The following is a 57,671-nucleotide window of genomic DNA, read 5'->3' as shown; positions in this document are numbered from 1 at the left end:
GTAGTGCCAGTAACGCCAACTGGAGAAGATAAGACATCAGTAGGACCAAAAGGTCAACCACAAACAGGAACACCAGTATTTGAAGGTGGATCAGTGAAAATCAATGGAAAAGAAGAAATTGTTGAAATTAATACTGACGAACCAGCGAAATTAATCGATCCTAAGTCAGGTGATCCAGTTGATTCTGTAACAGTTGAAGGAGAAGGAACATACAAAATTAATCCTAAGACTGGAGAAGTAACATTCACACCAGAACCAGAATTCCTAGGAACAGCTACAGGAGTAACTGTACAACGTGTAGATAAGAACGGAACAGAAGTAACGGCTAAATACACTCCAACAGTAACACCAGTAACAGCAACTAAAGACAAAGCTACAGAAGGACCTAAGAATGCTCCTCAATCAGATACGCCAGAATTTACAGGAGACGTAGATTTAAATGTACCACCAACATTTGCTGATGGATCAACTAAGATGGTTGTTGAAGGAGAAGGAACTTATACTATCGATAAAGATGGTAAAGTAACATTCACTCCAGAAAAAGATTACGTAGGAACAGGAGAAGGTGTAACTGTTGTAAGAAAAGATAAAGCAGGAAAAACAATCTCTGCGACTTACACTCCAACAGTTCGTCCAGGTACAGACTATGTAGATGAAAATGGTAAAGAAATTCCAGGATTCCCAAGTAAAGATGGAGAACAACCTAAGGTAGATATTCCAGGATACAGATATAAAGAAACAATCACTGATGAGCATGGAAATACTCGTCACATCTATGAACAAGTAAGAACATTCTATAAAGACAAAGATGGAAATGAAATCAAGGGAGTTCCAGTTGAAAAAGGTGAAAAACCTAAGAAAGATATCCCAGGCTACCGCTTCGTAGAAACTAAGAAACTTCCAAATGGAGATACTGAACATGTCTACGAAAAAGTACCAACACCAACACCTACGCCTACTCCAACTCCAGCAGTTGAGAAGAAAATCACTTCTTATGTAGATGGTAATGGTAACCCAATCCGTCCAACTAAAGATGGGGAACATCCAAGTGAGAAAATCCCAGGATATGAATTGGTGAAAACTGAAAAAGATGCAAACGGCAATGTACGTCATACTTACCGTAAAGTTGAAACACCAGCTCCACAAGAAAAAGTGGTAACATCATTTGTAAACGAAAATGGAGAAAAAATTACTCCAGATGAAAATGGTGAACAACCAAGTAAAGATATCCCAGGATATGAAATTGTAGGAACTGAAAAAGATGCAAACGGCAATGTACGTCACATTTATCGTAAAGTTGCAACTCCAGCACCAGCTCCACAAGAAAAAGTAGTTCGTCAAGAATTACCACAAACAGGAACAGGTCAAGAAGTAGCAATCTTTGGCGCAGCAGCAAGTGCAATCCTTTCAGGATTAGGTCTTGTATTTTCAGGAAAATCTAAAAAAGAAGAAGAGTAATCTCTTATTCTAAAAGATAATGCAAAAAGCACTCTCGGTTTCGAGAGTGCTTTTTACTATGAAGTGGGGCAGGTAGTTTTTCAGTCGAAAATTAGATTCTAAGGCTGTTATGAAGAAAGAAGGAAATAATATCTAAATAATGTAAAGATGTTTTTAAAACGAAAAAAAACAAGTTTTCCAGTAACTAGAAAACTTGTTTAATACATTATCTTGCAAAGCCGACAGCTTTTTCCATTTTACGAAGAGTTTTAGAAGCAACAGCGTTTGCTTTTTTAGCTCCTTCATCTAAAATCTCATCTAATTGTTTAGAGTTTAGTAATTCATAGTAACGTTCTTGGATTGGTTCCATTACTGCTACGATTGCTTCTGCTAAATCAGTTTTAAATGCGCCGTAACCTGAGTCTTTATAAGTCTCTACTAAATCTTCAATGCTACGGTTTGAAAATGCGCTAAAGATTGTTAAAAGATTCGAAATTCCAGGTTTTTCAGTTGGGTTGTATTCAATGATACCACTTGAATCCGTTACAGCACTCTTAATTTTTTTACGAATGGTTGCTGGTTCATCTAACATGCTAATGTATTCTTTTACGTTTGCATCTGATTTACTCATTTTTTTCGTAGGTGTTTGTAAACTCATCACACGTGCACCAGCTTTTGGAATAAATGGTTCTGGCATTTTTAATAATTCATTCCCATTTCCATAGCGGCTGTTAAAACGAGCGACGAAGTCACGTGTTAATTCCATATGTTGTTTTTGGTCTTCTCCAACAGGAACAACTTCAGCATTGTATAAAACAATGTCTGCTACCATTAATGGTGGGTAAGTTAATAAACCTGCTGATACTGATTGCTGTTTTTGTGATTTATCTTTGTATTGTGTCATACGTTCTAATTCGCCAACACCGACATTACATTGTACAATCCATGCAGCTTGAGCATGTGCTGGAACTTCAGATTGAACGAAGATCGTAGATTTTTCAGGATCTAATCCTATTGCTAAGTATAATGCAGCAAGGGAACGAGTTTGTTCTTTTAATTTTTTAGGGTCTTGTGGAACTGTAATCGCATGTTGGTTTACGATACAGTATGTGCAGTCATATTCGTCTTGTAAGGCAACGAAGTTTTTCATCGCACCAATGTAGTTTCCAATGGTTGGAATTGCTGAAGGTTGTACTCCAGAGAAAATTTTCTTTTTAGTCATTTGTATTCTCCTTTAAAATTCAATGAATTAGTCTTATTATACCGTATTTTTGAAAAATTAACACAAAAAATTATGTTTTTGTTAGGCTCATCATAAGAGAAGCAAATGTAGTGCTTCTCGCAGAAAAAATCTGTTATCATATGCTTAGTTTTCAAATTTTTGATAGAAATAAAAGGAGGCACATAAATATGCCAGAAAATCTTTTTAAAGAATTAGAACAATTAGAGCAAGTAGAAGCGATTGTTTTAGGAGGCTCACGAGCAAGAGAGAATTATGATAAAGATTCTGATTACGATGTATATGTCTATTTAACAGCACCAATAAGTGAAGGGGTTAGAAAAGAAATTCTTAGTAAGTACTGTTCCTATATAGAAATTGGCAATCAATTTTGGGAATTAGAGGATGATTGTGTTTTAAAGAATGGGATAGAGATTGAATTGATCTATCGTTTACTAGATAGTTTTGATAAAGAGTTAGAAAACGTAATTTTGAATCATCAAGCTCAAAATTCTTATACAACCTGTATGTGGTATAATGTCATGCACAGTAAAATTCTCTACGACAAAGACGGGCGCTATGCTCAGTTAAAGAGTAAATATCAGGTACCTTATCCAGCCGAGTTGAAGAGAAATATCATTAGTAAACAACTCTTATTACTAGAACAAGGGATGCCAGCTTTTTCTAAACAAATTCAAAAAGCGATGAAGCGTCAAGATTTATTAAGTATGAATCATCGAAGTAGCGAATTTTTTGCGTCTTATTTTGATTTATTGTTTGCGATTAATGAACAACTTCATCCAGGTGAAAAACGTATGTTACAGTTTGCTAAAGAACGATGTACTCATTTACCAAAAGATTTTGAGATGAATATTCAAGTTTATTTTCAATCTCTTTACCAACCTGGTAAGCAAGAGGAGTCGGTAAAAGCATTGAATACTCTATTAATTCATCTTAGAACATTAGTGGAAGAGTGTGATTAATCATAAGTGGGTTTCCTTCATAAAATAGGTTATTTTGATAAATTTTTAGAATAAGTGGTGAAAAATCTTCTGAAAAATGGTTGTAAATAAGTTGAGAAAAGGGCTTCTTATCGGAATAAAACGGAAATGTGAAAAAGGATATTGCTTGACAAATCTTAAGAAAAGATTAAGCCTTGAAATAATCGTATTTTAATGAAATAGGTTTAGAGAATCTTAAAAAAATAATTTGTGAAAATTTTAAAAAATTACGAAAATTGTATAGATTTTATTCTAAAAATAATATATAATATAAAGCGTGATGAGCCCATCTAAACTAGCTCATCGAGAAGGAGCGATTTTATGGTTACATTATATACATCACCAAGTTGTACTTCATGCCGTAAAGCACGTGCATGGTTAGAAGAACACACTATCGCATATACAGAAAGAAATATTTTCTCTGAACCATTAACAATTGATGAAATTAAAAACATTTTACGTATGACGGAAGATGGAACAGAAGAGATTATTTCAACACGTTCAAAGGCATTCCAAGAATTAAACTTAGATTTAGATGAAGTTCCTTTGAATCAATTATTTGTTTTAATTCAAGAAAACCCAGGTTTGTTACGTCGTCCAATTATGTTGGATGAAAAGAGATTCCAAGTAGGATATAACGAAGATGAAATTCGTCGTTTCTTACCTCGTGAAGTAAGAGCTTTTGAATTAGATCAAGCACAAAGATTAGTGAATTTTTAAGAATGAGGCACTGTAGAAATTTCTACAGTGTTTTTATTTTAGTTTTTATTAAAATACTCTCTTTTCACTTGAAAGAAATAGCATAAGAGGAGTATGATGTAGAATACAAAAGGAAAAGGAGATGAGTATATGTTTTTAACAAAAGACATGACTGATGAGTTCCGTCAAAAATTTCAAGCTGACGGACAAAAGAAAGTTGCACAACATGCAACTGTGAAAAATGGGATTCACGCTTCTAGCCAAAATGTAGAAGCCATCGTGAAAAACCCACCTGTTTATTCCATTGATTTGGAACATGGAAAGGTGGCAAACCAAAAACAATCTGGGAGATGTTGGATGTTTGCTGCACTAAACACGTTCCGTCATAAAATCTTTAATGAGTTTAAGCTAGAGGAATTTGAACTTTCTCAAAGCTATACTTTTTTCTGGGATAAATATGAGAAGGCGAATTTCTTCCATGAGAATATTTTAAAAACGGCTCATGAAGACATTACAAGTCGTAATGTTGCCTTCTTACTTCAAACACCGCAACAAGATGGTGGACAATGGGATATGATTGTTTCCATCTTTAATAAATACGGTGTTGTACCAAAGGCAGTAATGCCAGAAAGTTTTAGTAGTTCAGCTTCAGGAGAGTTGAATAAATACTTAAACAAAAAACTTCGCGAAGATGCGAAGATTTTAAGAGATTTAGTAGCAGGGGGAGCTACTGAAGAAAAAATCTTGGAAGTTCGTAAACAATTGATGAAGGAAGTCTATGATTTACTAGCAATCAGTTTAGGAACTCCACCAGAAGTGTTTGATTTTTCATATCGTGATAAAGATAAAGAATATCATCATTATGAAAATTTAACACCACAAACATTTTATAAACAGTTTGTTGGATTAGATTTAGATCAATATGTATCAATTATTAATGCACCAACAGCAGACAAGCCTTATAATCGCTCTTATACTGTTGAAATGTTAGGAAACGTTGTTGGAGGAACTCCTGTCAAATACTTAAATGTAGAAATGGATACTTTCAAGAAACTTGCGATTCAACAATTAGAACAAGGCGAATCAATTTGGTTTGGTTGTGATGTAGGTCAATTCTCAGGACGTGATACTGGATTGATGGCAATGGATCATTATGATTTGAAAGGTTTATTGGGGTTAGATTTCAAACTTTCTAAAGCGGAACGCTTAGAATATGGAGAAAGTTTAATGACACATGCCATGGTATTAACTGGGGTAGATTTAGTAAATGGAAAACCAACTCGTTGGAAAGTAGAAAATAGTTGGGGAGAAAAATCTGGGGTCGATGGATTCTGGATGATGTCAGATGAATGGATGGATGAATTTACGTATCAAATCGTAGTTCGTAAAGAATTCTTAACAGCTGAGCAATTAGCGGCATTTAATGCTGAACCAATTGTATTAGCACCATGGGATCCCATGGGCTCGTTAGCCTAATATATATTTTGAATAAGACTTGTCTGAAGTAGCAAATGGACACCAGCAGTTTCGCAAAAGCAAATCTCATGGCTAAAATTTGAGCCATAAGTCTCAAATTTTCCAAATGGTAGAAGCTAGTAAAGTAGCTTCTACCATTTTTGCTACTGTGAAAGTCTTTTCTCTTGGGGCGTTAACCTATTAGAGAACGTTTAAGAGTTGGTGGAAAAGTCTTTTTGAATTGTAGCGAAAGACGCAAGCAGCCTCGCTTGCGCTACTATAAAAAGTCATTTCCTTTTTTGCGTGTTATAATTAGAGTACGTATAAAAAGTAGTAAATAGATATAAACGGGTAGAAGTTTTTTTAGTTTCTGCCTTTTTTCTTTAACATTTCAAAAATCCTAATAAAAATTTAACCATTATGAAGCAAGAGTTTTTAGGGAGAATATGGTATGATAAGTGCGTTATGGAAGGGAGAGAGAATAGTGGAAGTGGCAAGCATTTTTCAAGAAGCACTAGAAAGTCAATGGCAACAATTGCCAACGTATCGTCTGTTAGTGTTAAGCGAGGCTGGTGTTGGAAAAACAACGTTGATACAATCTTTATTTGATTTAAAGAAAAACGAAAATATTCCACAATTTCAAGTGGATGAGGTTTCGTTATTACAGGAACTTCCAACGTCATTCAATTATGATGCATGTATTTATTGCCTGAATGGTTCTAGTGATGAATTTTCGCTGGAAACAAAAGAATCGTTATTCAGAATTGCTAATCATCTCCCAACAATTATTGCCTTAACGCAATCCATTGGTACAAAAGCTGAACAATTTCAAAGCCAATTAGTGGATTTATCACTTCCTGTAAAAGGCATTATTAATGTTATGGCAAAACCTTATCCTATCTATGAGTCAGTACACCTTCCAGCGTTTGGATTAGAAGAATTGCTGGATTTATTATTAGAATGTGTAGATGGGAATAAAGTAGCGACTCTTATTAGTTTGCAAAAAATTGATTGCAAGAAAAAACTATCTTTAGCGAAACAGACTGTGGAAGAAGAAATGAATCGTATTTTTCAAGCTTCTACAGATGCGCGTCAAGTACTCAGGCAGATAGTGGAAGTTTTAGGAAAAGCTTTTACTTATTTTGGAAATCAAACTGAAGCTACTCGAATGATGGAAGTGCTGGAAAATCTCCATCAGAGAAAATTCCAATCGTACCAAGAATTATGCTTTGTCCATCAACAACCTTATTATTTAGCAATGATGCTAAGCGCTTGTTGTTATAGCGGAATAGAAATGATGGCATTATTATCAAAAAAAGAACATTCCTTTACGATTCAGGAAAGTAGTATTTTACTGGAAACGAAAATTGCAAGTCGTATGAAGCAAGGAAAGCATAATGCAGAAGTTCAAGCGTTTATCGTAAAACATGGGTTAGAACTTGAAGAACCAAGCATTCAAAAACCTGTGATCCATGTGCCAATGAAAAAGAAAACGTTATTTGAGAAAATTCAAAAGCAATCTCGTCAGTTTATGCACCAGTCATTAGATGCTTTTAGCAAGTGGGCGAGAAAATAAAAGAAAAATCGAATAAAGCATTAGTTTTTTTAGGAAAAGTAGGATACAATAGAGAAGATAGATTTCTTCAAGAAGAGAATTAGTATAGGAGGAAGAAATATGTTCAAAGATGTAAATGAACAAATTTTAAAATTAATCGAAAAAAATAGTCGCTTAACAATAGAAGAAATTGCGACCTTATTAGCGATTGAACCAGATGAAGTTCAACGTAGAATTAAAGAATTAGAAGAACAAAAGGTCATTTGTGGCTATCATACATTAATTAACTGGGAAAAAACAGATGATGTGAATGTGTCTGCTGTTATCGAGTTAAAAGTAAACCCTCAACGAGGAATGGGATTTGACCGTATTGCAGAAAAAATTTATCATTTCCCAGAAGTGGAAGATTTATATTTAATGTCTGGTGGATATGATTTTATGGTGAAATTGAAAAAAGCACCAATGAGAGATATTGCCGCGTTTGTATCTAGTCGTTTATCTGTTATTGATGAAGTACAATCAACTACGACACATGTTGTATTAAAACAATATAAAGACCATGGCACAATGTTTATTGGAAAGACTGGAGATAAACGGATGGTGGTTACTCCATGATTGAATCATTATTAAGTCATAAAGTAACAGGAATTAAACCATCTGGAATTCGTCGTTTTTTTGATATTGCGAATGAATTAGAAGATGTCATCAGTTTAGGGGTAGGGGAACCTGATTTTGATACTCCGTGGCATGTAAGAGAAGAAGGGATTTATTCTCTTCAAAAAGGAAGAACTTTTTACACAGCCAATGCGGGTTTGAAAGAATTACGTCAAGAAATTTGTCGTTATATCGAACGTAAACAAGGAGTTACTTATAATCCATTGACGGAGGCTCTTGTAACGATTGGAGGAAGCGAAGCCATTGATTTAGCAATGCGAGCTTTATTAAATCCAGGAGATGAAGTGATTTTCTGTGAACCTTGTTATGTATCATATTTACCATGTATTGTGTTGTCGAATGGAGTACCTGTAAGAATTCCTCTAAAAGAGGAAAATCAATTCCGTTTAACACCGGAAGAATTAGAAGCAGCGATTACTCCAAAAACAAAAGCAATCATCCTTTCTTTTCCAAATAATCCGACAGGAGCAGTGATGAGTCGTGAAGACTTAGAAGCAATTGCGAAAGTAATTTTAAAACATAATATCGTTGTGATTTCAGATGAAATTTATTCTGAATTAACGTATACAGGAAATCGTCATGTAAGTATTGTGGAAATTGAAGGGATGAAAGAAAGAACCGTTTTAATCAATGGGTTCTCAAAAGCCTTTGCGATGACTGGATGGAGAATGGGGTATGCTCTAGCTCCTGAAGTGTTGATGAAACAAATGATTAAAATTCATCAATTTACGATTATGGCAGCTCCAACGACAAGCCAATATGCGGGAATTGATGCTTTGAAAAATTGTGATGATGATGTGATTGAAATGCGAGAAAGTTATAATCAACGCAGACGTTATTTATTGAAAAAAATGGAAGAATTAGGGATTCCATGTTTTGAACCATTTGGAGCGTTCTACATTTTCCCAAATATTTCTCAATTTGGCATGACTTCTGAGGAATTTGCGACGAAATTAGTGCAAGAAGAACGTGTAGCGGTTGTTCCGGGATCTGCCTTTGGTGAAAGTGGAGAAGGATTCGTTCGAATTTCTTATGCCTACTCATTAGATAGTTTGAAAAAAGCAATCGAACGTCTAGAAAGTTTTATTCATAAATTAAGAAATGGTGAAATTTCCTAAAATAAAACTCCTGTCACTTCAAGATGACAGGAGTTTTTTGATGTAACATTTATTCTTTATTGAAAATACCTGTTGATAAATAACGTTCACCTGTGTCAGGTAGAAGTGCAACAACAGTTTTACCTTTTCCAAGTTTTTTCGCAACACGTAATGCCGCAGCAACTGCAGCACCTGATGATATTCCTGTTAGAATTCCTTCAGTAGCAGCTAATTTTTTAGCTGTTTCAATCGCTAATTCACTTGTAATTAGTTCGAAATCATCGATAACTTCTTTATCGATAATACTTGGTAAGAATCCAGCGGAAATTCCTTGGATACGGTGTTTTCCTTTTTGTCCTTTTGAGATAAATGGAGCTTCTTCAGGTTCTACTCCAATAATTTGAACAGCAGCATTTTTTTCTTTTAAGGCACGACCAACACCTGTAATAGTTCCACCTGTTCCAATACCGGCAACAAATGCGTCAGGTGTTTCACCATCGAAGGCTTGAATAATTTCTTGACCAGTTGTTTGATAGTGAATGCTTGGGTTAGCTGGGTTGTCAAATTGTTTTGCCCAGAAATAACCAGGTTGTTGAGATAATTCTTCTGCTTTTTGAACGGCAGCTCCGAAACCTTCGGCAGCAGGAGTTAATAATACTTCTGTACCATAAGCAGTCATTAGTTGACGGCGTTCGATAGACATTGAGTCAGGCATAATTGTAATAACTTTATAACCTTTAGCTGCTCCAACTAGGGATAAGCCGACACCAGTGTTTCCAGAAGTTGCTTCGATAATCGTATCTCCTGGTTTTAGCTGACCTTCTCTTTCAGCAGTTTCAATAATATTTAGTGCGATACGGTCTTTAACAGAACCACCAGCGTTAAACGCTTCTACTTTCACGTAAATATCTGCACTATCTGCATCTGTTAAACGATTTAGTTTAACAAGGGGTGTATTACCGATTAATTCAGTAATATGGTTTACTCTTTTTGACATAAGGATACCTCCAAAATATTTTATTGGGCAACTTTGAAGGGCTGCTTAAGGGGTATTTTAGACCTGTATTTTGATAAAAACAAGAGTTTTGCTTGAAAAATTTAAAAGAAAGGGGTGTTTTTATGAAAAAATATCCGAAAACAATGGGAAAGATTCAAGAATTAATGGATAATGGTGTTTATCCAGGATTTAGTGTTGCTTTTATTGAAGGAGAAGAAGTAGAAAAGATAGTTGAAGGTACACTTACAAAAGAGGCGGATGGTAAACTTGTCGAAGATGGATTATTCTATGATCTTGCTTCTGTTACAAAAGCATTTGTAACAAGCACTTTATTAGTACAAATGGTCGAAAAGAAGGAAATTGATTTAGACACACCTATCACTAAATGGTTTCCAAATGCTGATGAAAGAGTTACGCTTCGTCATTTAATCACGCATACTTCAGGATTATGGGGATATATTGAAAATCGAAATGAACTAGCTCCAGATGCATTAATTGAAGCTTTATCGATTTTACCTGTGACAGAAACATTCCACCATACGGTAAAATATACCGATACAGGATTTGTTTTAGCGGGAATTATTTTAGAAAAAGAATTTGGCAAACCAATAGCAGATTTATTTGATGAAAGAATTGCTCGTCCGTTGAACCTTACAGCAACATATGGACCACTGCCTAGTGAAGCTTGTGTGCCAACTGCTTTTGAAGAAAGACGTGGAAGATTATTGCAAGGAGAAGTGCATGATCCTAAAGCGAGTATTTTACAAAGAAGATGTGGAAGTGCAGGCCTATTTGCGACATTGGATGATTGTATCACTTTAGTGCAATTATATTTACATGACGGGATATTGAGAGACTTTGAATATTGCAGTGCAGAGATGATACAAAGTTTATTGAAGGACTGGACACCGACGAGACAAGCAGGGCGTTCACTTGGATGGGATATGGACCGAGTGGATGAACAAATTTGGTTAAGACATACCGGGTTTACAGGGACAACGGTATTAATGAACTTAAGAACAAAACAAGCGATGATTCTGTTAACCAATCGCATCCATCAGTTTGAAGATACGCCGTCTTATAATCGATTACGAGAAGAATTGATTCAGATTTATGAGCGGGAGGCGTAGTACAATTAGACTTCTTGAAATGGTAGCGAAGGACGCCAGCAGCCCTGCGGTCTCATGGCTAAATTTTGAGCCTAAGGTCTCAAAATTTCCAGTGATAAAATCTGCATAACGCAGTTTTTATCACTCGTGCTACTATAAGAAGTCTTTTGTGCTTTAACGGGAGTTTATGAGAGTACGATAGTAAACTGACTTCTTGATATGCTAGCATAGGAAGGTTGTTATGCCTCAAAAATATGCTTTTTTATAAATTAAGGAAGAAGTTACTTTGAAACTTAACGGCTACATGATTGTATTTTTTAAACAACTAATTTATTTAAATAATTCATTTTAGGTGGTACAATATGAGAAAAAAAGGAGGTGCACTATGACTGCACATGATATTTTAAATAATCCATTCCTTAATAAGGGGACTGCCTTTACTATAGAGGAGCGAAAGGAACTAGGGCTTATTGGTTTACTGCCACCTTATGTTCAAACGATTGAAGAACAAGCGGCGCAAACTTATGCACAAATGAAAACAAAAACCAATGATTTGGAAAAACGTCTTTTCCTAATGGAAATTTTTAATACCAACAGGACTCTTTTCTATTACCTCTTTTCTCAGCATTTGGAAGAATTCAATCCTATTGTATATGACCCAACCATTGCAGATACGATTGAAGGTTACAGTGATCTCTTTGTAGATCCCCAATATGCGGGATATCTTGATATTAATCATCCTGAAAATATTGAAGCTACTTTGAAAAACGCTGCCGGGGGTCGCGAGATTCGTCTCATTGTTGTAACAGATGCAGAAGGAATCCTTGGAATTGGCGACTGGGGAACAAATGGTGTCGATATTTCTGTTGGGAAATTGATGGTCTATACGGGTGCTGCTGGAATCGATCCTTCGATGGTCCTTCCTTTAGTCATTGATGCAGGGACTAACCGTGAAGAACTTCGTAACAATCCTAATTACTTAGGAAATCGTCACGAACGGGTCCGCGGAGATCGTTACTACGACTTCATTGACCAATTTGTTCAAACAGCAGAACGTCTCTTTCCTAAACTCTACCTTCACTGGGAAGACTTCGGCCGCTTGAATGCTGCCAATATTCTTGAAAAATACCGGAAACAAATTCCGACCTTTAATGATGATATTCAAGGTACAGGAATCGTTACCTTGGGTGGTATCTTTGGTTCGCTGGATATTAGTGGTGAAAAATTAACAGATCAAGTTTATCTCTGCTATGGTGGTGGTACTGCGGGTGCAGGAATTGCCTCTCGTGTTCTTCGTGAAATGGTAAGTGAAGGTCTTTCTGAAGAAGAAGCCTATAAACGTTTCTTTATGGTTGATAAACAAGGTCTTCTCTTTGATGACATGGATGACTTGACACCAGAGCAAAAACCATTTGCTAAGAAACGTGCTGACTTTAGTAACGCAGATAAGTTGACTGACCTGCTTGAAGTAGTGAAGACTGTGAAGCCAACCATTCTTGTAGGAACTTCAACTCAGCCTAATACCTTCACTAAAGAAATAGTAGAAGCTATGTGTGAAAACACAGAACGTCCGATGATTTTCCCTTTGTCAAATCCAACCAAACTAGCAGAAGCTAGTGCCAAAGATTTGATTGAATGGTCAGATGGCAAAGCTTTTGTCGCAACAGGAATTCCTGCTGATACGGTTTCTTATAAAGGTGTAGACTATGTGATTGGTCAAGCAAATAATGCCCTGATTTACCCAGGTCTTGGTCTAGGTATGCTGGCTTCTGAAGCAAGTCTTTTGACTGATGAAATGATTGGAGCAGCGGCGCATTCATTGAGTGGTATTGTCAATCCAGGCCAACCAGGAGCTCCTGTCTTGCCACCATTCAAGTATGTAGCAGATGTTTCTATTAAAGTAGCAGAAGCAGTCGCTAAAAAAGCACAAGAGCAAGGTCTTGCACGCGCTAAGGAAACAGATATGGCCAAAGCAGTTCGTGATTTGAAGTGGTATCCAGAGTATAAATAATTCATTTTTGCTGCCTTTCTTTCTATAGCGATAAATTTGTATGAGCTGTGGACTTAAGTAATTTAGAAAGAAAACCTAACGTTAATATTTTATATATCAATATTTCGACACTCTGTGGTTATACCACAGGGTGTTTTTTCTTATTCATTAGAAGTATGTTTAAACTTAAGAAACTCATTCAACAAGACTCAAAAGTATGCTAAGTATATGTAATATGTTAAAATCAAAGAAAACAGATGATTAAAAGGGGTTAGGAAGATGAAAAATATTTCAGCAGCAGAATTTCAAACAGTTAAACAATCAGAGGAAGTTGTTTTAATTGATGTTCGTGAAAAGGATGAATATCAAGCTGGACATATTCCAGGAGCAGATAATTTTCCGTTAAGTGAATTAGGCACAAGCTATACGAATTTAGATAAAAATCAACCGTATTATGTTGTTTGTCAAGCAGGGGGGCGTTCTGCCAGAGCGTGCGAATTTTTGGAAGCGCAAGGTTTTGATGTGGTCAATGTAACTGGTGGCATGAATGAGTGGCAAGGTGAAGTTGCTAAATAAAGAAATTTTTTTATGCAGTAGATTACTCTCAGCTTCTCAAATTTCAATCGAATATTCAGTTTTGAATTTAAGTTCATTGGAAAATATGATAAAATGAAATAGAATTTGCGAAACTAGGAGGAGTATTGTGCCGGGATTATTTATTACAATGGAAGGCCCAGATGGAGCAGGAAAAACAACTGTGATTGAAAAGCTAATTCCATTATTAGAAGAACGAACAAATGTGACAATTACTTCTACTCGAGAACCTGGAGGAAGTCGAATTGCAGAAGATATTCGACAAATTATTTTAGATGTTCAAAATGTAGAAATGGATGTTCGAACAGAAGCAATTTTATATGCAGCTGCAAGAAGACAACATTTAACGGATCGAATTTTACCGAATTTAGAAAAAGGTGGCATTGTATTTTGCGACCGCTTTGTAGACAGTTCATTAGTTTACCAAGGAGTAGCTCGTGGAATTGGTGTCGAAGCAGTATATCAATTAAATCAATTTGCAACAGCGGGGAAAACACCAGATGTGACTTTATATTTAGATGTTCCAGCTGAAATTGGATTAGAAAGAATTCATTTAGCAAAAGGGAATCGTCAATTTGACCGATTAGATCAAGAAGGATTACAATTCCACAAAATGGTTCGTCAAGGATATTTGGATATTATTCCAACAGATCCTGAACGTTTTATCCAAATTGATGCAACAAAAACAGTGGATGAAGTTGTGCAAGAATGTTTAACAGCTTTAGTAGAACGTTATCCAGAATATTTTACGAATGGAGAGAGATAATATGAAATTAATTATTGCGATTGTACAAGACAAAGATAGTCATTTATTAAGCGATGAGTTTGCAAATGCAAATGTTCGTGCAACTCGTTTATCAACAACAGGTGGATTTTTACGAGCAGGAAACACAACATTCTTAGTAGGGATTGAAGAAGAACGTGTGGAAGAAGTTCTAACAATTATTCGTGAAAACTGCGAATCAAGAGAACAATTAACAACTCCTCCGGTACACTTGGATACAACCTTAGAAGCTGGAATGTCTATGCCTGTTCCAATTCGTGTAGGTGGTGCAACAGTATTCGTTGTTCCAGTAGAAGCTTTCTACCGTTTCTAATATGAACATGTTGAAGCAATCTTTTATTCACGCAGTTCAAAAAAATCGTTTAGGTCATGCGTATTTATTTGAAGGAATGCAAGGAGTTGGGAAAAGAGAACTAGCTCTATTTCTTGCCAAATTAGTTTTTTGCCAAGAACGAGCTGACCATGAAGAACCTTGTCTAAAGTGTGATTATTGCCGAAGAATTGATGAGGGAAATTTCCCTGATGTCATGGAGATTACTCCGGATGGACAAACGTTAAAAGTAGACCAAATGAGAAAATTGAAACAACAATTATCCAAAACAGCAATGGAAGGGCATATGAAAGTATGTATTATCCATGATGTGGATACATTAACGACTGGAGCAGCCAATAGTTTGTTAAAATTTTTAGAAGAACCAGAGTCTTCGATATTATTTTTATTATTAACAAGCCGACTTAGCAAAGTATTACCAACGATTCAATCTCGTTGCCAAATTGTTCATTTTGCAACGCCCGTTATGGAGACTTTAACGAACCAATTAGAAGAAGCAGGAGTAATTCCTTCTGTCTCTCGTTTATTAGCAACACTGACAAGTGATTTGGATGAGGCATTAGAATTAGCCAACAGTGAATCATTCCAACAATTGCGTCAAGATAGCTGGCAATGGTATACACGAGTGTTCCAAAATCGTTCGATGTCATTTGTAACAATTCAGTCTCAAATGATGCCGTTACTAACTTCAAAGGCTGAAGGTCAACGTTTTTTAGAATTATTATCCATTTATGTGAGAGATTCTCTTTATATGGCAATTGGTGCTAAAGAGCAAATGATTCAAAAAGATAAAGCAGCTACTTTACAAACAATTGCGAATCAGTTATCTGTACAAAAATGGATTGAATTGCATGAAAAGACAAGTAGAGTTTTAGAAAAAGTGCAATCAAATGTAGGAATACAAGCAGCCCTGGAACAATGGGTATTAATGATTCCTAAGTAAGAAAGGAGAGATGGTATGACGAATCGTCAATTATATGACCGAGTAGAACAATTAAAAAGACAAGTTCATCAACAATTAGAATTGTTAGAAGAAATTAGTCAAGAATTACAAGTGGTCATTGAAGAAAATCATAATTTAACGATGGAAAATCTTCACTTAAAAGAACGATTAGATACCATCGACGAATCTGTTCCAGCGGGTCAATCCAATGAGCAGGTGGAACAAAAGAAAAAACGCAGTCAGTCATTAATTAATTTGGAAAATATTTACGACCAAGGATTCCATATTTGTAATTTTTATTATGGAAAACGTCGTGAAAACGATGAAAACTGCATGTTTTGTACAGAAATTTTATTTAGTGAAAAACAATAATAGAATAACAGAATAAAAAAACACTTTTCTATTAGTAGCAAGGACGTCAGCAGCCTCGCAAATGCGAGTCTCATGTTTCTACTGCTATGGGAAAGGTGTTTTTTAGTTTGTCATTTTGATTTCGTTCATGATATTTAATAGATACATAAATGACATAGAATACTAGAATCCCAGAAAATTTCTCCGTAGCAAAAGTAATATAAGCCATGATGGCTTATATTACAGGGGAAATTCGAGACCAAGGCTCGAATTTTAGCCATGAGACTCGCTTTGCGAGGCTGCTGGCGACCTTGCTACTTTTAGGAAATTTCTGGGATTCTAGTATTCGTTTTTTGTCAAAGAAAACAATATATTTATAAAAACAAGCAATATTTATCGTTCTTTTTATCTTTCTATCAAAAATACAATCGTATATAATAAATATACGTAAGAAATAGGAGTGAAAGATATGAAACAAAAACCAAATGTTATTTTATTAATGGTGGATCAAATGAGAGCCGATGCGCTATCTTTTAATGATCCAAACCATTTTGCGATAACACCAACTTTAGATATGATGGCTTCTTTGGGATATAATTTCGAACAAGCCTATTCTCCTGTTCCGAGTTGTGTACCAGCACGTGCAGCCTTATTAACCGGAATGGATCAGTCTTCTACGGGTCGTGTAGGGTATGAAGACGAAGTTCCTTGGAATTATACGAATACATTACCTCAAACATTTAGAGATTGGGGATACCAAACAGAGTGTATTGGGAAAATGCACGTTTACCCTTCAAGAAAAAGAATGGGATTTGACCATGTTGTATTACATGATGGGTATTTACATGTCGATCGAAAATATGAGAAAGCTTATGGACAAAACTTTGAAGCTTCTAGTGATTATTTAGAATTTTTGAAAAAAGAATTGGGCCACGATATTGATATGATTGATGATGGTGTCAATTGTAATTCGTGGGATGTTCGTCCTTGGGAATTACCAGAAAAATATCATCCAACAAACTGGGTAGTTAGCGAATCTATTCAATTTTTAAAACGTCGAGATCCTTCTGTGCCATTTTTCTTAAAAATGTCATTTGAAAAACCTCATGCACCTTTAAATCCTCCAAAATATTTTTATGATTTATATATAGATGCATTGCCAGATGAAACAGATTTGCATATTGGAAACTGGGAACGACTAGAAGAAAAAATACCAGACTTATATGCTCATCGTGGAAAATTAAAACCAGACGCTCAAAAAAGAATGTTAGCGGCTTATTATGGATTAGTTTCTCATATCGATAATCAAATTAGCCGTTTCTTAACAGCGTTGGAAGAATTTGATTTAGATAAAAATACGATTATTTGGTTCGTATCCGATCACGGGGATCAATTAGGAGAACATTATTTATTTAGAAAAGCGTACCCTTATCAAGGAAGTATTAAAGTTCCATCGTTTATTTATGATCCAGGAAATATTATTGCAGCCAGTCACAAAACGATTAAACAATTAGTAAAATTACAAGATATTTTCCCTTCATTAGTGGATTTAGCACTTGGAGAACATGTAGAAGTGGATGGAAAGAGTGTGAAGCAATTATTATTTGGACATTATGAAGGTTGGAGACAAGATTTCCATGGGGAACATAGTAAGGGAGAAGATTCTTGTCAATTTGTCTTAACTCAAGATTGGAAATTCATTTGGTATCCTGTAAAGAATGAATTTCAATTATTCCATATGCCAACGGATCCAAATGAAATGAAGAATTTAATAACAGAAGAAAGTTATGCTCCAGTTATCGAAGAGTTAACAGCGAAATTAGTACAGTATTTACAAAATCGTCCGGAAGGATTTGTAAAAGATGGACAATTACACCAAGTGCCAGTAGAAGCGATTCGTGCGACTCTTTATAAGGAGGAAGCATAATGGAATTTGTTCAAATACCAGCAGGGAAATTCTTAATGGGAGATTCTACTCATCAAGGATTTGTAGAAGATTATGAAGGCCCAGCTGTTGAAAAAGAAGTTCATGCATTTGAAATGGCAAAAACTCCAGTAACAAATGCAGAATTTTTAGAATTTGTACAAGCAACTGGTTATCAAACTTTGGCGGAGAGATTAGGAGATTCCTATGTATTTCATTTATTATTGCCTGAGGAAAAAAGGGAGAATTATCCTCATGTAACAGGCTCTCCTTGGTGGAAAGTCGTGCCAAACGCTCATTGGGCACAGCCATTTGGAGAAGGTTCTAGTATAGAGGGAATTGAAGATCATCCAGTTGTTCATATTGCATTAGAAGATGCTATTGCATATTGTCGATGGGCAAAGGTGCAATTACCAACTGAAGTGCAATGGGAATATGCAGCACGAGCAATGAGTACGAGTACTTATCCTTGGGGAGAGGATTTAGTACCTGAATCAGGCTACCGTGCAAACACATGGCAAGGAGATTTTCCAAATGTCAATGATGCATTAGATGGATTTGTAGGAACAGCTCCTGTGTATTCATTTGAACCGAATGATTTTGGATTGTATCAAATGATTGGAAATGTTTGGGAATGGTGTAGTCATCCAAGAGGAATTGTTTTACCTTTAGTAGAAGAGAGAATCTCTCTGGATTCAATCAAACCTAGTGGAGAATTTGCCATTCGTGGGGGATCCTTTTTATGTCATTGTTCCTATTGTAATCGATATCGAGTAGCTGCTAGAAATGGCGCCTTTGTAACGTCTACAACAAGTCATATGGGATTTCGTTGTGTCCGTTTTGAGGAGGAATCATATGTACGTAGCAATTTATAGCATCATCGTCTGGATTGCGACCTTTATTGGCGCAATAACGGGATTAGGTGGAGGAATTATTATTAAACCTGCTTTTGATTTTGTTGGGTTAGATCAAGCAGTGATGATTAGTGTGTATTCGACGATTGCAGTATTTTCCATGTGTATTGTTTCGCTCTATAAAAGATGGGATGATGTAAAAAATAGTCAGCGAAAAATCTCATTGGGGCTTTCGATAGGTTCAATTATAGGAGGACTATCTGGTGAACAAATTTTCCAGATGGCTTTACAATATTGGGGAAATCGATTCGTTAGTCTATCTCAATCGATTTTATTAGTGATTATTCTTTTGGGAATTATTGTGTATGCTTTTTTCCAAGAAAAAATTTCGACACATTCTTTAAACCATTTATTTGGGATTATGGTTTTAGGGTGGAGTGTAGGTTTAGTATCTGTCTTTCTTGGAATTGGCGGAGGGCCTTTGAATATTGTGCTGTTATTATATTTCTTTTCGATGAAATCAAAAGAAGCAGCATTTTATTCGATTCAAATGATTTTCTTTGCGCAAATTATGAAAATGGGTTCGATTGTAACGCATTTGCATCAGATTGAATGGAATGGGTTATTGGTGATTTTGATTATTGTTTTTGCATTTTTAGGGGGATATTTTGGAACAAAAATTCAAAAGAAATTAACCCACCAACAAGTACTAACTTGTTACCATTTATTGATGATCGTCTTACTATTTATTAATTTATATAATGTATATCAGCGGTTGTAATTTAAAAACTAGAACAGACTTCCTTTAATTGCAAGGTCGCCAGCAGCCAGCTAACGCTGTCTCATGGCTAAATTTCGAGCCTCGGTCTCGAAATTCCCCTGTAATATTATCCGATATATATCGGATAATATTACTTTTGCTACTAAAAAAAGTCTGTTCTAGTTTTTTATTTTGAATTAACAACACAAAGTTGGAAAAGTACTTGAGGGTACAGAATATAGGAAAACTATTGATGATAGTGTAAGTTATATTAAAAAGAAGAGATTTTGTGATTTATTGTGAGAAGAATCGCAAAAACTATTGTAAAAAATCTAAAAGGAAATAAGATACGAGATATAATAACTTCTTAGAAATATCGAGAATTTTGTTCGGATTTAATGTGAAAGATGAATAAGAAAAATAGACAAGACTTTTTTGCCGCTAAAGTCATATAATCCAATATACATATTGGATTATATGACAGGTAAAATTCGAGACCGAAGCTCGAATTTTAGCCATGAGACTCGCAGGGCGAGGCTGCTGGCGACCTTGCAGGCTAAAAAAGTCTTGTCTATTTTTAGTTATGCTTATTCTTGGTGAATCAACTTATAAACGTCTTGTTTTTTTAGTTGGTTTTGTTTTGCCACCCATTTAATGGCGTCTTTTTGAGAAAGTTGTTGGTGTTCCATTGCCCATTGTACTTGTTCTTCTAAACTTAAATGTTCGCAAGAAGCAGTCTCTTCTGTAGCAACACTCGTTGTTACATCTTCAGGACGAGTAGTCCCAATTAAAATACAACATTCTCCTTTCAATTCTTCTTCCTCACAGAGTGTTTTCAACTCTAAAGCAGTTCCACGAATAAATTCTTCATGTTTTTTCGTCAATTCTCGACATAAAACCACTTCTTTTTCTTCACCATAGACTTGAGCAATCAGACTAAAACAATCTTCTAAACGATAAGGAGACTCATATAAAATCACCGTTTCGCTATGACTCGATAAAGCAGTTAACTCAGCCACTCGATCCTTTTTCTTTCTAGGAAGAAATCCATAAAAATAAAATGGTTGCGGAACTAATCCAGATGCAATAAGTGCAGTAATGGCAGCATTAGCACCCGGTAATGGAATAACCGCAATTCCTTCTTGAATGCAAGCTTGAACAAGTTCAAATCCTGGATCGCTAATCGAAGGAGTTCCGGCATCACTGACTTGGGCAATATTTTCCCCTTCTTTTAACCATTCAATAACAGAAGGAATTCGTTCCTGTGTGTTATGTTCATGGAAACTTTTTTGTGGAGTTTGGATTTCAAAATGATTTAATAATTTTTGAGTATGTCTTGTGTCTTCCGCAAGAATAAAATCGACTTCTTGTAATGTTTTAATGGAACGAAAAGTCATATCGTCTAAATTCCCAATAGGAGTAGGAATTAAGTACAACTTTCCATAAGGGGATTCTTCAAAACTTTTTTGTCTCATGTTAGTTCCTCCTGTTGTAATAATTGAATGATAGGTTTAGATGTTTTTCGTATTTTCACACCTTGCCCTGTTAGATAGTTTATTTTTTGGATACGTGTTTGTTGTTTAAAAGCATATTCTGCTTTCAGCGCTTCGGATTTTGTAGCATATTCTTTAGCATATAATAGGGTAATAGGACGTCTTGTTTTTGTATATTTAGCTCCTGTTCCGTTATTATGAGCAGCGATTCTTTTTTCTACATTTGTCGTATATCCTGTATATAAAGTGTTATCCTTACATAAGGCAACATATATAAAATGTGTTCCCATCTTAGTTAACCCCATAATACTTCTTTTAATTTATCTGTATATTCATTATTTTCATTGAAAATAGTAATCGGTGGTAAAATACGAACGCCACCCGGTTGTCCGTCTTTTATCAGTTCGATGAGGACAATATTACTTTCTTTTCCTTCTTTTGGATGAATGAACTGAATCCGTTTCGGCTCTAGTCGGTATTGTCTTGCCGTTGTTAAAATATCTGTCAGACGATCTGGACGATGAACAATAAAGGCTTTACCTTTCATCTTTAGTAATCCGGATATATTTTGTAGCAATTCTTCTAAAGGTAAATGGATTTCATGACGAGCAATGGTGAAAGCTTCTTTTTGATTGACGAGAGCTTGTTCTTGTAATTTGAAATACGGAGGATTACACGTGATGTAATCGATGGAGTCTTTTTTTAGTACTGTTGTAATTTCTCGAACATCTGCTTGGAGTATTTCTACTTTTTCTTCTAGTTGATTGAGTTGAATGGTTCGATTTGCCATATCACATAATGCGTCTTGTAATTCAACGCCGATAATTTTATTTTTTGTTTTAGCACTGAGTAAAAAGCTGACGACTCCATTTCCTGTACATAAGTCTACAATCGTTGCTTTTCTTTGCTGAGGGATAGTAGCAAAGTCACTTAATAATACTGCATCAATTGAAAAGGAAAATACTTCTGAACTTTGGATAATATCAATATTTTCTCGTTCTAATCTATCTAATCTTTCATGTGGTTTTAACTCAATCGTCATAAAGGCTCCTTACATTTATCCAATATAGTAGGTTTATTTTAGCATAGAAGAGAAAACTCTGCACAAAAATATATTTTTAAGAATCAAACTTAAGACCTATGACATCTGAAAAGGAAAAAGGCATAATAATCTTGTAAATGAAATTAGTAAACAAATGGAGGAATCCGATATGAATGAAAAAGAACGTATTTTAGATTTAGTTAAAAAAGGAGTGATTAGCTCGCAAGAAGCAATTTCCTTATTAGAAGAGCTAGGAAAAAATCAAGGAGAAGCTTCAAAAGTGAGTGAGCAAGAGAAAAAAGATGCATCTACTTACCAAAAAGAAGATGAAAAACGATTCGATACAGTTTTAGATAGCCTCGCATCTGTTGTCACAAATTTTTCAAGTGAATTTGATGAAGAATTTGAAACATTAAATCAAGTAAATCAACAAGTAAAACAAAAAGAAGAACGAATTGAAGAACTTCATACAGCAAAAGCATTAGACAAACTAACTGTAGAACAAGAAATGGAATTACAAAGACTCACTGAAGAGTTAGAAGTCTTACGTTCTCAACAAAGAAGTTTAGAAGAAGAGAAAAAAGCAGCACAAGAGGATATGAAACGATTGAAAAAAGAAGAGTTGGACGAAAAACTTAAAAAAGCTAAACAAAAAATTGAAGAAACAGATTGGCAACAAACAACAAGCGATTCTTTATCACAATTAGGAGGAATCATTGGACGCTTTGCAGGACAATTTGCGAAAGCAGCTGCTGAAACAGCTCGTAATGTAAGTGTTACGATTAAAGATCATCCAAGTTTTTCAACGATGTCTCCATTTTTCTATAAAACCAATCATTCGTATGCATTTGAAGAAGAGTTTGGAGAAATTGGAATTATTGAAATTAAAGTGGCAAATGGTGATATCAAAATGAAAACAGCACCTCAATCAACTGTAACGATTGAAGGAGAATTTCGATTAAATGAAGAGTTTGAAACGGAAGAAGAAATTGAACAATATATCAATGAGCGAATGAATGTTAGTCTAGAGAACGATACATTTAAATTCTTTATTCCAAGTAAAAAAGTTTATGCCGATGTGACTTTTGTTTTCCCAGAAAAAGACTATGATTATGTCAGTGTCAAAGGATTGAATAGTGGGATTCGAATGAAAGATTTCACAGGAAAAGATTTTTATGCAGAATCACAAAATGGAGAAGTTTCTGTTAAAAATGTGAGTGGAACGATGTTAGAACTTACAAGTAAAAACGGAACGATTAAACAATTGGATGGACAATTTAAAGATTCCATTTTAGATGGAACAAATGGGAATATTATTTTTGATGCAGAAGCAGAAAGTGTAACACTAAAAACAGTGAATGGTTCTATTAAAGTGAAGAAAGTATCTCCAAATGCCAAACAAATTCTAGCTAAAACGGTCAATGGAAGTGTACATTTAGACGTGCCAGAATCAGTAGAATTAGAAGCAGCTTTAAGTACATCACTAGGAAAATTACATTATGATGATGCACAATATGAAGTCATTAAACATGAAAAAACAGTGACAAGTCATTCCGTTGTTTTAAGAAGACAAAAAGAAGTAGTTCCTGTTAGAATTACTGGGAAAACAACGACTGGAAGTGTGACGTTAAATTCGGTACAATAGAGATAAATTCGTAAAAAGGAGAACATTATGAAAAGAAAAAGATTAATGCGTTCAAAAGATAATCGTATATTAGCAGGGGTTATTGGAGGAATAGCAGAATATTTAGATGTTGACGCAAGTATTTTAAGAGTCATCTTTGTATTTCTAACATGGTCAGGAATGCCAATCTTATTATATATTTTATTAGCGATTATTATGCCGTCCGAAAAAAGACCGGTGAATAGAAACTATTATGATCCAAATTATCGACCAAGAAAAGAAGCTCGAAAAGTCGAAGAAGATGATTCTGATTGGAGTGACTTCTAGGTAAATGTTTTTAAGAAAAATCGCTATTAACACAGTAGGATTTATGGTCATTGCAGCATTGCTTCCTCAATTTGTTGTAACCAATTGGGGGTCAGCTTTGTTTGCGGCGATTGTTTTATCGATTTTAAATGTTGTCGTGAGACCGATTTTGATGATTGCCTTTATTCCATTAATTGCGGCAAGTTTTGGTGTGTTTATGTTAATTATTAATGCGCTAATGCTGTGGTTAATGATGGGAATTGTCCCAGGGATTCACGTTACATCATTTTGGATGTTAATCGTTGTCAGTGTATTATTAAATATTTTTAGAAAATTTGTTGAAAATTTCTTCAAGGAGGAAGAATATTATTAGGATAAAAATGACTTTTCATGAGTAGTAATAAACAGCTACTGTGGAGAGTCATTTTTTGTTTCAGTTATCTGGACTTAGAAAAGTATTAGAGAATCTATAAAGATTTGGTATAGCATTACCCGAGAAGTGTAAAAATGTGGTATGATAGACTAGAATAAGTAGAAAATGAGGGATGATATGAAATCAATCGTAACAGTAGAAAAACTGGCTGAAAAACTTCATTTAAAACCATTACATGGTTTAGAATATTTAGATCGTGAAATTACAACTAGTGAAATTTCAAGACCAGGCTTAGAATTAGCAGGATACTTTAACTTTTATCCAGCAGAAAGAATACAATTATTAGGAAGAACAGAATTATCATTTGCTGAGCAATTATCTTCACGTACAAGATTAAAAACAATGCGTCGATTATGTACGCCTGACACACCGTGCTTTGTAGTGTCTAGAAAATTATTACCTCCTGAAGAATTAATTGAAGCAGCAGAGGAAGCAAAAATTCCAATTTTACAAGCGAGTTCAAGAACCACTCATGTGTCGAGTAGTGTTACAAACTATTTAGAAAGTAGATTAGCTCCTCGTACGTCAATGCACGGCGTATTAGTGGACGTCTATGGAATTGGAATGCTCATTACTGGTGAAAGTGGTGTTGGTAAATCTGAGACAGCTTTAGAATTAGTTCAAAAAGGTCACCGTCTAGTAGCCGATGACCGAGTAGAATTATACCAACACGATGAGTTAACGCTTGTTGGTGAGGCTCCAGAAATTTTAAATAACTTAATTGAAATTCGTGGAATCGGAATTGTTGATGTAATGACATTATTTGGTGCAGGAGCTATTTTAGATACGAAACAAGTAGACTTATTAGTACATTTAGAAAATTGGACACCAGATAAACAATATGATCGTTTAGGAAGAGCTGTTGAAACGACCGAAGTGATGGGAGTAAGCATTCCAAAAATGAGAATTCCTGTAAAAACTGGTCGAAATGTTTCTATTATTTTAGAAGTTGCTGCGATGAATTTCCGTGCGAAAAAAATGGGATTTGATGCTACAAAAACATTTACAGAACGTTTAGAACAGTTAATCGCTGAAAACAGCGAACATTAGGAGGCGATTGTATGAATGAAATTTTACTTCAAACGATTAATCCTATAGCCATTGAAATTGGTAGTTTGCAAGTTCGTTGGTATGGCATTATTATTGCTTCAGCGATTTATATTGCAGCTACTCTAGCAGATAGAGAAGCAACTAAAAAAGGATTTCGTAAAGATTTTGTAGTTGATTTAGTATTTTGGGCCATTCCATTAGCTTTTTTAGGAGCGAGATTATACTATGTCTTGTTTGAATGGAAACATTATATTTCTAACCCAATTGATATTATTAAAATTTGGGAAGGCGGAATTGCCATTTATGGTGGATTAATTGCGGGAGCATTGACAACATATTGGTTTTGTAAAAAAGAAGAAGTTTCCTTTATTTTGTTATTAGATATTTTAGCGCCTGTTGTATTGTTAGCACAGTCTATTGGACGTTGGGGGAATTTCACGAATCAGGAAGCTCATGGAGCAGAAGTTACGAGACAATTTCTAGAAAATCTTCATTTACCAAGTTTTATTATTGAGCAAATGAATATTAATGGTGTTTATTATCATCCAACTTTTTTATATGAATCTTTATGGTCAGCTTTAGGGGTTATTTTATTACTAGTTTTAAGAAAGAAAGCTCCTATCAAAGTTGGAGAAATTGCAGCGACCTATTTAATTTGGTATGGATGCGGTCGTTTTGTCATTGAAGGAATGCGTACGGATAGTTTATGGCTATTTGGAGTGATTCGTATTTCTCAAGCATTATCTTTAGTCCTAGTGATTGGAGCAATTGTTTGGGTATGGATGCAAAGAAAAAATCATCCACAGCGACCTACTTATGTATCCGTTGATGATCCAAAATCATCGGATTTATGGATTTAAAGGAGTCAGTTTATGAAACAAAAAATTGCAATTTTAGGAGCGGGTTCTTGGGGAACAGCATTGGCTATGGTTTTAAAAGATAATGGTCACGATGTATGTTTATGGGGAAATAATGCTTCTCAAATTGAAGAAATTAATACAAATCATACAAATCATCAATATTTACCTGAAGTCATTCTAAATGAAGAGATTCATGCTACAACAGATTTAGCAAAAGCATTATCAGGGGCAAATGCCGTTTTGTTTGTGCTTCCAACTAAGGTTAATCGTTTAGTAGCTAAACAAGTAGCTCCTTTATTAGAAGGCAATCCTGTGATTATTCATGCGAGTAAAGGATTGGAGCAAGAAAGTTATTTGAGAATTTCTGAAATTTTAAAACAAGAATTACCGAGAGAAAAGTATGAAGAGATTGTCGTACTTTCTGGGCCAAGTCATGCGGAAGAAGTTGCTAAAAAGGATTTAACAACGATTACTGCAGCTTGTGCTGAATTATCATCTGCAAAAATTGTACAACAATTGTTTAGTAATTTTTATTTCCGAGTGTATACGAATACGGATGTTATTGGAGTTGAATTAGGAGCAGCATTGAAAAATGTTATCGCAGTAGGAGCGGGAGCCTTACATGGTTTAGGCTATGGCGATAATGCTAAGGCTGCTTTAATGACTCGTGGATTAGCAGAAATTAGTCGTTTAGGAATTGCTTTTGGAGCAGATCCACTAACGTTTATTGGGTTAAGTGGAGTGGGCGATTTAATTGTAACCTGTACAAGTATTCATTCTAGAAACTGGCGTGCAGGAGATCAACTAGGTCAAGGAAAATCATTAGAAGATGTCCTAGAAAATATGGGCATGGTTGTTGAAGGTGTTCAAACGTGTAAAGCAGCTTATGAATTAGCCCAGGAAAAAGGAATTGAAATGCCAATTACGAACGCTGTTTACAATATTTTATATAATGGAAAAAATATTAAAACAGAAGTTTTACAATTGATGGAAAGAGAAAGAAAATCAGAAGTATCATTAAAATCACATCAAGAACAAATGGAGGGGTTACAATGAAAAGAGTAAAAAAAGCAGTTATTCCAGCAGCTGGTTTAGGAACACGATTATTGCCTGCAACAAAAGCGATGGCAAAAGAAATGTTACCAATCGTAGATAAACCAACAATTCAATATATTGTAGAAGAAGCATTGGCTTCAGGCATTGAAGAAATTTTAATTGTTACTGGTAAAAGTAAACGTCCAATTGAAGACCACTTTGACTCAAATATTGAATTAGAATCTAATTTGGAATCAAAAGGAAAAACTGAATTATTGGAATTAGTTCAAGAAACAACAGGGATTAAATTATACTTTGTTCGTCAATCTTATCCTAAAGGACTTGGAGATGCTGTATTACAAGCAAAAGCCTTTATTGGTGGAGAACCATTTGTGGTAATGCTTGGGGATGATATTGTTAAAGCAGAAGTACCATTAACAAGACAATTAATTGAAGGATATGAAAAAACTCATGCTTCAAATATTGCAGTAATGGAAATTCCGATGGAAGATACAAACAAATATGGAATTATCGAACCAGAAAGCAAAGTAGCAGATAATATGTATAATGTTCGTCACTTTGTAGAAAAACCAAAACCAGAAGATGCACCAAGTAATTTAGCGATTATTGGTCGTTACTTATTAACTCCTGAAATTTTTGATATTTTAGAAAAACAAGAACCAGGAGCAGGTGGAGAAATTCAATTAACAGATGCGATTGATACATTAAACCAAACACAACGTGTATTTGCGAAGAAATTTGAAGGTACAAGATACGATGTTGGAAATAAACTTGGCTATATGACAACAAGTATCGAGTTTGGATTAGAGCATCCAGAAATTAAGGATGAACTAAAAGATTATATTATTGATTTGGCACATCGTTTAGAAGGAAAATCTTCAAGCAAGAAAGTTGTTGAATCAGCTGAAAAAGAATAAAATAGAATAGACATTAAAAGACTGAACAAACAAAAATTGCAAAGAGCAGTAGTTTTTGTTCAGTCTTCTTTTATAACTAAAGGTAAAGGAGACGCAACGATGGAAGAAAGAACAATTTATGATGTGATTATTATTGGTTCAGGACCTGGAGGGATGACAGCAGCATTATATGCTTCACGTGCGAACTTAAAAACATTGATTTTAGAAAAAGGAGTTCCAGGAGGAGAGTTATTAAATACTTCTGATGTAGAAAATTACCCAGGATTTTCAAATATTAGCGGACCAGATTTAGCAGATAATATGTATAAAGGTGCAATGCAATTTGGTGCAGAATATGCTTATGGCAATGTAAGTGGCATTGAAGTGGATGGAGATTTACGTATTGTTCACGCTGGTAAAAAATCATATGCCGCTTATGCAGTAGTGATTGCAACTGGTTCTTATCACCGTAAATTAGGAGTCCCTGGAGAAGAAGAATATTCAGGAAGAGGCGTTTCTTATTGTGCGGTATGTGATGGAGCTTTCTTCAAAGGTAGTGATTTATTAGTTATTGGTGGAGGAGACTCCGCAGTTGAAGAAGGAACTTATTTAACACAATTTGCAAATAAAGTGACGATTGTTCACCGTAGAGATGCTTTACGTGCACAAAAGATTTTACAAGATCGCGCGTTTGCGAATGAAAAAATGGACTTTTTATGGAATAAAGCTGTAGAAGAAATTTCAGGAGATGAGCAAAAAGTGACTCATGTTACATTGAGAGATACTCAAACTCAGGAACTTTCTCAAGTAGAAGCTGCGGGAGTATTTATTTATGTTGGTTTATTACCGTTGACAGAACCATTTAAAGATTTAGGTATTACAAATGAAGAAGGTTGGATTGTCACAAATGAAAAAATGGAAACAAGCATTCCTGGTATTTATGCAGTAGGGGATGTGCGTCAAAAACATTTAAGACAAATTACAACAGCTGTTGGTGATGGTGGAATTGCCGGAAACGAAACATATCACTATGTGGAAGCTATTAAGGAAAAATTAGCGGAATAAGAGACGAAAATTATTATTAGATTTGTCGAATGACTAGAAGTTACTTTGAAACTTTACGAAGGAACAAATTATTGGGAATTTGTTGTAGAGCCGTTGACAAAGGTCTAGGATTTTGTTATTATAAACAGGCAAATCGTAAAAAAATCGATGAGTTATTGAATCTATTTGGAAATGAGAGGTGTCATTCATGCGTATCAACATTTTATTAGAATGTGCTGAAACAGGTGAACGTTTATACTTAACAAGCAAAAACAAACGTAACAACCCAGAACGTTTAGAATTAAAAAAATATTCTCCAAAATTACGTAAACACGTTGTTTTCAAAGAAACTAAAAAGTAATTTCGAGAAAAGTAAATGGAAGGTCGAGCGAAGCTTGGCCTTTTTTTCTTGTTATGAGCGAGAAATGGATTTTTTGATATAGTAGTAAAGGACGGCAGCAAATCTTCGGTTTCATGGCTAAAATTCGAGCCTTAGTCTCGAATTTTCCTAACATTAGTAGCCACCAAGTGGCTACTAATGTGTTTGCTACTATAAAAAATCATTTCTCTTTTTTTTTGACCGTATGGGAGAGCGTATGTAAAGTGGATTTTTTGATATAGTAGTAAAGGACGGCAGTAGCCCTGCGGTCTCATGCGTTTGATGCTATAAAAAATCCAGTTCTCTTTTTATCTCGTACGAATTTTTGATTTTACCTCATAATATTAGAATTACCATAACACTACCTTAATCCTTTAAAATCTTGTATACTGTTAAAGGTGATTAAAATGGAGAAACAGAATACAAAAAATTTTATAACGAGTGGAAATATTAAACGAGTCATTTTGACGATTGCCACTCCTTTAATGATAAATAATTTAATTCGAACTTTATATAATTTAACGGATGGATTGTATGTAGCTCAGTTGTCTGCTGAAGATTTTGCGGCGACTGCGTTTATTTGGCCGTTAAATTTTTTATTTATCTCAATTGGATTGGGAATTAGTGTTGGAGCAACGGCTCTTATTGCTCAATATTTTGGAGCAAATGATTTAAAAATGGCCAAAAAATATACTTGGAATACGATGGCATTAACCTTTGTTTTTGGGTTTATATTGTCGACTATTGGCTATATTTTTGCGGGTCAGTTTGTCGAATGGATGGGAGCCAGTGGCGTCTTTTATGAGAAGTCGACTTCGTATTTGAAAATTAATTTTATTGGATTGTTCTTTGATTTTGCCTATTTTGGATATCAAGCGTTACTGAATGCGCAAGGTAGAACAAGAGTAATTACAGTGGTTAGTACGATTTCATCTATCACGAATGTTCTGTTAGATCCGATATTTATTTTTGCAACCATTCCTTTTACTCAAATTCCTGGATTAAATGCTGGGATTGAAGGAGCCGCATGGGCAACGGTGATAGCGAAAATAATTTTATTAGTTTTAGCGATTATGGCTACTAGAAGAGAGTCTATAATTCATGTTCCGTTGTATGAAGTGAATTATGATGCGTCCGTTATTCGTAAGATATTACAAGTAGCATGGCCTTCTGCATTTGGATATGGAGGAGCTGCGTTTGGATTTACTGTCTTAAATGGATTAATTCAGTCATACGGTACGTCTGTTCTTGCAGCGTATTCAATGGTTAATCGTATTTCAGATATTTTAACGCAACCGCAAATGGGAATTGGGTCTGCTTTGACGGCTATCATTGGGCAAAACATGGGAGCAGGATTATTTGAACGGGCTCATGCGATTTTCAAACGAGCATTGATTTGGGTGTTACTCATTTCTGCACTTGGAAGTGTCGCCATTTTTATGTGGCAAGATGCTCTGCTGCATATCTTTATTAAAGATGTGTCTGATACAGTTCTTTGGAATAGTGCGGTTGAATATTTATATTATACAGCATTCATTATTTTCTTTATGGGGATGTTTTCTTCTTATAGTGGGTTTTTCCAAGGTTGTAGTGCAACAAAATATTCGATGAATATGTCAATTGGTCGTTTATGGGTGGCTCGTTTACCGATTATTTGGATATTAGGAAGTCTAACAGAGTTAGGTGCGACAGGTATTTGGATTGCGATGTTACTTTCGAATGCTTTAACTGTTTTATATGGACATTTAGTTTATAAATGGAAAGACTGGAGTAGTATGCATTATGCAAAAGGAGAGAGTTAGTAGATGTTAAAAGAATTTATTAAATATTATAAACCATATCGAAAATTATTTTTATTAGACTTTACTTGTGCGGTTATTGTGGCAATTTTAGAATTAGCCTTTCCCGTAATGGTTCATCGCGTCATTGATGAAGTGTTACCACAACAGAATGTTGGAATTATCTTAGTAGTAGGATTTAGTTTAGTGCTTCTATACGCGACTTCTACGATATTAAATTATATTGTCGTAGCTTTCGGGCATCTATTAGGAATTAATATAGAAACGGATATGAGAAGAAACTTATTTGCACATATTCAAAAGCAATCATTTTCATTTTTTGATAATATGAAAATTGGGGAATTATTAAGCCGTTTATCAAGTGATTTATTTGATATTAGTGAATTAGCGCATCATGGTCCTGAAGAATTATTTATCGCTATTATGACGTTAATTGGTTCGTTTGTATTAATGTATCAAGTTCAACCAACATTAGCTTTATGGACAATTGTGTTTGTTCCATTTTTAGCGATTGCTTTAGCTGTTTTCAATCGAAAAATGTCAGCGATTAATCGTCAAATTTATAAAGGACTAGCTCACTATTCTGCTGGTTTGGAAAATGTTTTAAGTGGTATGCGAGTGGTAAAAGCTTTTGCCAATGAAGAACATGAACAACAATTATTTGAAGAATTAATTCAAGAATATCGTACGAATAAAATTCAGTTTTATAAAACAATGGGTTCAAGTAGTTCATTTAATTATTTATTAATGCGTAGTATTAATTTATTTACGTTAATGCTAGGTTCGTATTTTACTGTTACAGGGCAACTGACTGCGGGAGAATTGGTGGGTTATATTTTACTAGCAAATGTATTTGTTCGACCTATTGATAAAATGAATTCGATGATTGAATTATATCCAAAAGGAGTTGCTGGATTCCGTCGTTATCAAGAATTAATGGCTATCGAACCGGATATTCAAGATCGACCTGATGCAATCGAAGCTCCTCATTTTGAAGGAGATATTTCTTATCGCAATGTAAGTTTTGGATATGAAGAAAATAAAGCAGTCTTGGAACATGTTTCAATGGATGTGAAGAAGGGAGAAACCGTTGCTTTTGTCGGGCCTTCTGGTGTAGGAAAAACAACATTGGTGAATTTATTACCTCGTTTTTATGAATTACAAAAGGGAGAAATTTTAATCGATGGGCAAGATATTCGAAACTTTACAATGCAATCGTTAAGACGTCAAATTGGCGTTGTTCAGCAAGATGTATTTTTATTTAATGGAACAATTCGTGAAAATGTATTGTATGGACGATTAGATGCAACGGATGAAGAAGTAGAAGAAGCAATTGAGCGTTCTAAATTAAGAGAAGTCGTTGATGATTTAGAGTTTGGATTGGATACGCAAATCGGAGAACGTGGGGTCAAACTATCAGGTGGACAAAAACAACGCTTATCGATTGCTCGTATTTTCTTAAAAAATCCTTCGATTTTAATTTTGGATGAAGCGACAAGTGCATTAGATACGCAAACGGAGAAATTCATCCAACAATCCTTTGATGAACTTGCAAAAGGAAGAACGACTTTTATTATTGCGCACCGCCTAGCAACCATTCAACATGCAGACCGTATTATTGTAGTTACAGAAGATGGTTTAGCAGAAGATGGAACGCATGAGGAATTATTGAAGAAAAATGGTATTTACGCTGATTTGTATCATGCACAATTTGCGTAATGAAAGAGAAAAAAACTTTGCGATAGTAGCAAAGTTTTTTTATTTTCCACCTATACTTTGATATTCCTCTTGTAAATATGATACAATGACCCAGAGAAATTTGAAGGAGAAAATCAATGAGTATTTTAAATGTAGAAAAATTAACCCATGGATTTGGGGAACGTGCCATTTTTAATGATGTTAGTTTTCGTTTATTAAAAGGGGAACATATTGGATTAGTCGGAGCCAACGGTGAAGGTAAGTCCACTTTTATGAATATTGTAACGGGCAAACTTCAACCAGATGAAGGAAAAATCGAATGGTCTAAAAATGTGAAAGTTGGTTATTTAGATCAACATACTGTTTTAGAAAAAGGAATGACGGTTCGAGAAGTATTACGTAAAGCGTTTGATGATTTATTTGTGGCAGAAGCTCGTATGAATGAATTATATATGGCAATGGGCGATGCAGATGAAGCTTCTATGAATGCAATGTTAGAAGAAGTTGGAGAAATTCAAGAGCGTTTAGACAGTCATGATTTTTATATTTTAGATGCAAAAATCGATGAAGTGGCTCGTGCTTTGGGTGTTGTAGCATTTGGCATGGATAGTGATGTGAGTGAATTAAGTGGTGGACAACGTACAAAAATTTTACTTGCAAAATTATTATTAGAAAAACCAGATATTTTATTATTAGATGAACCAACGAACTACTTAGATGTGGAACATATTGAATGGTTAAAACGCTATTTACAAGAATACGAAAATGCATTTATTTTAATTTCGCATGATATTCCATTTTTAAACAGTGTTGTCAACTTAATTTACCATATGGATAATCAAGAATTAAGTCGTTATGTAGGAGATTATGATCAATTCCAAGAAGTGTATGCGATGAAGAAATCTCAATTAGAAGCGGCTTATAATCGTCAACAAAAAGAAATTGCAGATTTGAAAGACTTTGTAAATCGTAATAAAGCTCGTGTAGCTACTCGTAATATGGCGATGTCACGTCAGAAGAAATTAGATAAAATGGAAGTCATTGAGCTAGCGAGTGAGAAGCCAAAACCTAAGTTTGATTTCAAAACTTCTCGTGCTCCAGGTCGTTATATTTTCCAAACAGAAGGATTAGTCATTGGATACGATCGTGCTTTAACGGGTTCATTGAATTTAGAAATGGAACGTGGACAAAAGATTGCGATTGTCGGAGCAAATGGTATTGGGAAAACGACTTTATTAAAGAGTTTATTAGGCATTATTAAGCCGTTAGAAGGAAAAGTTACTCGTGGAGACTATATTGATTTAGGCTATTTCGAACAAGAAACTCCTCAAGGAAATCGTAAAACAGCCTTGGAAGAAATTTGGGATACATTCCCATCGATGACACAACCAGAAGTTCGTGCTGCATTAGCTCGTTGTGGATTAACAAGTAAACATATTGAAAGTCAAATTCAAGTATTAAGTGGGGGAGAACAAGCAAAAGTTCGTTTCTGTAAATTAATGAATGATGAATCGAATGTATTAGTGTTAGACGAACCAACGAACCACTTAGATGTAGATGCTAAAGACGAATTAAAACGTGCCTTAAAAGAATATAAGGGTAGTATTTTAATGGTTTGCCACGAACCAGAGTTTTATGAAGGTTTAGCAACCGATATTTGGGATTTTTCAAAACTTTCATCTTAAATATATGATTTTTTGAGCAAAATTGAGTACAATGGTAGTAGCAAATGATTTGAGGAGGAAATATTATGGCAGATAAAGGCGTTACATTATATTTCATGAGACATGGCGAGACAGTTTTTAATCGATACAATAAAATTCAAGGATGGGCAGATACTCCATTAACAAAAGAAGGTAGATTAGATGCCATCCGTTCTGGATTAGGAATGAGAGATATTCCATTTCACGCAGTTTACACGAGTGATTTAAGAAGAACAATTGAAACAGCTCAATTAGTATTAAGAGATCATCCTTTACGAGATCAATTAAGCTTACAAATGATGCCAGAATTCCGTGAAGTGTGTTTTGGAAGCTTAGAAGGACAAAATGCAACAGAAGTTTGGACGAATTTGTATAAAACATTACAACGTACCTTTGATCAAAATGATGGTAGAAATGTAATTGAAGAGATGAATCAAATTAAAGCAATGGATCCAGACCATATCGGAGAAAATTTTATGGAATTTTGGACTCGTGTAGAACAAGGGTTAATTAAATTAATTGATAAACATCGTGATACAAATCAACATATTCTAATTGTTAGCCATGGAATGACGATTCGTAATATTTTACATGAATTAATTCCTGATTTTAAATTATCAGATATGATTGATAATTCTTCTTTAAACATTGTGGAATATTCAAATGGACAATATCATTTGAAAGCATTAAATCAAACAAGTCATTTTGCGTTGAGAAAAGAAGCGGTAGAGCGTGATTTCTCATTACTACCAATGACATTATTTGAAAAATAAAGAAAGTTAAAATGACTTTTCTAAAAGTAGTCAAGAATGCCAGATGATGCAGGACGATACTATTTAGAAAAGTCATTTCTATTTTGTAGAAGAAAGAAGGACTAAATATGTGGATGGTATTTGCATTATTATCGGCATTTTTTGCAGCATTAACCTCAATTTTAGCGAAGATTGGAATTAATGCAGTGAATTCTAATTTGGCAACGGCAGTTCGAACAGTAGTCGTTGTCGCAATGTCATGGTTGATGGTATTTGTCACGAATCAACAGGCTGGATTAAGCGAGATTAGTAAGAAAAGTTGGATATTTTTAATCTTATCAGGACTAGCAACAGGAGCATCTTGGTTATGTTATTATCGAGCATTGCAATTAGGAAGTGTAGCAGAAGTAGCAGCGATTGATAAGTTAAGTATTGTGATTACGGTATTTCTCGCAGTTATTTTTTTACAAGATACGCTAACGGTTAAAACGTTGATTGGTTGTGGATTGATTACTGCAGGAACTGTTTTAATGGTATGGTAGTGTAGAAATTTACTGGATAGAAAGGAAGTGTTGCTGTGAATCAATTTTTGAATATGATGATGGGAATTTTTGCGTTAACAATGATGATTGATTTTGTAGTAGTCGTGTATAAGGGATTCCGGGCAGAAGATATTCGTGTGCCACTGTTGATTTTAGTTATTTCATTTGTCGGAGTGATTATTATTAATGAATTACTGTTTATTTTTTCAGGATAAATTCATGATAGAGTGAATAGTTATCATTTGCGTGAAGGTTGATTTTTTGTTAGTATAAAAGAATATACGGGGTCGTTACGGATTCGACAGGTATAGGTTGAGCTTTCAATGCATTTCGTAGGTTACGGCTACGTAAAAACGTTACAGTTAAATATAACTGACAAACAACAAACAAACACTTTAGCTTTCGCAGCTTAATACCTGCAAGCTAAGATCTGTCCGGCATCGCCCATGTGCTTGGGTCCAGGTCTCATTATTAGTGGGATACGGTTCACTTTTCCGTCTGTCTAAGTGAAACAGAGATGATCAGGCTAGCTTAAGATGATGCTTGTTTATCAGCTAATCAGTAGCGAAACTCTAAATCGATAAACTATGAATGTAGATTTGATTGTGTCGATATATTTGGACAGGGGTTCGACTCCCCTCGGCTCCATTTTTTTACGATGAATAAGGCTTAGAAATGTTGTTTTTTCAACGTTTCTAAGCCTTTGATTTTTTAAAATATTCAATGTTTTTAGGAAAGTCTTATACAGGTAAAGTGTATATGTGTTTACTTTTTGCGATCCTTTTTAAAGTACATTAAGTAAATGACGCTAATAGAAAGAGCAAGCTTCGTATATTCTCCGTCAAATAGAACAGCGAAGACTAGTAAGCTTAATATTAACAAAGGTATTACGATATCTCTAAATCTATTGTTCTGTTTCATTTGTTATACTCCCTTTCTTATGCCTATACTAATTATAACACAAACAAAAAGAAGCACAGAAATGAATCTCAAACATTTCTATGCTTCTTTATTTTATTCTTACTTTTGTTTACTTAATTGTCGTTGTGCTGCTAATTCAATCATACGATCAGCGAGATGTTGATTTCGAACGAGCAGTGGTCCATGGAAGTAAGAGCAGAAGACATTTCTGTAATGTACTCCTTCTGTTTTGTCCTCATCATTATTTCCATTTCCACTAGTGACAGTACCTAATGGTTTAAGATTTTTGCAGAGATAAGTTCTTCCGATGTGGTTTTCGTAACCAACATATGTTTCTCCTGTTTCTTCATCGTAAATTGTAATATCTCCGATAAATCGGTGGTCAAATTGTCCATTTGTATAGCAGTCAATTGCGCCAATTCCATCTAATTTTTCACCGGCTGCATTGATGTAGTAACGTCCTAATAATTGGAAGCCACCGCAAATCCCTAATACAACTCCATCGTCTTCGATGAAATGGATTAAGGCATCTTTTTTAGATTGTAAGTCTTTAGCCACGATAGTTTGTTCATAGTCTTGTCCACCGCCAAACATCACGATGTCAAAGTCATCAGGATTGAATCGATCGCCTAAACTAATCAATGTTGTTTCAACTTCATAGCCTAATTTTTTGGCACGATGTTGGAGCATGAGTAGATTTCCGTTATCTCCATAAGTATTCATTAAGTTTCCGTATAAATGACAAATTCTTATTTTCATGAAGTCATTCCTTCTTTCAAGTAACCATGTTTAGCTAAGTCTTTACGGAGTTGTAATAATGCCGTATAAGTTGCTAAAATATTGATTTTTTTCGTTGGTACTGATTTTAATTTTTCAATTAAATCATCATTATTTTCTGTTTTTGTGAGCGTTGTAAATCCTGCAACTTCCATTCGAGTTTCTAAGTCGTCTACTCGAATTCCTCCAATATAGGTTTGTTTTGGTGTAAGTTTTGCAAGTTCTTCAAACTCACCATCCCAAATCCAACTAATATCTTGTCCATCTGCGTAGTTATCGTTTAATAAAACAGCAAGTGAAAATTCATCTTTTTCATAGCCAAGTAGTTGGACGATTTGGTTAAATCCTACTGGATTTTTAATTAAGTTAATCATGACTTCTTTATCTTCTAGTGTAAAGGTTTCTTGACGACCGAAGACTCTTTGAGCTTGTCCAAATCCTGCTTGAATTTCTTCAGGAGTTAAGCCGAAAAATCTAGCTGTAGCATAAGCACTTAGGGCATTATAGATGTTGTATAGTCCACCAATTGGAAGTGAAAAATCAAATCCATCAATTTTAAAAGAAGATTTTGTTAGAGATAATTCTGTTAATTCTGTCACGGCATAGTCTAATTCAGGACGTTTGAAATCTCCGTTAGGACAGTAATATTTTCCTAAATTACTATACGTAATAAAGTTATACTGTAAAATGGAATGGCAATGTGGACATAAAATTCCATCTGTATTGTAATGAGCTTGATAGTGACCATCTTCTGTATGATTGAATCCAAAATACAGTCTTGGATTTGGAAGAGTATCGCTATTAAAAATTGGTGCATCTCCATTTGATAAAATAGTAGCTTCAGGAGCGAAGCTTGCACCATCTAACATATATTGGTAAGTTGTATAAATTTCACCAAAGCGATCCATTTGATCACGGAAAATATTTGTAAATACGAATAATTTTGGTTGAATAAATGGTGTAATATGTTTAATCGTTGCTTCGTCAACTTCTAATACAGCAATATTTTTTTTACCTTTAACAGGAGTATGATTTAAGAATGTAGAAACAATTCCTTGTGTTAAATTTGCTCCAGTTGGATTCGTTAAAATATTTGGATATTTTTGTTTTAATAATTGAACGATTAATGATGTCGTTAAAGTCTTTCCGTTTGTTCCACTAACAATAATGACTTCATAATGATCTGATAAATGTTTTAAAATATGTGGATCAATAGCATGAGCTACTTTTCCTGGGAAACTACTTCCACCATTTGTAAAAGTTTTAAGTGCCCAGCGAGTCAATTTTCCCGCTTCAATGGCAAATTTGGTACGTATATTCACGAAACGTGCATCCTTTCAAAAAATATTCTTTTTCATTGTAGCATAAAATGACTGAAAAGGAATACAATTCGCTTCTTTTCTTATTAAGAAATGAATAAGAATTTGTTTGGAATTATATGAAAAAGTTCATAATGATTTTTAACAGTTTTTCGTTGCACAACTCTCGATATTATCGTAAGATGTTAAAGGTATATAAAAGTGTCAGGAGGTTAAAATTGTGGCACAATTATTTTTTAAATACGGTGCAATGAATAGTGGAAAGTCGATTGAAATTTTAAAAGTTGCTCATAATTATGAAGAACAAAATAAATCTGTATTATTATTTACTAGTGCAATCGATGACCGTGATGAAGTAGGATATGTTTCTAGTCGTATCGGAATTCGAAGACAAGCAATTCCAATTTATGATGAAACAGATATTATTGCTATTGTAAAAGAACAAGAGGTGAAACCTGCTTGTATTTTAATTGATGAATCTCAATTTTTAAGTAGAGAACATATTTTAGATTTAGCGCATATTGTAGATATTTTGGATATTCCAGTAATGGCTTTTGGATTGAAAAATGATTTCCAAAATGAATTATTTACCGGTTCTAAATATTTATTATTATATGCTGATAAAATTGAGGAAATTAAAACGATTTGCTGGTACTGCCATAAAAAGGCAAGTATGAATATGCGTGTCGTAGATGGAAAACCTGTTTATACAGGTGAACAAATTCAAATTGGCGGGAATGAATCGTATTATCCTGTTTGTCGTTATCACTATTCACACCCAGGTGAAGAAAGAGCTTAAGGAGGAAATTATGTTTGATCAATTAGATAGTTTTATTATTCGATATGATGAGTTATCTGAGTTATTAAGTGACCCAGATGTCATTAGCGATACAAAACGTTTTATGGAATTAACAAAAGAAGAGTCTAATTTGCGTCCAAAAGTTGAAACTTTTAAACGTTATCAACAAGTAGTGGAAGAAATTGGCGATACTGAAGAAATGCTAGGAGAAGGCTTAGATAGCGAAATGGCTGAAATGGCTAAAGAAGAATTAGCTTCTCTTAAAAAAGAAAAAGTAGAATTAGAAGAAAAAATTAAATTCTTATTATTACCAGAAGATCCAAATGATGGCAAAAACATTATTATGGAAATTCGTGGAGCTGCCGGTGGAGATGAAGCAGCATTATTTGCGGGAGATTTATTAGCAATGTACCAAAAATATGCGGAATCTCAAGGTTGGCGTGTAGAAGTAATGGATGCTAACATTACAGGTATTGGTGGCTATAAAGAAGTTATTTTAATGATTACAGGGGATAATGTATTCTCTAAATTAAAATATGAATCAGGAGCTCACCGTGTACAACGTGTTCCTTCAACTGAATCACAAGGTCGTGTGCATACATCAACTGCAACAGTTGTAGTTATGCCTGAAGCAGAAGAAGTAGAAATCGAATTAGAAGATAAAGATATTCGTGTGGATATTTATCATGCTTCTGGTGCGGGTGGACAACACGTTAATAAAACAGCTTCTGCCGTTCGTTTAACTCACTTACCAACAGGTATTGTCGTAGCGATGCAAGATGAACGTTCTCAATTAAAAAACAGAGAGAAAGCGATGAAAGTATTACGTGCTCGTGTATACGATAAAATCTCTCAAGAAGCTCAATCAGAATATGATGCTAATAGAAAATCTGCCGTTGGTACTGGGGATCGTTCAGAACGTATTCGTACATACAATTTCCCTCAAAACCGTGTGACAGATCACCGTATTGGATTAACGTTACAAAAATTAGACCAAGTTCTTGCAGGAAAAATTGATGAAATTGTTGATGCATTAATTTTATACGATCACACTGAAAAATTGGAGCAATTAAATAATGGAAATAACTAATCCAACGAATCAGGAAGTCCTAGTTAGGGCTTCTTGTTTTTTACAAGAAAGACAACCGTCTTTTTCAAAAGAAGATTGTGACTGGTATGCTCGTCAATTAAGTTTATATTTGAATGATTGGACAATGACAGAGTTGCTTATTCATTTGAACCAGCCTGCAGTAGTTGGATTATGGGATCAAATGGAACCACTAATCATCCGTTTATCAAATTTTGAACCATTGCAATATATTACAAAGCAAGCAGAATTTTATGGGCGTGAATTTATTGTGAGTCCCGATACTTTAATTCCAAGACCTGAGACAGAAGAATTAGTTGAAAAAATCATTGCTTTTTTATCTGAACAGTCGAGTGGAAAAGTATTAGAAATTGGAGTAGGAACAGGTTGTATCATTCATACATTAGCTTTAGAATGTCCGGACTTTTCTTATCAAGGTGTGGATATTTCTGAAGGAGCGCTTGAAGTTGCTAAGAAAAATCAAGAGAAATACGAGTTAGAAAATGTTTCTTTATATTTAAGCGATGTATTTCAAGAAGTTTCTCCTCAAAAATTTGTATGTATGATTAGTAATCCACCTTATATTGATGTTTCAGAAAAAAATGTGATGGATGAATCAGTTTTACGCTTTGAACCAGAAGTAGCTCTTTTTGCTGAAGATGAAGGATTAGCGATTTATCGTAATATTGCCCAAAATTTGGAAAATTATTTATTAGAAGAAGGGCAAGCCTTTTTTGAAATTGGGTTCCAGCAAGGGAAAGTTGTTCAACAATTATTTAAACATTATTGTCTGAATAGAGAAGTCAGTGTTCATAAAGATTTATCAGGAAATGACCGAATGATTATTGTAGGAAGGAGGAAGTAACATGAAAACACAAATTTTTCATCAGGAAACATTAAATCAAGCAGCTACTTTATTGAAAGAAGGAGAAGTTGTCGCTTTCCCAACAGAAACGGTGTATGGATTAGGAGCGATTGCAACAAGCCAAGAGGCGGTCTTAAAAGTATTTGAAGCAAAGGGAAGACCGAGCGATAATCCATTAATTGTTCATGTTCATTCTGTAGACCAAGTCATCAATACTGTTGAAGAATTTCCAGAAAGTGCGAAATTATTAGCAAAACATTTTTGGCCAGGACCATTAACGATGATTTTAAAAGCGAAACCTGGTATTTATGCACCAGCGTTATCAGCAGGACTACCGACTGTATCGTTTAGAATGCCAAATCATGAGTTGACATTATCATTAATTGAACAAGTTGGAATTCCATTAGTTGGACCAAGTGCTAATCAATCGACAAAGCCTAGCCCGACAAGAGTCGAACATGTGGTGGAAGATATGGACGGAAGAATTGCGGGTATCGTAGATGGTGGAGATACAAGTGTCGGTGTTGAATCTACAGTAATTGATTTAACGAATGAAGAAGGTCCCGTTATTCTACGTCCTGGAGTCATTACAAAAGAAGAAATAGAACCAATTATTGGACCATTAGTGGACTATATGAAAACAACAACCGGGGAAAAAGTAACGCCTAAATCACCGGGAATGAAATATCGCCACTATGCTCCAACTACCCCAGTCGTTGTGGTGGAAGGTTCTTTAGAGTTTTGGCATTCACTTATTGAAGAATATCAAAAACAAGGTGAACAAGTTGCAGTGATGGCAACGACTGATATTTTAGATGTAGTGAGCTCTAAAGTGAAAGAGTCTTATTCATTAGGTAAAAAAGATTCTCTTGCAGATATGAATCATCATTTATTTAATGCTTTGCGCTCGTTAGATCATACCGATGCGACTATTATTTTAGCGCAGGCAAGTGTTAAAGAAGGTGCGGGGTTGGCGTATATGAATCGCTTAGAAAAAGCATCTAGTGTTATAAAAAAAGAACTATAGAAAAAGAGAAGCTACTAATTTTGAGGATACTGACAAACTATGTTAGAATAATTCTATTGAAGAAAAGGAGTGAAGCTAATGACACAGTTTAAAGAAGACACACTAGTATTTGAGGCAATTGGAAAAGAAGCCCAGCGACAAAAGAATGGGATTGAATTAATTGCTTCAGAAAACTTCGTTTCACCTGCCGTATTAAGAGCGCAAGGTAGCATTTTAACGAATAAATATGCTGAAGGTTACCCAAATCGCCGTTATTATGGTGGATGTGAATATATCGATGTAATTGAACAATTAGCAATCGACCGTGTAAAAGAATTATTTGGAGCGGAATATGCTAATGTTCAACCCCATTCTGGTTCTCAAGCGAATATGGCAGCCTATCGAACGCTTGTTTCAAAAGGGGATAAAATTTTAGGAATGGATTTAAGTCATGGCGGTCATTTAACCCATGGAATGGGAGTTAACTTCTCTGGTCAAGATTATGATTTTATTGCGTATGGATTGAATCCGGAAACAGAAATGATTGATTATGATGCCTTAGAAGAAATTGCTAAAACAGAACGTCCAAAACTAATTGTTGCAGGTGCGTCTGCCTATCCAAGAGAAATTGATTTCAAACGTATTAGTGAAATCGCAAAAAGTATTGATGCTTACTTCATGGTAGATATGGCGCATATTGCAGGTTTAGTTGCAAAAGGAGCACACCAAAATCCAGTACCATATGCAGATGTTGTGACTTCAACAACACATAAAACATTACGAGGACCAAGAGGTGGCTTAATTTTAGCGAAACAAGAATTTGCGAAAAAAATTAATAGTGCCATTTTCCCAGGTATCCAAGGGGGACCATTAGAACATGTAATTGCAGCTAAAGCAGTTGCCTTCTATGAAGCACTTCAACCAGCATTTGGAGAGTATATCGAACATGTCGTTGAAAATGCAAAAGCAATGGCGGAAGTCTTTAATGAAAGTGGTGTTCGCCCAATTTCTGGTGGAACAGATAATCATCTATTATTATTAGATATTACTTCTACTGGTTTGAACGGAAAAGAAGCTCAAGAATTATTAGATAGTGTAGGAATTACAGTGAATAAAAATGCTATTCCATTTGATCCATTGCCACCAATGAAAACAAGTGGTATTCGTGTAGGGACAGCAGCTATTACTACTCGTGGCTTTGATAAAGAAGCAGCGAAAAAAGTAGCAAAATTAATTGTAGAAACACTAGCCCATTCAACTGATGAAGGGAAATTAGACGAAATTCGTCAATCTGTACAAGAATTGACAAAACAATTTCCATTATATGAATAACACAATGTAATCAGTCACATTAATAATGAAAACACTATTTTCTTAATGAAATTTTAAGGAAAAAACTCTTTTTTTCCTATTTATATACTAGTATTTTGATTGTTTTTTTTGTAGAATAACAAATAGTGAAAATATATTATGGAAGGGGCAAGCAAGATGGGTAATTTTCATGTGTTAGATCATCCGTTAATCCAACATAAATTAACGATGATTCGACAAAAAGATTGTGGAACAAAAGTCTTTCGTGAGGTTGTAAATGAAATTTCAATGTTAATGGCATATGAAGTTTCGAGAGATTTGCCATTAGAGGATGTGGAGATTGAAACACCTTTAGTGAAAACAACATTGAAGACTTTAGCTGGTAAAAAAGTTGCCATTATTCCTATTTTACGTGCTGGTTTAGGAATGGTTGACGGAATTTTAGAATTAATTCCAGCTGCCAAAATTGGACATGTCGGAATGTACCGTGATCATGATACATTGCAACCTGTTGAGTATTTCGTTAAATTGCCTTCAGATATTTCTGAAAGACAATTATTTGTAGTTGACCCAATGTTAGCTACTGGAGGTTCGGCGGTGGCTGCGATTGATGCGTTACTAAAACGTGGAGCGCAACCAAATTCGATTAAGTTTTGTTGTCTTGTAGCGGCACCTGAAGGAGTAAAAGTTCTTCAAGATGCACATCCAGAAATTGACATTTATGCTGCGGCATTAGATGAGCGATTAAATGAAAACGGCTATATCCTTCCAGGATTGGGCGATGCTGGTGATCGCCTATTTGGAACCAAATAAAAAAAATAGTAGTCACGCTTATGCGTCTGACTATTGCCATGAAATCTGACAATAATCACCGTTTAAGCAATGCATGCGATAAGTGAAAATTGTCAGTTTTTTATTTGGAATAAGTAAGGGAGTATGAATTATGGAAGCTTTACCAAAAACGATAGAATTTTTTGGTTTGTCTTTTTCAGTTCCAATCTTACTTTCTTGTCTCGTAACATTATTAGTAGTAACAATTTTTTCAATTGTATCTTCTAGAAATGTTTCTATGAAACCAGGAAAGATGCAAAATGTTTTTGAATCTCTGATGGATTTCACAAAAGGGATTGTAAACAGTGCAGTAGATGAAGAAACGGGCAAGTCATATTACTTATATGTATTTTCACTCTTCTCATTTATTTTAATCGCCAATATGGTCGGTTTGGTCATTTATTTCCATTATGGAGAACATAGTTATTTTGCTTCTCCAACGGCAAGTCCAGTTGTGTGTTTGGCGTTATCATTGATGACGACATTAATTGCACACTATTCTGGTGTTCAAAAAATGGGATTTAAAGGCTATATTAAAAACTCTTATTTGAGTCCAATGTCTTTAATGTTACCGATTAAATTAATTGAAGAGTTTACAAATACAATTACACTTGCATTCCGTCTTTACGGAAATATTTATGCAGGTGAAGTATTGTTAGGATTAATTGTGATGTTCTCATCCAGTTTCGGAATCTTAACATATATTTTTGCAATTCCATTAGGAATTGTTTGGCAAGGATTTTCTGTAGTTATCGGAGCAATTCAAGCCTATGTATTTTGTACATTAACAATGGTGTACATTGCACATAAAGTAGAACACGAATAATTTTTAGAAATGAGGAATTAACTTATGACAGAATTAGCAGCAGCAATCGCAGTAGCAGGGGCAGCTTTAGCAGCCGCTTTTGGTAACCAAGCAGTTATCGTAAAAACAATTGAATCAATGACACGCCAACCAGAAATGAGCAATGAATTACGTTCAACAATGTTCGTTGGGGTAGCCTTAATCGAAGCGATGCCTATCTTCGCAGTATTAATCGCTTTAATCCTAGTTTTCATCAAATAATCAGTTTATTCGATAAATTTGTTGAAAAGGAGGGATGATGGATGTTTCAGTATATGTTAACAGTTAGCACTGTTCTTGGAGATACACTTGTTGTCTTAATTTCAATTATTTTATTACTATTTTTAGTAAAATATTTTGCTTGGGATAAAATTGAAGCGATGTTAGAAGCTCGTCGTCAAAAAATTAGTAAAGATTTAGATGAAGCTGAAAAGAAACGTAAAGCAGCTGAAGAAATTCAAGCAAATGCAAAAGAAATTATTCATAATGCAGAAGTAAAAGGTCAAGAAATTTTAAATACGACTAGAGAAGCAGCTTCAAAAATGCAAGATGAAATGATTAAAGAAGGACGAGATGTCGTATCTAGAATGAAACTAGATGGACAACGTGAAGTAGATTCCATGAAACAACGTGCTTTGGCGCAAATGCAAGATCAAATTGTAGATTTATCTGTACAACTTGCAAGCCAAATTTTAAATAAAGAATTGACTGAGCAGACACATCAAGATGTGATTGAATCCTTTATTGAAGGGTTGGAAAGCTGATGGTGAAATTTCATAAAGAAGTAGTCAAAGCAGCCAGTCATTTTTATGGTCAAGTCAAATATGACGGGAATTTAAAAACAGTTACAGAAGAATTACAAGAAGTATTAGACGGAATTCAAAATACTGCACGCTTTCGTCAATTAATGCATTTAGAACAAGTATCCGTTGAAGAAAAAATGGCATTATTACAAGAAGCTGTTTCGAATTTATCGCAAAGTACACAAGATTATTTAAAATCTTATTTACATCCTGATAAATCTGCTTATCTAATTGAAGCAATCGAAGCTTTTCTTGATATTTATTCAGCGAATCGACTTGAAATGATTTCAGCAGTTCCACTAACAGAAGAACAAATGAATCGTATTGCAGAAGCTTTTCAAAAGAAAATGAGAAAAGAGTATGATTCATTTGTAAATACGGTTGATTCAAGCGTAATTGGTGGAGTGAAATTAAAGACAAAAGAATATTTATTAGACGGAACATTATTATATAAACTTGAACAGTTTAAAAAGAAAATTAGTCAAACAGGATTGAAGGGGTGAGACAATGGATACGGAATTCGGTAATATCACAGCAGGAATCCGCAACCAAATTAATTCCTTTGAAGCGGAACAACACATTGAAGAAATTGGTGAAGTTTCATTTATTGGGGACGGAATTGCTCGTGTCATCGGTCTTACCAATGTCATGGCTGGTGAATTAGTAGAATTTGCAAATGGTACTTATGGTATGGCACAAAATCTAGAGAAAAATGATGTTGGTGTTATTATCTTTGGTACTTATGAAAATATCCATGAAGGAGAATCAGTGCGTCGTACAGGTCGTATTTTAGACGTTCCTGTTGGAGATGCTTTGATTGGTCGTGTTGTGGATGCTTTAGGTCGTCCAATTGATGGCTTAGGAGCTCTTGAAACAACAAAACGTCGTCCAGTAGAAAATGAAGCACCTGGTGTAATGCAACGTAAAAGTGTGCACCAATCATTAGCCACTGGATTAAAAGTAATCGATGCATTAGTTCCAATTGGTAAAGGTCAAAGGGAATTAATTATCGGAGATAGAAAAACAGGTAAAACAAGTATTGCCATCGATGCAATTTTGAACCAAAAAGGTAAAGATACTTTATGTATTTATGTTGCAATTGGGCAAAAAGAATCTACTGTAAAAGCTTTAGTAGAAACATTAAAACGTTATGGAGCAATGGATTATACAACAGTTGTATCTGCTAGTGCTTCACAACCAGCTCCAATGCTCTATATTGCTCCTTATGCAGGAACTGCAATGGGAGAAGAATTTATGTATAACGGAAAAGATGTGTTAATTGTTTATGATGATTTATCAAAACAAGCGGCAGCTTACCGTGAAATTTCATTATTACTTCGTCGTCCTCCAGGTCGTGAAGCGTATCCAGGGGATGTATTCTATTTACACTCTCGTTTATTAGAACGTTCAGCGAAGTTAAATGATGAATTAGGTGGCGGTTCATTAACAGCCTTACCAATTATTGAAACTCAAGCGGGAGACATTTCTGCTTATATTCCTACTAACGTAATTTCTATTACAGATGGTCAAATCTTCTTAGAAAGTGATTTATTCTATTCAGGTGTTCGTCCAGGTCTATCTGCCGGATTATCTGTATCACGTGTAGGGGGATCTGCTCAAATTAAAGCGATGAAAAAAGTTTCAGGTACATTACGTATTGATTTAGCAAGTTACCGTGAATTAGAAGCCTTCACACAATTTGGTTCTGATTTAGATGCGGCAACTCAACAAAAATTAAATCGTGGTAAGAGAACCGTAGAAGTATTAAAACAAGATGTTCATAGACCATTACCAATTGAACATCAAGTATCAATTTTATTTGCATTAACACATGGAGTCTTAGATTCTATTCCAATTGAAAGATTGAAAGATTTCGAAAAAGCATTGTATCATCATTTAGAAAATGAACATGCTGACATTTTAGCAAGTATTCGTGATGAAGAAAAAATTCCAGATGAAGAAGCTTTCTATCAAGTTATTGACAAGTTTAAACAAATTCATCTATACGAACGTTAAAAGTAATGCGAACTAGAAAGAAGAGGTGAATTGTATGGCGTCTTCATTAAACGACTTGAAGAAGCGAATTATTTCAACGAAAAAAACAAGTCAAATTACAAGTGCTATGCAAATGGTTTCTGCTTCAAAACTAGCTAAGTCTGAACAAGCCGTTCGCCGTTATCATGATTATGCTGAAAAAATTCGTGAAGTTGTAACGCATTTATTATATGCTGAACAAAATGTGAAAGTAGAAGATACGGATGAAGAAATTGATTCAAAGGAAGAAGAATCATTTATTGATTATCATGATTTATTAATCGAAAGACCTGTGAAAAAAACAGGGTATTTAGTCATTTCTTCAGATCAAGGTTTAGCCGGAAGTTATAATTCTTCTATTTTCCAAGCAACTCGTGAGATGTTGCAAACGGATCATGATTCAAAAGATGAGTATGTGATTTTAACAATTGGTGGAGCTGCAAGTCGCTTCTTTAAAAAGATGGGAATTGATGTTCGTTTAGAAATCAATGATGTCAGTGATATTCCATCATTTGAAGAAGTACGTAAAATTGTAAGTAGTGCGGTGCAAATGTTTAGACAAGGTGAATTTGATGAATTTTATGTTTGTTATAATCACCATGTGAATGCATTATTATCCAATTATCGTGTTGAAAAAATGTTACCGATTATTGACTTAGATGAAGATGAAGCAAAAGAATATGAGTTAGATTATATTTTTGAGCCAAATAAAGAAATTATTATGGAAACATTATTGCCTCAATATGCAGAATCTCTTATTTATGGGGCGATTATCGATGCAAAAGCAGCTGAACATGCTTCACGTATGACAGCAATGAGAAGTGCAACGGATAATGCGAGAGACTTAATTAGTGATTTGACACAAGATTTAAACCAACGTCGTCAAGCACAAATTACACAAGAAATAACTGAAATCGTTGGTGGAGCAGCAGCTCTAGAAGAACAGTAAGAGTGAAAGGAGGAAATTTTTTGAGAACTGGAGAAATTTTACAAGTTGTTGGACCAGTTGTGGACGTTGTATTTCCTTTAGAAGAAGGCGTACCTGATATTCATAATGCCTTACATGTTATTAAAGAAGATGGCGAAGGGCATAAAAAAACAATTACGCTTGAAACAGCTGTTGAATTAGGGGATGGTGCTGTACGTACAATTGCCATGGAATCAACTGATGGTCTTCAACGAGGTATGAAAGTTATTGATTTAGGACGTACAATTAGTGTTCCAGTTGGAACAGAAACTTTAGGACGTGTATTTAATGTATTAGGGGATACAATTGATTTAGGGGAGAAATTTCCTGAAGATTTTAGACGTGATGAAATTCATAAACCAGCGCCTAAATTTGAACAATTAAGTAGCCAATACGAAATTTTACAAACAGGTATTAAAGTTATTGACTTATTAGCACCTTACTTAAAAGGTGGTAAAATTGGATTATTCGGAGGTGCCGGAGTAGGTAAGACGGTATTAATCCAAGAATTAATTCATAACATTGCTGAAGAATTAGGTGGTATTTCTGTATTTACGGGTGTTGGAGAACGTACTCGTGAAGGGAATGACCTTTACCATGAAATGCAAGAGTCAGGTGTATCTGCTAAAACTGCCATGGTATTTGGACAAATGAATGAACCACCAGGAGCTCGTATGCGTGTTGCTTTAACAGGGTTAACAATTGCTGAACACTTCCGTGATGAGCAAAAACAAGATGTATTATTATTCATTGATAATATTTATCGTTTTACTCAAGCCGGTTCAGAAGTATCTGCCCTATTAGGTCGTATGCCTTCAGCGGTAGGGTATCAACCAACATTAGCAACTGAAATGGGACAATTACAAGAACGTATTAGTTCAACAAAAGATGGATCTATTACATCCATTCAAGCAATCTACGTTCCTGCCGATGACTATACTGACCCAGCGCCAGCTACAACATTTGCCCATTTAGATGCAACAACGAACTTAGAGCGTCGTTTAACAGAACAAGGGATTTACCCAGCGGTGGATCCATTAGCTTCAACTTCAAGTGCTTTAACTCCTGATATTGTAGGAGAAGAACACTATGAAGTAGCTATGAAAGTTCAACAAATGTTACAACGTTATCGTGAATTACAAGATATTATCGCTATTTTAGGGATTGATGAATTATCTGATAGTGAAAAGATTATTGTAAACCGTGCAAGAAGAATTCAATTCTTCTTATCTCAAAACTTCCACGTTGCAGAAGCATTTACAGGTCAACCAGGTTCATATGTTCCTATTAAAGATACAGTACGTGGATTTAAAGGAATTATTGATGGGGAATATGATGATATTCCAGAAGACTTATTCCGTAATGTTGGACCGATTGAAGATGTTCTTAAAAAAGCACAAGCGGCAGGTTACCGAGGAGGTAATTAATCATGCTTGAAAATCGAGAACTTTTAGTCGTCGTAACGACTCCAGAAGGAAAAGTTTATAATCACCGCTCTTATTCGGTTAGTGCAGAAGCTATTGATGGGGGAATTACGATTCTTCCAAACCATGCTCCTATCATGTTACCGTTAAAAATTGGTGAATTACGAGTAAAACGTTTCTTAGAAGATTCTCCTACTGATTATATTGCAATCGGTGGCGGAATTATGGAAGTACGTGATAATGTCGTAACGGTTATTGCCAATGTTGCTGAACGTGCACGTGATATTGACGTGGGTCGTGCAGAACAAGCGCGTGATAAAGCAGAAGCAATTATTCAAAATAAAGAGTGTTCTAAGAGTGAAGTAGAACGTGCGAAAATTGCATTGAACAAAGCGATTAACCGTATTGGTGTTTCAAAACATCGTCGATTAAAACAATAATGAAAATGAAAACTGTTGGTATTATGCCAACAGTTTTTTTCATTTTCTGTGAAAAAACATAAAATACCTATTGCAAAATAAAAAAAGAACTGCTATAATCATAAAACGTAAATGTTACGATTTAAGAAAAAGTAAAAACGAAAAGAGGAGAACAAATGGCTAAAAAGTCAAAAATTGCTAAACACGAAAAACAATTAGCATTAGTAGAAAAATATGCACAACTTAGATATGAATTAAAACAAGCAGGAGATTATGAAGCTCTTCGTAAATTACCGATTAATTCAAATCCAAATCGTGTAAAAAATAGAGATAAAGTTGATGGTCGACCAAGAGCTTATATGAGAAAATTCGGAATCTCAAGAATTAAATTCCGTGATTTAGCTCATAAAGGCTTAATTCCAGGTGTTGTAAAAGCAAGCTGGTAATTCAAAGAAAGTAATGGAGGGAAAGAAATGAAACAAGATTTAGCAACAGCATATAGACAAATGAAAAGTCCAAATATTAAAACTCGTAAACGTGCGTTAAAATTAATTCATGAATCGAAACGTGGAAAGAAAAAATAAGAGGAGTAAAATCATGAAAGTAAGTAAAAAAATTGTAGCAGTTTTAGGAGCGGCATTCTTATTAGGAGCTTGTTCACAACCAACTACTTCTACAAAACCTCAAAAAGAATCTAAATTAAATATTATGACAACATTTTTCCCAATGTATGATTTCACTAGAAATATTGTTGGAGACGAAGGAGAAGTTTCTTTATTAATTGGAGCTGGAACTGAACCGCATGAATATGATCCAACTGCAAAAGATATTGCAAAAATCTCACAATCAGATGCTTTAGTTTATGATAATGAAAATATGGAAACTTGGGTTCCAACAGTGATGAAGAGTTTAACAGATTCAAAAGTTAAAGAAATTAAAGCAACAAAAGATATGGAGTTATTGCCAATTGAAGACGACCATGATCACGAAGGTGAAGAACATCATGACGAACATGAACATGAGTTTGATCCACATGTATGGTTATCTCCTAAAAAAGCAAAATTATTAGTTGAAAAAATTACAGCTCAATTAAGCGAAGCATTTCCTGAAAAAGCATCTGCATTTAAAACAAATGCACAAGCATATTTAGAAAAATTATCGCAGTTAGATAATGAGTACACAACAGCTTTAAAAGATGCGAAGCAAAAGAATTTTGTGACACAACATACAGCGTTTAGATATTTAGCGACAGATTATGGTTTGAATCAAGTGGGAATTGCAGGAATTTCTCCAGAAGCAGAACCTTCACCCGCTCGTCTAGCTGAATTAACGAAGTATATTAAAGAAAATGAAATTCGTTATATTTATTTTGAAGAAAATGCATCAGAAAAAATTGCGAAGACTCTAGCCACAGAAACGGGAGTAGTGTTAGAGGTGTTAAATCCATTAGAATCTTTAACAAAAGAAGAAATGGATAAGGGTGATGATTATATTTCAGTCATGAAAGAAAATCTTCAGGCTTTATTGAAAACAACGACCGTAGCAGGTAAAGAAATTAAGCCAGAGCATTAAAATTTTTTAAGTTGAAATGAAGAAATTCGTAGGGAGTATGATTTTAGTGAGTTTCTTCATTAGTTTAGAGAGTTTTAGATTAAACTTCTATAGAGACGAGAGTTTCTATAGAAGTTTTTTTACGGAAATAAATACTATATATAGTTTTGATTTTTGTTGAAAAACACAATATGTAGGTGTATGATAGTGGAGGTAATAAAAAAGTAAAGGAGGAGTGAGCTTGAGTGTAATGCTTGTAAAGAAAAGAGATGAAAGAGTAGAGACATTCCATCGTCAAAAAATCTTTCACGGATTAGAAAGAGCTGAAAAAAGTTTATATGGTGAACTTTCAATGAATCGAAAGGAAGTATTAGATAGTATAGTGGATACGGTTTTATCAAAAATTGAAAGTTTAGCAAAAAGTGAAATCAAATCAGAAGAGATAGAAGCTGTGATTCTAGAGTGTTTGAAACAAGAAGGCGAAACGGTATTAGCGAATCAATTTCTTGCCAATCGAATTGAATGGGATAAAAAAAGAGAAAAAGAAATGGATGTTACTCAACGATTAACAAAATTGAGTCAAAGAGATGTGAGTATTATTCATGAAAATGCAAATAAAGATAGTGAAGTCTTTAATACGCAACGAGATTTGATGGCTGGAACGGTAGGAAAAGCCTTCGGATTAAAAATGCTTCCTCCACATGTTGCAAATGCCCATTTAAAAGGGGATATTCATTATCATGACTTAGATTATCATCCTTATTTACCAATGACGAATTGTAGTTTAATTGATTTTAAGGAAATGTTTGAACATGGCTTTAAAATTGGAAATGCGAATGTCGAAAGTCCTAAATCAATACAAACAGCTACTGCTCAAATGGCGCAAATTATTGCGAATGTTGCTTCAAGCCAATATGGAGGATGTTCTGCTAATCGTATTGATGAAGTATTAGCACCTTATGCAAAGTTGAATTATGAAAAACATTTACAAGATGCTAAAAAATGGGTAGAAGGAGAAGAAAAACAAGAAGCATATGCATTAGAAAAAACGAAAAAAGATATTTATGATGCCATGCAGTCCTTAGAGTATGAAATTAATACGCTTTATACTTCTCAAGGTCAAACCCCATTTACAACATTAGGATTTGGATTAGGGATGTCATTATTTGAACGAGAAATTCAAAAAGCGATTTTAAAAGTAAGAATTAAAGGGATTGGGAAAGAACAAAGAACTGCCATTTTCCCTAAATTAATTTTTACGTTAAAACGTGGTGTGAATTTAGAACAAACGGATTCGAATTATGATATCAAAACATTAGCATTAGAATGTTCGACCAAAAGAATGTATCCAGATATTTTAAATTATGAACAAATTGTTCGAATTACGGGTAGTTTTAAAGTGCCGATGGGTTGTCGATCATTTTTACAAGGTTGGAAAAATGAAAAAGGTGAAGATGTTTCGGATGGAAGAATGAATTTAGGAGTTGTGACCCTAAACCTTCCAAGAATTGCATTAGAATCAGATGGTAACAAAGAGCAATTTTGGACTATTTTAGAAGAAAAATTGCAAATCTGTAAAGATGCATTAGTGTACCGTGTAGAACGCTGTAAAGAGGCTAAATCAGCGAATGCGCCTATTTTATATCGCTATGGTTCATTTGGAAAACGATTGATGAATGATGAACCAGTAGACGAAGTATTCAAACATCGTCGTGCAACAGTATCTCTTGGATATATTGGCTTATATGAAACGACTACTGTCTTTTTTGGAAATTGTTGGGAAACAAATCCAGAAGCAAAAGATTTTACCTTAAATATTGTGAAACGATTGAGCGAGAAAACAAAGGAATGGTCGGATGAATATGACTATCATTTTAGTGTATATGCAACGCCAAGTGAAAGTTTAACAGATCGTTTTTGTCGATTAGATCATGAAAAATTTGGAGATGTAGCTGATATTACAGATAAGGAATATTATACAAATAGTTTCCATTATGATGTGAGAAAGTCTCCAACTCCATTTGAAAAAATTGAGTTCGAAAAAGATTATCCCGTTTATTCTTCAGGTGGATTTATTCATTATTGCGAATATCCTGTTATGAAACAAAATCCAAAAGGGCTTGAAGCAGTTTGGGATTATGCATATGAAAGAGTAGGTTATCTTGGAACGAATACACCTATTGATTGTTGTTATGAATGTGGGTATGAAGGGGAGTTTGAACCAACTGCAAAAGGATTTGAATGTCCAATTTGTAAAAATAGAAATCCGAAAACTTGTGATGTTGTTAAACGAACTTGTGGTTACTTAGGAAATCCTCAAGCTCGCCCTATGGTTCACGGAAGACATCAAGAAATTAAATCACGGGTTAAACATCTCTCCAATGAACGAAATCTAAGAAATTAGGAGGATTGGGTATGAAGTTTCCAAAACCGGGGGAATGGACAAGTCAGCAATATTCTAAAGGAAAAATTGCTAGTTATAAGCCTTTTAATTTTGTAGATGGAGAAGGTGTGCGTTGTTCTTTATATGTGAGTGGCTGTTTATTTGCCTGTGAAGGTTGTTATAATATCAAAGCACAAAATTTTAATACAGGAATTCTTTATACAGAAGAATTAGAAGAACAAATTATTCAAGATATTGGCGCTAGTTATTGCCAAGGATTGACCTTGTTAGGTGGAGAACCTTTTTTAAATACGAAAGTATGTCTGTCTCTTGTTCGTAAATTACGAAGTGTTTATGGGCATTCTAAAGATATTTGGTCATGGACAGGCTATACTTGGGAAGAGTTACAATTAGAAACACCTGACAAAAAAGCGTTGCTACAAGAACTCGATATTTTAGTAGATGGAAGATTTGATATTAAAAAAAGAGATTTAACATTGCAATTTAGAGGAAGTTCGAATCAAAGAATTATTGACGTACAAAAGTCTTTACAGAACGGGCGAGTTGTTTTATGGGATGGATTAAGAGAATAGGAGAATTTTACCGACACTTGACGATTCTTAGCATCATTCAGTAAAATAGATACTAATGTTTTTTTAGGAGTTATGTGTATGAAGTTATCAACTATTTCAAAATTTTCATTAGTGAGTATTTCGACATTATTAATGTCTCATTTGGCCATCTCACCTGTTTTGCCTAAATTATACGAGTATTACCATGGGATGAATTCAGAACTAGGATTGGCTTCTGTGGAAAGTTTAGCGACGATTCCAGCAATGATGATTACGATTTTTGTGTTAATTAGTAATCTTGTCATGAATAAAATTGGAAAAAAGAATACCGTATTATTAGGAATTGGTTTGATTATTATTTTTGGGCCTCTTCCAGCCTTTTTAACGAATTTTAAATTAGTGATGATTAGTCGAATGTTGTTAGGAGCAGGGATTGGATTATTTAATTCTCTGTCGATTAGTTTGATGAGTGACTTTTTTGAATCGGATGAAAAAGCAACCATGATTGGGATGAGAACGGCTTTCTTAAATATTGGGAAAGCACTAACGACATTTTTATCAGGTTACTTATTACTGTTTGGTGAACGTACGGTATTTTTAACTTATTTAATTGCGATTCCAATTTTCCTATTATTTTATCAATATGTTCCAAATACTCCAATAGAACAACGTGTTAAGAAAAAAGGTAACATTCGTTTAGCGACCGTTATGTTAACACTTCTTACATTTGTAGTTGGAGTGAGTTATATGGGATTAACGATTAAAATTCCATCACTTATTTTAATGCATTATCAATTAGAAGTAGCTCTATCTCGAAATTTATTAACGATTTTAGCCTTAAGTGGAACGATTGCTGGCTTTATTTTTGGAATGTTATTGAAAAAAGTTGGAGAATTAACATTGCCGATGATGCTACTTAGTATGGTGATTGGTAGTTTAATCTTTATTTTCTTTAAACAGACCATTTTATATTATGTAGCAAGTGTTTTAATTGGGGTAAGTTTTGTAGGCACGATGTCTTATATTTTCTATTTTATTTCTAAAATTTTTGAAAAAGAAGAGATTAATTTAACAACTAGTATTGTGTTAGTTGGAGGGAATATTGGGGTAATTTTGACTCCGGTTATTATGACGAAACTCCCTGAATGGTTGAATTGGAATCCGTTTATTGCTCCATTTTATATGGTAAGTGCCTTTATGAGTATCGTTGCAATGTTTAGCGGATGGTATTTATATAAAAATAATTTTTAGAAAAAGAGGCTGGGCAAAAAGTCTCAAAAATAGAAGAAAGCACTATAAAATTCTG

General features: G+C 34.6%; 58 protein-coding genes, 1 other RNA gene and 1 pseudogene (1 of these 60 running past the window's edge). 53 read left to right on the top strand and 7 right to left on the bottom strand.

The annotated features are described in order from the left end of the window. Window positions 1-1,458 carry the end of an Ig-like domain-containing protein gene (locus RYK07_RS02775; RefSeq protein WP_314852311.1) on the top strand. The gene continues 6,378 nt to the left of window position 1, outside the view, so only the last 1,458 of its 7,836 coding nucleotides appear in the window; its start codon lies off the left edge, out of view; its stop codon occupies window positions 1,456-1,458. Between the two features lie 205 nt (window positions 1,459-1,663). Here RYK07_RS02775 and trpS read toward each other — a convergent pair whose 3' ends face one another. Beyond that, window positions 1,664-2,659, bottom strand: coding sequence for a tryptophan--tRNA ligase (gene trpS, locus RYK07_RS02770; protein WP_314852309.1), 996 nt, complete (start codon window positions 2,657-2,659; stop codon window positions 1,664-1,666). Between the two features lie 188 nt (window positions 2,660-2,847). Between trpS and RYK07_RS02765 the strand changes: the two genes are divergently transcribed. From RYK07_RS02765 to RYK07_RS02740, 6 genes are all read left to right on the top strand, one after another. Next, window positions 2,848-3,639, top strand: coding sequence for a nucleotidyltransferase domain-containing protein (locus tag RYK07_RS02765; protein ID WP_314852307.1), 792 nt, complete (start codon window positions 2,848-2,850; stop codon window positions 3,637-3,639). Window positions 3,640-3,978: 339 nt separating this feature from the next. Then, a complete protein-coding gene (gene spxA / locus RYK07_RS02760) occupies window positions 3,979-4,377 on the top strand; it encodes a transcriptional regulator SpxA (protein ID WP_314110647.1) in 399 nt (132 codons plus the stop codon). Between the two features lie 129 nt (window positions 4,378-4,506). After that, window positions 4,507-5,832: a C1 family peptidase gene (locus RYK07_RS02755; RefSeq protein WP_314852306.1), complete on the top strand. Its 1,326-nt coding sequence runs from the start codon at window positions 4,507-4,509 to the stop codon at window positions 5,830-5,832. A 430-nt stretch (window positions 5,833-6,262) separates the two neighbouring features. Beyond that, complete coding sequence (locus RYK07_RS02750; protein ID WP_314852304.1) at window positions 6,263-7,387, top strand: hypothetical protein; 1,125 nt, start codon at window positions 6,263-6,265, stop codon at window positions 7,385-7,387. Window positions 7,388-7,486: 99 nt separating this feature from the next. Next, window positions 7,487-7,981, top strand: a complete 495-nt coding sequence (locus tag RYK07_RS02745) for an Lrp/AsnC family transcriptional regulator (RefSeq protein ID WP_314852302.1) — start codon at window positions 7,487-7,489, stop codon at window positions 7,979-7,981. Next, window positions 7,978-9,159 carry an aminotransferase class I/II-fold pyridoxal phosphate-dependent enzyme gene (locus RYK07_RS02740; protein WP_314852300.1) on the top strand — a complete coding sequence of 394 codons (1,182 nt, stop codon included), beginning with the start codon at window positions 7,978-7,980 and terminating at the stop codon, window positions 9,157-9,159. Before RYK07_RS02745 ends, RYK07_RS02740 begins: the two co-directional genes overlap by 4 nt. A 49-nt stretch (window positions 9,160-9,208) precedes the next feature. Here the strand turns inward: RYK07_RS02740 and cysK are convergent, their stop codons facing one another. Then, the gene (gene cysK / locus RYK07_RS02735; RefSeq protein WP_314852298.1) at window positions 9,209-10,135 is read right to left on the bottom strand and encodes a cysteine synthase A; all 927 of its coding nucleotides are present in this window, start codon (window positions 10,133-10,135) and stop codon (window positions 9,209-9,211) included. 122 nt (window positions 10,136-10,257) lie between these two features. Here cysK and RYK07_RS02730 point away from each other — a divergent pair, with 122 nt between their 5' ends. From RYK07_RS02730 to RYK07_RS02685, 10 genes are all read left to right on the top strand, one after another. Then, window positions 10,258-11,265, top strand: a complete 1,008-nt coding sequence (locus tag RYK07_RS02730; RefSeq protein WP_314852297.1) for a serine hydrolase domain-containing protein — start codon at window positions 10,258-10,260, stop codon at window positions 11,263-11,265. 331 nt (window positions 11,266-11,596) lie between these two features. Continuing rightward, a complete protein-coding gene (locus RYK07_RS02725) occupies window positions 11,597-13,255 on the top strand; it encodes a malolactic enzyme (RefSeq protein ID WP_314852295.1) in 1,659 nt (552 codons plus the stop codon). 258 nt (window positions 13,256-13,513) lie between these two features. Further along, a complete protein-coding gene (locus tag RYK07_RS02720; RefSeq protein ID WP_314852293.1) occupies window positions 13,514-13,810 on the top strand; it encodes a rhodanese-like domain-containing protein in 297 nt (98 codons plus the stop codon). Window positions 13,811-13,937: 127 nt separating this feature from the next. Next, window positions 13,938-14,594, top strand: coding sequence for a dTMP kinase (gene tmk / locus RYK07_RS02715; RefSeq protein WP_314852291.1), 657 nt, complete (start codon window positions 13,938-13,940; stop codon window positions 14,592-14,594). A 1-nt stretch (window position 14,595) separates the two neighbouring features. Beyond that, complete coding sequence (locus RYK07_RS02710) at window positions 14,596-14,925, top strand: cyclic-di-AMP receptor (RefSeq protein ID WP_314852290.1); 330 nt, start codon at window positions 14,596-14,598, stop codon at window positions 14,923-14,925. A gap of 1 nt (window position 14,926) precedes the next feature. After that, complete coding sequence (holB, locus tag RYK07_RS02705; RefSeq protein WP_314852289.1) at window positions 14,927-15,886, top strand: DNA polymerase III subunit delta'; 960 nt, start codon at window positions 14,927-14,929, stop codon at window positions 15,884-15,886. Between the two features lie 15 nt (window positions 15,887-15,901). Then, on the top strand, window positions 15,902-16,258 hold the full coding sequence (locus RYK07_RS02700) for an initiation control protein YabA (RefSeq protein ID WP_314852287.1): 357 nt from the start codon (window positions 15,902-15,904) through the stop codon (window positions 16,256-16,258). 448 nt (window positions 16,259-16,706) lie between these two features. After that, window positions 16,707-18,164, top strand: a complete 1,458-nt coding sequence (locus RYK07_RS02695) for an arylsulfatase (RefSeq protein ID WP_399546282.1) — start codon at window positions 16,707-16,709, stop codon at window positions 18,162-18,164. Then, window positions 18,164-19,036, top strand: coding sequence for a formylglycine-generating enzyme family protein (locus tag RYK07_RS02690; RefSeq protein WP_314852284.1), 873 nt, complete (start codon window positions 18,164-18,166; stop codon window positions 19,034-19,036). The genes RYK07_RS02695 and RYK07_RS02690 overlap by 1 nt, the downstream gene beginning before the upstream one ends. Beyond that, window positions 19,017-19,796 (top strand): sulfite exporter TauE/SafE family protein, encoded by a 780-nt coding sequence (locus tag RYK07_RS02685; RefSeq protein ID WP_314852282.1) that lies wholly within the window; start codon window positions 19,017-19,019, stop codon window positions 19,794-19,796. Before RYK07_RS02690 ends, RYK07_RS02685 begins: the two co-directional genes overlap by 20 nt. A gap of 566 nt (window positions 19,797-20,362) precedes the next feature. Here RYK07_RS02685 and rsmI read toward each other — a convergent pair. The 3 genes from rsmI to RYK07_RS02670 are packed head-to-tail and all read right to left on the bottom strand — an operon-like array spanning window position 20,363 to window position 22,310. Next, on the bottom strand, window positions 20,363-21,250 hold the full coding sequence (gene rsmI, locus RYK07_RS02680) for a 16S rRNA (cytidine(1402)-2'-O)-methyltransferase (RefSeq protein WP_314852280.1): 888 nt from the start codon (window positions 21,248-21,250) through the stop codon (window positions 20,363-20,365). Beyond that, a complete protein-coding gene (locus RYK07_RS02675; RefSeq protein WP_314852278.1) occupies window positions 21,247-21,558 on the bottom strand; it encodes a GIY-YIG nuclease family protein in 312 nt (103 codons plus the stop codon). Before RYK07_RS02675 ends, rsmI begins: the two co-directional genes overlap by 4 nt. Window positions 21,559-21,563: 5 nt before the next feature. Beyond that, a complete protein-coding gene (locus RYK07_RS02670) occupies window positions 21,564-22,310 on the bottom strand; it encodes a tRNA1(Val) (adenine(37)-N6)-methyltransferase (protein WP_314852277.1) in 747 nt (248 codons plus the stop codon). Window positions 22,311-22,479: 169 nt separating this feature from the next. Between RYK07_RS02670 and RYK07_RS02665 the strand changes: the two genes are divergently transcribed. From RYK07_RS02665 to ssrA, 16 genes are all read left to right on the top strand, one after another. After that, window positions 22,480-23,955, top strand: coding sequence for a DUF4097 family beta strand repeat-containing protein (locus RYK07_RS02665; protein ID WP_314852275.1), 1,476 nt, complete (start codon window positions 22,480-22,482; stop codon window positions 23,953-23,955). 27 nt (window positions 23,956-23,982) lie between these two features. Next, entirely contained in the window at window positions 23,983-24,261 is a 279-nt protein-coding gene (locus RYK07_RS02660; protein WP_314680031.1) for a PspC domain-containing protein, read from the top strand. Window positions 24,262-24,265: 4 nt separating this feature from the next. Next, window positions 24,266-24,613 carry a phage holin family protein gene (locus RYK07_RS02655; protein ID WP_314078264.1) on the top strand — a complete coding sequence of 116 codons (348 nt, stop codon included), beginning with the start codon at window positions 24,266-24,268 and terminating at the stop codon, window positions 24,611-24,613. 177 nt (window positions 24,614-24,790) lie between these two features. Next, a complete protein-coding gene (gene hprK, locus RYK07_RS02650; protein ID WP_314852272.1) occupies window positions 24,791-25,723 on the top strand; it encodes an HPr(Ser) kinase/phosphatase in 933 nt (310 codons plus the stop codon). 11 nt (window positions 25,724-25,734) lie between these two features. After that, window positions 25,735-26,583: a prolipoprotein diacylglyceryl transferase gene (gene lgt, locus RYK07_RS02645; protein WP_314852270.1), complete on the top strand. Its 849-nt coding sequence runs from the start codon at window positions 25,735-25,737 to the stop codon at window positions 26,581-26,583. Window positions 26,584-26,595: 12 nt separating this feature from the next. Then, window positions 26,596-27,639, top strand: a complete 1,044-nt coding sequence (locus RYK07_RS02640) for an NAD(P)H-dependent glycerol-3-phosphate dehydrogenase (RefSeq protein ID WP_314852268.1) — start codon at window positions 26,596-26,598, stop codon at window positions 27,637-27,639. After that, the gene (gene galU, locus RYK07_RS02635) at window positions 27,636-28,556 is read left to right on the top strand and encodes a UTP--glucose-1-phosphate uridylyltransferase GalU (RefSeq protein WP_314852266.1); all 921 of its coding nucleotides are present in this window, start codon (window positions 27,636-27,638) and stop codon (window positions 28,554-28,556) included. The genes RYK07_RS02640 and galU overlap by 4 nt, the downstream gene beginning before the upstream one ends. A 99-nt stretch (window positions 28,557-28,655) precedes the next feature. After that, the gene (gene trxB / locus RYK07_RS02630) at window positions 28,656-29,600 is read left to right on the top strand and encodes a thioredoxin-disulfide reductase (protein ID WP_314852265.1); all 945 of its coding nucleotides are present in this window, start codon (window positions 28,656-28,658) and stop codon (window positions 29,598-29,600) included. A gap of 187 nt (window positions 29,601-29,787) precedes the next feature. Then, window positions 29,788-29,940 carry a 50S ribosomal protein L33 gene (gene rpmG, locus RYK07_RS02625; RefSeq protein WP_005607156.1) on the top strand — a complete coding sequence of 51 codons (153 nt, stop codon included), beginning with the start codon at window positions 29,788-29,790 and terminating at the stop codon, window positions 29,938-29,940. Between the two features lie 425 nt (window positions 29,941-30,365). Then, complete coding sequence (locus RYK07_RS02620; protein WP_314852263.1) at window positions 30,366-31,760, top strand: MATE family efflux transporter; 1,395 nt, start codon at window positions 30,366-30,368, stop codon at window positions 31,758-31,760. Between the two features lie 3 nt (window positions 31,761-31,763). Further along, entirely contained in the window at window positions 31,764-33,476 is a 1,713-nt protein-coding gene (locus RYK07_RS02615) for an ABC transporter ATP-binding protein (protein ID WP_314852261.1), read from the top strand. Between the two features lie 116 nt (window positions 33,477-33,592). Continuing rightward, on the top strand, window positions 33,593-35,140 hold the full coding sequence (gene abc-f / locus RYK07_RS02610; protein WP_314852260.1) for a ribosomal protection-like ABC-F family protein: 1,548 nt from the start codon (window positions 33,593-33,595) through the stop codon (window positions 35,138-35,140). A 65-nt stretch (window positions 35,141-35,205) separates the two neighbouring features. After that, window positions 35,206-35,931 carry a histidine phosphatase family protein gene (locus tag RYK07_RS02605; protein ID WP_314852258.1) on the top strand — a complete coding sequence of 242 codons (726 nt, stop codon included), beginning with the start codon at window positions 35,206-35,208 and terminating at the stop codon, window positions 35,929-35,931. A 107-nt stretch (window positions 35,932-36,038) separates the two neighbouring features. Next, window positions 36,039-36,452, top strand: coding sequence for an EamA family transporter (locus RYK07_RS02600; protein ID WP_314852257.1), 414 nt, complete (start codon window positions 36,039-36,041; stop codon window positions 36,450-36,452). Between the two features lie 35 nt (window positions 36,453-36,487). Continuing rightward, window positions 36,488-36,667 (top strand): hypothetical protein, encoded by a 180-nt coding sequence (locus RYK07_RS02595; protein ID WP_314852255.1) that lies wholly within the window; start codon window positions 36,488-36,490, stop codon window positions 36,665-36,667. A 68-nt stretch (window positions 36,668-36,735) separates the two neighbouring features. Then, window positions 36,736-37,103: a transfer-messenger RNA gene (gene ssrA, locus RYK07_RS02590) on the top strand. A gap of 369 nt (window positions 37,104-37,472) precedes the next feature. On the opposite strand, the gene RYK07_RS02585 is transcribed toward ssrA, so the two are convergent. Both RYK07_RS02585 and RYK07_RS02580 read right to left on the bottom strand, forming a co-directional pair. Then, a complete protein-coding gene (locus RYK07_RS02585) occupies window positions 37,473-38,132 on the bottom strand; it encodes an adenosylcobyric acid synthase (protein WP_314852254.1) in 660 nt (219 codons plus the stop codon). Continuing rightward, window positions 38,129-39,472: a Mur ligase family protein gene (locus RYK07_RS02580; protein WP_314852252.1), complete on the bottom strand. Its 1,344-nt coding sequence runs from the start codon at window positions 39,470-39,472 to the stop codon at window positions 38,129-38,131. The genes RYK07_RS02585 and RYK07_RS02580 overlap by 4 nt, the downstream gene beginning before the upstream one ends. A 217-nt stretch (window positions 39,473-39,689) precedes the next feature. Here RYK07_RS02580 and RYK07_RS02575 point away from each other — a divergent pair, with 217 nt between their 5' ends. From RYK07_RS02575 to RYK07_RS02480, 20 genes and pseudogenes are all read left to right on the top strand, one after another. Continuing rightward, window positions 39,690-40,268 (top strand): thymidine kinase, encoded by a 579-nt coding sequence (locus RYK07_RS02575; RefSeq protein WP_314852250.1) that lies wholly within the window; start codon window positions 39,690-39,692, stop codon window positions 40,266-40,268. Between the two features lie 10 nt (window positions 40,269-40,278). Next, on the top strand, window positions 40,279-41,358 hold the full coding sequence (gene prfA, locus RYK07_RS02570) for a peptide chain release factor 1 (protein WP_314110577.1): 1,080 nt from the start codon (window positions 40,279-40,281) through the stop codon (window positions 41,356-41,358). Further along, window positions 41,345-42,220: a peptide chain release factor N(5)-glutamine methyltransferase gene (gene prmC / locus RYK07_RS02565; protein WP_314852248.1), complete on the top strand. Its 876-nt coding sequence runs from the start codon at window positions 41,345-41,347 to the stop codon at window positions 42,218-42,220. The genes prfA and prmC overlap by 14 nt, the downstream gene beginning before the upstream one ends. 1 nt (window position 42,221) lies before the next feature. Then, entirely contained in the window at window positions 42,222-43,247 is a 1,026-nt protein-coding gene (locus RYK07_RS02560) for an L-threonylcarbamoyladenylate synthase (RefSeq protein ID WP_314852247.1), read from the top strand. Window positions 43,248-43,325: 78 nt separating this feature from the next. After that, on the top strand, window positions 43,326-44,558 hold the full coding sequence (gene glyA / locus RYK07_RS02555; protein ID WP_314852245.1) for a serine hydroxymethyltransferase: 1,233 nt from the start codon (window positions 43,326-43,328) through the stop codon (window positions 44,556-44,558). A gap of 156 nt (window positions 44,559-44,714) precedes the next feature. Beyond that, the gene (gene upp, locus RYK07_RS02550; protein ID WP_006703459.1) at window positions 44,715-45,350 is read left to right on the top strand and encodes a uracil phosphoribosyltransferase; all 636 of its coding nucleotides are present in this window, start codon (window positions 44,715-44,717) and stop codon (window positions 45,348-45,350) included. A 130-nt stretch (window positions 45,351-45,480) separates the two neighbouring features. Then, the gene (gene atpB / locus RYK07_RS02545) at window positions 45,481-46,194 is read left to right on the top strand and encodes a F0F1 ATP synthase subunit A (RefSeq protein WP_314852244.1); all 714 of its coding nucleotides are present in this window, start codon (window positions 45,481-45,483) and stop codon (window positions 46,192-46,194) included. Between the two features lie 24 nt (window positions 46,195-46,218). Then, the gene (gene atpE / locus RYK07_RS02540) at window positions 46,219-46,434 is read left to right on the top strand and encodes a F0F1 ATP synthase subunit C (RefSeq protein WP_006703461.1); all 216 of its coding nucleotides are present in this window, start codon (window positions 46,219-46,221) and stop codon (window positions 46,432-46,434) included. Between the two features lie 41 nt (window positions 46,435-46,475). Beyond that, window positions 46,476-46,976, top strand: coding sequence for a F0F1 ATP synthase subunit B (atpF, locus tag RYK07_RS02535; RefSeq protein ID WP_314852243.1), 501 nt, complete (start codon window positions 46,476-46,478; stop codon window positions 46,974-46,976). Next, window positions 46,976-47,518 (top strand): ATP synthase F1 subunit delta, encoded by a 543-nt coding sequence (gene atpH, locus RYK07_RS02530; protein ID WP_314256403.1) that lies wholly within the window; start codon window positions 46,976-46,978, stop codon window positions 47,516-47,518. The genes atpF and atpH overlap by 1 nt, the downstream gene beginning before the upstream one ends. A 4-nt stretch (window positions 47,519-47,522) precedes the next feature. Next, the gene (gene atpA / locus RYK07_RS02525; RefSeq protein WP_314852242.1) at window positions 47,523-49,031 is read left to right on the top strand and encodes a F0F1 ATP synthase subunit alpha; all 1,509 of its coding nucleotides are present in this window, start codon (window positions 47,523-47,525) and stop codon (window positions 49,029-49,031) included. A gap of 34 nt (window positions 49,032-49,065) precedes the next feature. Next, on the top strand, window positions 49,066-49,998 hold the full coding sequence (locus RYK07_RS02520; protein WP_314852240.1) for a F0F1 ATP synthase subunit gamma: 933 nt from the start codon (window positions 49,066-49,068) through the stop codon (window positions 49,996-49,998). 20 nt (window positions 49,999-50,018) lie between these two features. Further along, window positions 50,019-51,443 carry a F0F1 ATP synthase subunit beta gene (atpD, locus tag RYK07_RS02515; RefSeq protein WP_314450740.1) on the top strand — a complete coding sequence of 475 codons (1,425 nt, stop codon included), beginning with the start codon at window positions 50,019-50,021 and terminating at the stop codon, window positions 51,441-51,443. A 2-nt stretch (window positions 51,444-51,445) separates the two neighbouring features. Continuing rightward, entirely contained in the window at window positions 51,446-51,880 is a 435-nt protein-coding gene (locus tag RYK07_RS02510; RefSeq protein ID WP_314852238.1) for a F0F1 ATP synthase subunit epsilon, read from the top strand. Between the two features lie 155 nt (window positions 51,881-52,035). Next, a complete protein-coding gene (gene rpsN / locus RYK07_RS02505; protein ID WP_314679207.1) occupies window positions 52,036-52,305 on the top strand; it encodes a 30S ribosomal protein S14 in 270 nt (89 codons plus the stop codon). Between the two features lie 27 nt (window positions 52,306-52,332). Next, on the top strand, window positions 52,333-52,443 hold the full coding sequence (locus RYK07_RS02500; protein WP_314852237.1) for a putative metal homeostasis protein: 111 nt from the start codon (window positions 52,333-52,335) through the stop codon (window positions 52,441-52,443). 13 nt (window positions 52,444-52,456) lie between these two features. Further along, window positions 52,457-53,425, top strand: a pseudogene (locus tag RYK07_RS02495) (metal ABC transporter substrate-binding protein); the annotation flags it as partial. Window positions 53,426-53,660: 235 nt separating this feature from the next. Beyond that, the gene (gene nrdD, locus RYK07_RS02490; RefSeq protein ID WP_314852323.1) at window positions 53,661-55,814 is read left to right on the top strand and encodes an anaerobic ribonucleoside-triphosphate reductase; all 2,154 of its coding nucleotides are present in this window, start codon (window positions 53,661-53,663) and stop codon (window positions 55,812-55,814) included. Between the two features lie 11 nt (window positions 55,815-55,825). After that, entirely contained in the window at window positions 55,826-56,386 is a 561-nt protein-coding gene (gene nrdG, locus RYK07_RS02485) for an anaerobic ribonucleoside-triphosphate reductase activating protein (RefSeq protein ID WP_314852235.1), read from the top strand. Between the two features lie 78 nt (window positions 56,387-56,464). Further along, window positions 56,465-57,616 (top strand): MFS transporter, encoded by a 1,152-nt coding sequence (locus tag RYK07_RS02480; protein WP_399546271.1) that lies wholly within the window; start codon window positions 56,465-56,467, stop codon window positions 57,614-57,616. Window positions 57,617-57,671 lie beyond the last annotated feature (55 nt).

Source organism: uncultured Granulicatella sp. (assembly GCF_963528315.1).
In the GTDB taxonomy this organism is placed as follows: domain Bacteria; phylum Bacillota; class Bacilli; order Lactobacillales; family Aerococcaceae; genus Granulicatella.
The sequence above is the reverse complement of the archived record's forward strand: the minus strand, read 5'-3'. Positions and strand labels throughout refer to the sequence as shown.

Bases quoted from the DNA above. Each gene is read 5' to 3' on its own strand.
- RYK07_RS02695 (WP_399546282.1), top strand. From the start codon at position 16,707: ATGAAACAAAAACCAAATGTTATTTTATTAATGGTGGATCAAATGAGA.
- RYK07_RS02755 (WP_314852306.1), top strand. From the start codon at position 4,507: ATGTTTTTAACAAAAGACATGACTGATGAGTTCCGTCAAAAATTTCAA.
- nrdG (WP_314852235.1), top strand. From the start codon at position 55,826: ATGAAGTTTCCAAAACCGGGGGAATGGACAAGTCAGCAATATTCTAAA.
- RYK07_RS02640 (WP_314852268.1), top strand. From the start codon at position 26,596: ATGAAACAAAAAATTGCAATTTTAGGAGCGGGTTCTTGGGGAACAGCA.
- RYK07_RS02585 (WP_314852254.1), bottom strand. From the start codon at position 38,132: ATGAAAATAAGAATTTGTCATTTATACGGAAACTTAATGAATACTTAT.
- rpsN (WP_314679207.1), top strand. From the start codon at position 52,036: ATGGCTAAAAAGTCAAAAATTGCTAAACACGAAAAACAATTAGCATTA.
- RYK07_RS02730 (WP_314852297.1), top strand. From the start codon at position 10,258: ATGAAAAAATATCCGAAAACAATGGGAAAGATTCAAGAATTAATGGAT.
- galU (WP_314852266.1), top strand. From the start codon at position 27,636: ATGAAAAGAGTAAAAAAAGCAGTTATTCCAGCAGCTGGTTTAGGAACA.
- trxB (WP_314852265.1), top strand. From the start codon at position 28,656: ATGGAAGAAAGAACAATTTATGATGTGATTATTATTGGTTCAGGACCT.
- RYK07_RS02560 (WP_314852247.1), top strand. From the start codon at position 42,222: ATGAAAACACAAATTTTTCATCAGGAAACATTAAATCAAGCAGCTACT.
- RYK07_RS02745 (WP_314852302.1), top strand. From the start codon at position 7,487: ATGTTCAAAGATGTAAATGAACAAATTTTAAAATTAATCGAAAAAAAT.
- rpmG (WP_005607156.1), top strand. From the start codon at position 29,788: ATGCGTATCAACATTTTATTAGAATGTGCTGAAACAGGTGAACGTTTA.
- RYK07_RS02720 (WP_314852293.1), top strand. From the start codon at position 13,514: ATGAAAAATATTTCAGCAGCAGAATTTCAAACAGTTAAACAATCAGAG.
- RYK07_RS02675 (WP_314852278.1), bottom strand. From the start codon at position 21,558: ATGGGAACACATTTTATATATGTTGCCTTATGTAAGGATAACACTTTA.
- atpB (WP_314852244.1), top strand. From the start codon at position 45,481: ATGGAAGCTTTACCAAAAACGATAGAATTTTTTGGTTTGTCTTTTTCA.
- rsmI (WP_314852280.1), bottom strand. From the start codon at position 21,250: ATGAGACAAAAAAGTTTTGAAGAATCCCCTTATGGAAAGTTGTACTTA.
- RYK07_RS02480 (WP_399546271.1), top strand. From the start codon at position 56,465: ATGAAGTTATCAACTATTTCAAAATTTTCATTAGTGAGTATTTCGACA.
- RYK07_RS02700 (WP_314852287.1), top strand. From the start codon at position 15,902: ATGACGAATCGTCAATTATATGACCGAGTAGAACAATTAAAAAGACAA.
- hprK (WP_314852272.1), top strand. From the start codon at position 24,791: ATGAAATCAATCGTAACAGTAGAAAAACTGGCTGAAAAACTTCATTTA.
- holB (WP_314852289.1), top strand. From the start codon at position 14,927: ATGAACATGTTGAAGCAATCTTTTATTCACGCAGTTCAAAAAAATCGT.
- atpA (WP_314852242.1), top strand. From the start codon at position 47,523: ATGGATACGGAATTCGGTAATATCACAGCAGGAATCCGCAACCAAATT.
- RYK07_RS02500 (WP_314852237.1), top strand. From the start codon at position 52,333: ATGAAACAAGATTTAGCAACAGCATATAGACAAATGAAAAGTCCAAAT.
- RYK07_RS02690 (WP_314852284.1), top strand. From the start codon at position 18,164: ATGGAATTTGTTCAAATACCAGCAGGGAAATTCTTAATGGGAGATTCT.
- trpS (WP_314852309.1), bottom strand. From the start codon at position 2,659: ATGACTAAAAAGAAAATTTTCTCTGGAGTACAACCTTCAGCAATTCCA.
- RYK07_RS02615 (WP_314852261.1), top strand. From the start codon at position 31,764: ATGTTAAAAGAATTTATTAAATATTATAAACCATATCGAAAATTATTT.
- RYK07_RS02605 (WP_314852258.1), top strand. From the start codon at position 35,206: ATGGCAGATAAAGGCGTTACATTATATTTCATGAGACATGGCGAGACA.
- spxA (WP_314110647.1), top strand. From the start codon at position 3,979: ATGGTTACATTATATACATCACCAAGTTGTACTTCATGCCGTAAAGCA.
- RYK07_RS02510 (WP_314852238.1), top strand. From the start codon at position 51,446: ATGCTTGAAAATCGAGAACTTTTAGTCGTCGTAACGACTCCAGAAGGA.
- RYK07_RS02670 (WP_314852277.1), bottom strand. From the start codon at position 22,310: ATGACGATTGAGTTAAAACCACATGAAAGATTAGATAGATTAGAACGA.
- RYK07_RS02620 (WP_314852263.1), top strand. From the start codon at position 30,366: ATGGAGAAACAGAATACAAAAAATTTTATAACGAGTGGAAATATTAAA.
- atpF (WP_314852243.1), top strand. From the start codon at position 46,476: ATGTTTCAGTATATGTTAACAGTTAGCACTGTTCTTGGAGATACACTT.
- RYK07_RS02685 (WP_314852282.1), top strand. From the start codon at position 19,017: ATGTACGTAGCAATTTATAGCATCATCGTCTGGATTGCGACCTTTATT.
- atpE (WP_006703461.1), top strand. From the start codon at position 46,219: ATGACAGAATTAGCAGCAGCAATCGCAGTAGCAGGGGCAGCTTTAGCA.
- atpH (WP_314256403.1), top strand. From the start codon at position 46,976: ATGGTGAAATTTCATAAAGAAGTAGTCAAAGCAGCCAGTCATTTTTAT.
- RYK07_RS02660 (WP_314680031.1), top strand. From the start codon at position 23,983: ATGAAAAGAAAAAGATTAATGCGTTCAAAAGATAATCGTATATTAGCA.
- RYK07_RS02750 (WP_314852304.1), top strand. From the start codon at position 6,263: ATGATAAGTGCGTTATGGAAGGGAGAGAGAATAGTGGAAGTGGCAAGC.
- upp (WP_006703459.1), top strand. From the start codon at position 44,715: ATGGGTAATTTTCATGTGTTAGATCATCCGTTAATCCAACATAAATTA.
- RYK07_RS02665 (WP_314852275.1), top strand. From the start codon at position 22,480: ATGAATGAAAAAGAACGTATTTTAGATTTAGTTAAAAAAGGAGTGATT.
- prmC (WP_314852248.1), top strand. From the start codon at position 41,345: ATGGAAATAACTAATCCAACGAATCAGGAAGTCCTAGTTAGGGCTTCT.
- RYK07_RS02655 (WP_314078264.1), top strand. From the start codon at position 24,266: ATGTTTTTAAGAAAAATCGCTATTAACACAGTAGGATTTATGGTCATT.
- RYK07_RS02520 (WP_314852240.1), top strand. From the start codon at position 49,066: ATGGCGTCTTCATTAAACGACTTGAAGAAGCGAATTATTTCAACGAAA.
- cysK (WP_314852298.1), bottom strand. From the start codon at position 10,135: ATGTCAAAAAGAGTAAACCATATTACTGAATTAATCGGTAATACACCC.
- abc-f (WP_314852260.1), top strand. From the start codon at position 33,593: ATGAGTATTTTAAATGTAGAAAAATTAACCCATGGATTTGGGGAACGT.
- lgt (WP_314852270.1), top strand. From the start codon at position 25,735: ATGAATGAAATTTTACTTCAAACGATTAATCCTATAGCCATTGAAATT.
- nrdD (WP_314852323.1), top strand. From the start codon at position 53,661: ATGCTTGTAAAGAAAAGAGATGAAAGAGTAGAGACATTCCATCGTCAA.
- RYK07_RS02600 (WP_314852257.1), top strand. From the start codon at position 36,039: ATGTGGATGGTATTTGCATTATTATCGGCATTTTTTGCAGCATTAACC.
- RYK07_RS02710 (WP_314852290.1), top strand. From the start codon at position 14,596: ATGAAATTAATTATTGCGATTGTACAAGACAAAGATAGTCATTTATTA.
- RYK07_RS02765 (WP_314852307.1), top strand. From the start codon at position 2,848: ATGCCAGAAAATCTTTTTAAAGAATTAGAACAATTAGAGCAAGTAGAA.
- prfA (WP_314110577.1), top strand. From the start codon at position 40,279: ATGTTTGATCAATTAGATAGTTTTATTATTCGATATGATGAGTTATCT.
- RYK07_RS02740 (WP_314852300.1), top strand. From the start codon at position 7,978: ATGATTGAATCATTATTAAGTCATAAAGTAACAGGAATTAAACCATCT.
- glyA (WP_314852245.1), top strand. From the start codon at position 43,326: ATGACACAGTTTAAAGAAGACACACTAGTATTTGAGGCAATTGGAAAA.